This is a genomic window from Ensifer sp. Root1252, assembly GCF_001425885.1.
Classification (GTDB): domain Bacteria; phylum Pseudomonadota; class Alphaproteobacteria; order Rhizobiales; family Rhizobiaceae; genus Ensifer; species Ensifer canadensis.
The window spans coordinates 1-55,032 of sequence record NZ_LMDT01000006.1 but is presented as its reverse complement, the minus strand read 5'-3'; the positions used below and the strand labels follow the sequence as shown (position 1 = coordinate 55,032).

At 60.0% G+C, this 55,032-nt stretch carries 58 protein-coding genes and 4 tRNA genes (1 of these 62 only partly in view); 25 read left to right on the top strand and 37 right to left on the bottom strand.

The window, feature by feature from the left end; genetic code table 11:
• Positions 1 to 1,495: the 5' portion of an ATP-dependent DNA helicase RecG gene (gene recG / locus ASD02_RS08325; protein ID WP_025427008.1), read on the bottom strand. 611 nt of this gene lie to the left of the window's left edge; the window shows 1,495 of its 2,106 coding nt (coding positions 1-1,495); it begins with the start codon at positions 1,493 to 1,495; the stop codon falls past the left edge of the window.
• 117 nt (positions 1,496 to 1,612) lie between these two features.
• On the opposite strand from recG, the gene ASD02_RS08320 reads away from it, so the two are divergent.
• Entirely contained in the window at positions 1,613 to 1,918 is a 306-nt protein-coding gene (locus ASD02_RS08320) for a succinate dehydrogenase assembly factor 2 (protein ID WP_025427009.1), read from the top strand.
• Positions 1,919 to 1,922: 4 nt separating this feature from the next.
• Entirely contained in the window at positions 1,923 to 5,432 is a 3,510-nt protein-coding gene (mfd, locus tag ASD02_RS08315) for a transcription-repair coupling factor (protein WP_057220530.1), read from the top strand.
• Positions 5,433 to 5,529: 97 nt separating this feature from the next.
• Here the strand turns inward: mfd and ASD02_RS08310 are convergent, their stop codons facing one another.
• Positions 5,530 to 6,186, bottom strand: a complete 657-nt coding sequence (locus tag ASD02_RS08310; protein WP_025427011.1) for a DsbA family oxidoreductase — start codon at positions 6,184 to 6,186, stop codon at positions 5,530 to 5,532.
• Between the two features lie 194 nt (positions 6,187 to 6,380).
• Positions 6,381 to 8,195 (bottom strand): extracellular solute-binding protein, encoded by a 1,815-nt coding sequence (locus tag ASD02_RS08305; protein WP_082555496.1) that lies wholly within the window; start codon positions 8,193 to 8,195, stop codon positions 6,381 to 6,383.
• Positions 8,196 to 8,466: 271 nt separating this feature from the next.
• Here ASD02_RS08305 and ASD02_RS08300 point away from each other — a divergent pair, with 271 nt between their 5' ends.
• Positions 8,467 to 9,096 carry an invasion associated locus B family protein gene (locus tag ASD02_RS08300; RefSeq protein WP_057209395.1) on the top strand — a complete coding sequence of 210 codons (630 nt, stop codon included), beginning with the start codon at positions 8,467 to 8,469 and terminating at the stop codon, positions 9,094 to 9,096.
• Positions 9,097 to 9,180: 84 nt separating this feature from the next.
• Here the strand turns inward: ASD02_RS08300 and hspQ are convergent, their stop codons facing one another.
• The 3 genes from hspQ to ASD02_RS08285 form a co-directional block, all read right to left on the bottom strand.
• On the bottom strand, positions 9,181 to 9,510 hold the full coding sequence (gene hspQ / locus ASD02_RS08295; RefSeq protein WP_057220529.1) for a heat shock protein HspQ: 330 nt from the start codon (positions 9,508 to 9,510) through the stop codon (positions 9,181 to 9,183).
• A gap of 212 nt (positions 9,511 to 9,722) precedes the next feature.
• Complete coding sequence (gene glnA / locus ASD02_RS08290) at positions 9,723 to 11,132, bottom strand: type I glutamate--ammonia ligase (protein ID WP_025427015.1); 1,410 nt, start codon at positions 11,130 to 11,132, stop codon at positions 9,723 to 9,725.
• Positions 11,133 to 11,197: 65 nt separating this feature from the next.
• Complete coding sequence (locus ASD02_RS08285; protein WP_025427016.1) at positions 11,198 to 11,536, bottom strand: P-II family nitrogen regulator; 339 nt, start codon at positions 11,534 to 11,536, stop codon at positions 11,198 to 11,200.
• A gap of 343 nt (positions 11,537 to 11,879) precedes the next feature.
• On the opposite strand from ASD02_RS08285, the gene ASD02_RS08280 reads away from it, so the two are divergent.
• Positions 11,880 to 13,358, top strand: a complete 1,479-nt coding sequence (locus ASD02_RS08280) for a bifunctional ADP-dependent NAD(P)H-hydrate dehydratase/NAD(P)H-hydrate epimerase (RefSeq protein ID WP_057220528.1) — start codon at positions 11,880 to 11,882, stop codon at positions 13,356 to 13,358.
• A gap of 76 nt (positions 13,359 to 13,434) precedes the next feature.
• On the opposite strand, the gene gpt is transcribed toward ASD02_RS08280, so the two are convergent.
• On the bottom strand, positions 13,435 to 13,932 hold the full coding sequence (gene gpt, locus ASD02_RS08275; RefSeq protein ID WP_025427018.1) for a xanthine phosphoribosyltransferase: 498 nt from the start codon (positions 13,930 to 13,932) through the stop codon (positions 13,435 to 13,437).
• A gap of 163 nt (positions 13,933 to 14,095) precedes the next feature.
• On the bottom strand, positions 14,096 to 14,851 hold the full coding sequence (locus ASD02_RS08270; RefSeq protein ID WP_057220527.1) for a competence/damage-inducible protein A: 756 nt from the start codon (positions 14,849 to 14,851) through the stop codon (positions 14,096 to 14,098).
• A 164-nt stretch (positions 14,852 to 15,015) separates the two neighbouring features.
• On the opposite strand from ASD02_RS08270, the gene wrbA reads away from it, so the two are divergent.
• The 3 genes from wrbA (at position 15,016) to ASD02_RS08255 (ending at position 16,399) form a co-directional block, all read left to right on the top strand.
• Complete coding sequence (gene wrbA, locus ASD02_RS08265) at positions 15,016 to 15,615, top strand: NAD(P)H:quinone oxidoreductase (protein WP_025427020.1); 600 nt, start codon at positions 15,016 to 15,018, stop codon at positions 15,613 to 15,615.
• Positions 15,616 to 15,847: 232 nt separating this feature from the next.
• Entirely contained in the window at positions 15,848 to 16,090 is a 243-nt protein-coding gene (locus ASD02_RS08260; protein WP_025427021.1) for a DUF2188 domain-containing protein, read from the top strand.
• 90 nt (positions 16,091 to 16,180) lie between these two features.
• Positions 16,181 to 16,399, top strand: a complete 219-nt coding sequence (locus ASD02_RS08255) for a hypothetical protein (protein WP_025427022.1) — start codon at positions 16,181 to 16,183, stop codon at positions 16,397 to 16,399.
• Positions 16,400 to 16,494: 95 nt separating this feature from the next.
• On the opposite strand, the gene ASD02_RS08250 is transcribed toward ASD02_RS08255, so the two are convergent.
• From ASD02_RS08250 to ASD02_RS08215, 9 genes are all read right to left on the bottom strand, one after another.
• Positions 16,495 to 16,579 (bottom strand) — tRNA-Leu (locus ASD02_RS08250).
• 242 nt (positions 16,580 to 16,821) lie between these two features.
• Positions 16,822 to 17,064: a hypothetical protein gene (locus ASD02_RS08245; RefSeq protein ID WP_025427023.1), complete on the bottom strand. Its 243-nt coding sequence runs from the start codon at positions 17,062 to 17,064 to the stop codon at positions 16,822 to 16,824.
• Between the two features lie 194 nt (positions 17,065 to 17,258).
• A complete protein-coding gene (locus tag ASD02_RS40360) occupies positions 17,259 to 17,381 on the bottom strand; it encodes a hypothetical protein (RefSeq protein ID WP_255569942.1) in 123 nt (40 codons plus the stop codon).
• A 48-nt stretch (positions 17,382 to 17,429) separates the two neighbouring features.
• Positions 17,430 to 17,636 carry a hypothetical protein gene (locus tag ASD02_RS08240; RefSeq protein ID WP_025427024.1) on the bottom strand — a complete coding sequence of 69 codons (207 nt, stop codon included), beginning with the start codon at positions 17,634 to 17,636 and terminating at the stop codon, positions 17,430 to 17,432.
• A 296-nt stretch (positions 17,637 to 17,932) separates the two neighbouring features.
• Entirely contained in the window at positions 17,933 to 18,178 is a 246-nt protein-coding gene (locus ASD02_RS08235; protein WP_025427025.1) for a DUF982 domain-containing protein, read from the bottom strand.
• 209 nt (positions 18,179 to 18,387) lie between these two features.
• On the bottom strand, positions 18,388 to 18,645 hold the full coding sequence (locus ASD02_RS08230; RefSeq protein WP_025427026.1) for a hypothetical protein: 258 nt from the start codon (positions 18,643 to 18,645) through the stop codon (positions 18,388 to 18,390).
• A gap of 228 nt (positions 18,646 to 18,873) precedes the next feature.
• Positions 18,874 to 19,608, bottom strand: coding sequence for an HAD family hydrolase (locus tag ASD02_RS08225; RefSeq protein WP_057220526.1), 735 nt, complete (start codon positions 19,606 to 19,608; stop codon positions 18,874 to 18,876).
• Positions 19,609 to 19,612: 4 nt separating this feature from the next.
• Positions 19,613 to 20,203: a hypothetical protein gene (locus ASD02_RS08220; RefSeq protein WP_025427028.1), complete on the bottom strand. Its 591-nt coding sequence runs from the start codon at positions 20,201 to 20,203 to the stop codon at positions 19,613 to 19,615.
• Between the two features lie 80 nt (positions 20,204 to 20,283).
• A complete protein-coding gene (locus ASD02_RS08215) occupies positions 20,284 to 21,738 on the bottom strand; it encodes a TrkH family potassium uptake protein (RefSeq protein ID WP_025427029.1) in 1,455 nt (484 codons plus the stop codon).
• Positions 21,739 to 21,891: 153 nt separating this feature from the next.
• On the opposite strand from ASD02_RS08215, the gene ilvA reads away from it, so the two are divergent.
• Positions 21,892 to 23,142: a threonine ammonia-lyase gene (gene ilvA / locus ASD02_RS08210; protein WP_025427030.1), complete on the top strand. Its 1,251-nt coding sequence runs from the start codon at positions 21,892 to 21,894 to the stop codon at positions 23,140 to 23,142.
• 87 nt (positions 23,143 to 23,229) lie between these two features.
• The gene (locus tag ASD02_RS08205) at positions 23,230 to 23,550 is read left to right on the top strand and encodes an HlyU family transcriptional regulator (RefSeq protein WP_025427031.1); all 321 of its coding nucleotides are present in this window, start codon (positions 23,230 to 23,232) and stop codon (positions 23,548 to 23,550) included.
• A gap of 212 nt (positions 23,551 to 23,762) precedes the next feature.
• On the opposite strand, the gene ASD02_RS08200 is transcribed toward ASD02_RS08205, so the two are convergent.
• A complete protein-coding gene (locus ASD02_RS08200; RefSeq protein WP_025427032.1) occupies positions 23,763 to 25,745 on the bottom strand; it encodes a bifunctional 2',3'-cyclic-nucleotide 2'-phosphodiesterase/3'-nucleotidase in 1,983 nt (660 codons plus the stop codon).
• Between the two features lie 221 nt (positions 25,746 to 25,966).
• Here ASD02_RS08200 and ASD02_RS08195 point away from each other — a divergent pair, with 221 nt between their 5' ends.
• Positions 25,967 to 27,214, top strand: coding sequence for a GGDEF domain-containing protein (locus ASD02_RS08195; RefSeq protein WP_025427033.1), 1,248 nt, complete (start codon positions 25,967 to 25,969; stop codon positions 27,212 to 27,214).
• Positions 27,215 to 27,229: 15 nt separating this feature from the next.
• Here the strand turns inward: ASD02_RS08195 and ASD02_RS08190 are convergent, their stop codons facing one another.
• Positions 27,230 to 27,691: an Lrp/AsnC family transcriptional regulator gene (locus tag ASD02_RS08190; protein ID WP_025427034.1), complete on the bottom strand. Its 462-nt coding sequence runs from the start codon at positions 27,689 to 27,691 to the stop codon at positions 27,230 to 27,232.
• A gap of 155 nt (positions 27,692 to 27,846) precedes the next feature.
• Here ASD02_RS08190 and ald point away from each other — a divergent pair, with 155 nt between their 5' ends.
• Positions 27,847 to 28,965 (top strand): alanine dehydrogenase, encoded by a 1,119-nt coding sequence (gene ald, locus ASD02_RS08185; RefSeq protein ID WP_025427035.1) that lies wholly within the window; start codon positions 27,847 to 27,849, stop codon positions 28,963 to 28,965.
• A gap of 40 nt (positions 28,966 to 29,005) precedes the next feature.
• Here the strand turns inward: ald and ASD02_RS08180 are convergent, their stop codons facing one another.
• The 5 genes from ASD02_RS08180 to ASD02_RS08160 all read right to left on the bottom strand — a co-directional run bounded on the left by ASD02_RS08180 (position 29,006) and on the right by ASD02_RS08160 (position 32,801).
• Entirely contained in the window at positions 29,006 to 29,473 is a 468-nt protein-coding gene (locus tag ASD02_RS08180) for a DUF1203 domain-containing protein (RefSeq protein WP_025427036.1), read from the bottom strand.
• Positions 29,474 to 29,564: 91 nt separating this feature from the next.
• Complete coding sequence (locus ASD02_RS38040; protein ID WP_025427037.1) at positions 29,565 to 30,128, bottom strand: GNAT family N-acetyltransferase; 564 nt, start codon at positions 30,126 to 30,128, stop codon at positions 29,565 to 29,567.
• A 4-nt stretch (positions 30,129 to 30,132) separates the two neighbouring features.
• Complete coding sequence (gene sseA / locus ASD02_RS38035; protein WP_025427038.1) at positions 30,133 to 30,987, bottom strand: 3-mercaptopyruvate sulfurtransferase; 855 nt, start codon at positions 30,985 to 30,987, stop codon at positions 30,133 to 30,135.
• A gap of 15 nt (positions 30,988 to 31,002) precedes the next feature.
• On the bottom strand, positions 31,003 to 31,752 hold the full coding sequence (locus tag ASD02_RS08165) for an alanyl-tRNA editing protein (protein ID WP_025427039.1): 750 nt from the start codon (positions 31,750 to 31,752) through the stop codon (positions 31,003 to 31,005).
• A gap of 8 nt (positions 31,753 to 31,760) precedes the next feature.
• Entirely contained in the window at positions 31,761 to 32,801 is a 1,041-nt protein-coding gene (locus ASD02_RS08160) for a cysteine synthase A (protein ID WP_025427040.1), read from the bottom strand.
• Positions 32,802 to 33,125: 324 nt separating this feature from the next.
• On the opposite strand from ASD02_RS08160, the gene ASD02_RS08155 reads away from it, so the two are divergent.
• Entirely contained in the window at positions 33,126 to 33,968 is an 843-nt protein-coding gene (locus ASD02_RS08155; RefSeq protein ID WP_025427041.1) for an SDR family NAD(P)-dependent oxidoreductase, read from the top strand.
• Here the strand turns inward: ASD02_RS08155 and ASD02_RS08150 are convergent.
• The 5 genes from ASD02_RS08150 to ASD02_RS08130 form a co-directional block, all read right to left on the bottom strand.
• Entirely contained in the window at positions 33,956 to 34,282 is a 327-nt protein-coding gene (locus tag ASD02_RS08150; protein ID WP_025427042.1) for an SMR family transporter, read from the bottom strand. The genes ASD02_RS08155 and ASD02_RS08150 overlap by 13 nt on opposite strands.
• Positions 34,269 to 34,640, bottom strand: coding sequence for an SMR family transporter (locus tag ASD02_RS08145; protein ID WP_025427043.1), 372 nt, complete (start codon positions 34,638 to 34,640; stop codon positions 34,269 to 34,271). Before ASD02_RS08145 ends, ASD02_RS08150 begins: the two co-directional genes overlap by 14 nt.
• Positions 34,641 to 34,824: 184 nt before the next feature.
• Entirely contained in the window at positions 34,825 to 36,078 is a 1,254-nt protein-coding gene (locus ASD02_RS08140) for a cyclopropane-fatty-acyl-phospholipid synthase family protein (RefSeq protein ID WP_025427044.1), read from the bottom strand.
• A 106-nt stretch (positions 36,079 to 36,184) separates the two neighbouring features.
• The gene (locus ASD02_RS08135; protein ID WP_025427045.1) at positions 36,185 to 37,627 is read right to left on the bottom strand and encodes a deoxyribodipyrimidine photo-lyase; all 1,443 of its coding nucleotides are present in this window, start codon (positions 37,625 to 37,627) and stop codon (positions 36,185 to 36,187) included.
• A gap of 101 nt (positions 37,628 to 37,728) precedes the next feature.
• Positions 37,729 to 37,803, bottom strand: a tRNA-Asn gene (locus ASD02_RS08130).
• A 150-nt stretch (positions 37,804 to 37,953) separates the two neighbouring features.
• Between ASD02_RS08130 and ASD02_RS08125 the strand changes: the two genes are divergently transcribed.
• The 3 genes from ASD02_RS08125 (at position 37,954) to ASD02_RS08110 (ending at position 39,934) form a co-directional block, all read left to right on the top strand.
• A complete protein-coding gene (locus tag ASD02_RS08125; protein ID WP_025427046.1) occupies positions 37,954 to 38,247 on the top strand; it encodes a hypothetical protein in 294 nt (97 codons plus the stop codon).
• Positions 38,248 to 38,488: 241 nt separating this feature from the next.
• On the top strand, positions 38,489 to 39,190 hold the full coding sequence (locus ASD02_RS08120) for a thermonuclease family protein (RefSeq protein WP_025427047.1): 702 nt from the start codon (positions 38,489 to 38,491) through the stop codon (positions 39,188 to 39,190).
• A 670-nt stretch (positions 39,191 to 39,860) separates the two neighbouring features.
• Positions 39,861 to 39,934, top strand: a tRNA-Cys gene (locus ASD02_RS08110).
• A gap of 301 nt (positions 39,935 to 40,235) precedes the next feature.
• Here the strand turns inward: ASD02_RS08110 and ASD02_RS08105 are convergent.
• Positions 40,236 to 40,667, bottom strand: coding sequence for a GFA family protein (locus ASD02_RS08105; protein ID WP_025427049.1), 432 nt, complete (start codon positions 40,665 to 40,667; stop codon positions 40,236 to 40,238).
• A 435-nt stretch (positions 40,668 to 41,102) separates the two neighbouring features.
• Here ASD02_RS08105 and ASD02_RS39160 point away from each other — a divergent pair, with 435 nt between their 5' ends.
• Positions 41,103 to 41,249 carry a hypothetical protein gene (locus ASD02_RS39160; RefSeq protein ID WP_025427050.1) on the top strand — a complete coding sequence of 49 codons (147 nt, stop codon included), beginning with the start codon at positions 41,103 to 41,105 and terminating at the stop codon, positions 41,247 to 41,249.
• Positions 41,250 to 41,892: 643 nt separating this feature from the next.
• Positions 41,893 to 42,225 carry a hypothetical protein gene (locus ASD02_RS08100; protein ID WP_025427051.1) on the top strand — a complete coding sequence of 111 codons (333 nt, stop codon included), beginning with the start codon at positions 41,893 to 41,895 and terminating at the stop codon, positions 42,223 to 42,225.
• Between the two features lie 219 nt (positions 42,226 to 42,444).
• Here the strand turns inward: ASD02_RS08100 and lexA are convergent, their stop codons facing one another.
• Entirely contained in the window at positions 42,445 to 43,161 is a 717-nt protein-coding gene (gene lexA, locus ASD02_RS08095) for a transcriptional repressor LexA (protein ID WP_025427052.1), read from the bottom strand.
• A 180-nt stretch (positions 43,162 to 43,341) separates the two neighbouring features.
• Here lexA and ASD02_RS08090 point away from each other — a divergent pair, with 180 nt between their 5' ends.
• Complete coding sequence (locus ASD02_RS08090) at positions 43,342 to 43,581, top strand: hypothetical protein (RefSeq protein WP_025427053.1); 240 nt, start codon at positions 43,342 to 43,344, stop codon at positions 43,579 to 43,581.
• 58 nt (positions 43,582 to 43,639) lie between these two features.
• Here the strand turns inward: ASD02_RS08090 and ASD02_RS08085 are convergent, their stop codons facing one another.
• The 4 genes from ASD02_RS08085 to ASD02_RS08075 form a co-directional block, all read right to left on the bottom strand.
• The gene (locus ASD02_RS08085; RefSeq protein WP_025427054.1) at positions 43,640 to 43,927 is read right to left on the bottom strand and encodes a hypothetical protein; all 288 of its coding nucleotides are present in this window, start codon (positions 43,925 to 43,927) and stop codon (positions 43,640 to 43,642) included.
• Positions 43,928 to 44,424: 497 nt separating this feature from the next.
• Positions 44,425 to 44,568: a hypothetical protein gene (locus ASD02_RS39155; RefSeq protein WP_164474927.1), complete on the bottom strand. Its 144-nt coding sequence runs from the start codon at positions 44,566 to 44,568 to the stop codon at positions 44,425 to 44,427.
• 177 nt (positions 44,569 to 44,745) lie between these two features.
• Positions 44,746 to 45,036 (bottom strand): DUF4242 domain-containing protein, encoded by a 291-nt coding sequence (locus ASD02_RS08080; RefSeq protein WP_025427055.1) that lies wholly within the window; start codon positions 45,034 to 45,036, stop codon positions 44,746 to 44,748.
• A gap of 673 nt (positions 45,037 to 45,709) precedes the next feature.
• Positions 45,710 to 45,799: transfer RNA gene (locus ASD02_RS08075), tRNA-Ser, on the bottom strand.
• Between the two features lie 276 nt (positions 45,800 to 46,075).
• Between ASD02_RS08075 and ASD02_RS08070 the strand changes: the two genes are divergently transcribed.
• The 4 genes from ASD02_RS08070 (at position 46,076) to ASD02_RS08055 (ending at position 50,117) form a co-directional block, all read left to right on the top strand.
• The gene (locus tag ASD02_RS08070) at positions 46,076 to 47,107 is read left to right on the top strand and encodes a septal ring lytic transglycosylase RlpA family protein (protein ID WP_025427056.1); all 1,032 of its coding nucleotides are present in this window, start codon (positions 46,076 to 46,078) and stop codon (positions 47,105 to 47,107) included.
• A 60-nt stretch (positions 47,108 to 47,167) separates the two neighbouring features.
• Positions 47,168 to 48,328 (top strand): D-alanyl-D-alanine carboxypeptidase family protein, encoded by a 1,161-nt coding sequence (locus ASD02_RS08065; protein ID WP_057220525.1) that lies wholly within the window; start codon positions 47,168 to 47,170, stop codon positions 48,326 to 48,328.
• An 80-nt stretch (positions 48,329 to 48,408) separates the two neighbouring features.
• On the top strand, positions 48,409 to 49,089 hold the full coding sequence (gene tmk / locus ASD02_RS08060) for a dTMP kinase (RefSeq protein ID WP_038576098.1): 681 nt from the start codon (positions 48,409 to 48,411) through the stop codon (positions 49,087 to 49,089).
• Complete coding sequence (locus tag ASD02_RS08055; RefSeq protein ID WP_025427058.1) at positions 49,086 to 50,117, top strand: DNA polymerase III subunit delta'; 1,032 nt, start codon at positions 49,086 to 49,088, stop codon at positions 50,115 to 50,117. The genes tmk and ASD02_RS08055 overlap by 4 nt, the downstream gene beginning before the upstream one ends.
• Here ASD02_RS08055 and ASD02_RS08050 read toward each other — a convergent pair.
• Positions 50,112 to 50,417 (bottom strand): pyrophosphatase, encoded by a 306-nt coding sequence (locus tag ASD02_RS08050; protein WP_057214155.1) that lies wholly within the window; start codon positions 50,415 to 50,417, stop codon positions 50,112 to 50,114. The two genes, ASD02_RS08055 and ASD02_RS08050, sit on opposite strands and share 6 nt — an antisense overlap.
• A gap of 179 nt (positions 50,418 to 50,596) precedes the next feature.
• On the opposite strand from ASD02_RS08050, the gene metG reads away from it, so the two are divergent.
• Genes metG through ASD02_RS08035 form a run of 3 tightly spaced genes read left to right on the top strand, consistent with a single transcriptional unit; the run spans position 50,597 to position 53,780 of the window.
• A complete protein-coding gene (gene metG / locus ASD02_RS08045) occupies positions 50,597 to 52,147 on the top strand; it encodes a methionine--tRNA ligase (protein ID WP_025427060.1) in 1,551 nt (516 codons plus the stop codon).
• Between the two features lie 15 nt (positions 52,148 to 52,162).
• Complete coding sequence (locus ASD02_RS08040; protein ID WP_025427061.1) at positions 52,163 to 52,942, top strand: TatD family hydrolase; 780 nt, start codon at positions 52,163 to 52,165, stop codon at positions 52,940 to 52,942.
• A 1-nt stretch (position 52,943) separates the two neighbouring features.
• Positions 52,944 to 53,780 carry an MBL fold metallo-hydrolase gene (locus ASD02_RS08035; protein ID WP_057210388.1) on the top strand — a complete coding sequence of 279 codons (837 nt, stop codon included), beginning with the start codon at positions 52,944 to 52,946 and terminating at the stop codon, positions 53,778 to 53,780.
• 33 nt (positions 53,781 to 53,813) lie between these two features.
• Here the strand turns inward: ASD02_RS08035 and ASD02_RS08030 are convergent, their stop codons facing one another.
• Positions 53,814 to 54,761: a phosphoribosylaminoimidazolesuccinocarboxamide synthase gene (locus ASD02_RS08030; RefSeq protein WP_025427063.1), complete on the bottom strand. Its 948-nt coding sequence runs from the start codon at positions 54,759 to 54,761 to the stop codon at positions 53,814 to 53,816.
• Positions 54,762 to 55,032 lie beyond the last annotated feature (271 nt).

Here is a 55,032-nt window from a genome sequence, read left to right as displayed (position 1 = left end):
TCGCTTCGGATTCTTCGACGAGTGGGCAGATCCAATAGGCTTTCTTGCCCTCCTTGAGGGCTGCAGCGAGGCGGTCGACGATCTCGTCGGTCCGCTCGGTCGGGATGGTAACCGTCTGAATGGGTTTTCGACCCGCCGGCTTCTCCGTCAGCTTGGAGACATCCATGTCGCCGAAGGCCGCTAGCACCAACGTGCGGGGGATCGGCGTGGCCGTCATCACCAGCATATGGGGTGAGATGCCTTTGGCGGTCAGGCGCAGGCGCTGGTGGACGCCGAAGCGGTGCTGTTCGTCGACGACCGCAAGCGTCAGCCGGTCGTAGTTGACCGTATCCTGGAACAGGGCGTGTGTGCCGACCACGATCCGCGTCTCGCCGGAGGCAATGCGCTCCAGGATCGCGTCGCGCTCCTTGCCTTTGGTGCGTCCCGTCAGAACATCCATCGTAATGCCTGCGGGTGCAGCCATTTTCGACAGCGTCGCGAAATGCTGCCGGGCGAGGATTTCCGTCGGAGCCATCAACACGGCCTGGCCGCCCGATTCGACCGCCGCCAGCATCGCCATCAGTGCAACCATGGTCTTGCCGGAGCCGACGTCGCCCTGCAGCAGCCGCAACATCCGGTCGTTTCCGGCCATGTCCTTGAGGATATCGTCAATCGCAGTCGATTGGCTCGTGGTCAGCGAGAAGGGCAGTGCGGCGGTGACAGGGCCTGACAGCTTGCCTGTCGCATGCACCGGCGTCCCGGTAACCTTGCGCAGGCGCTGGCGAACAAGGGCCAGGGAGAGTTGGCCGGCCAGGAATTCGTCATAGGCGAGCCGTCGGCGCGCCGGCGCCTGCGGGTCGATATCGGTGGCGTCGCGAGGTTCATGCAGAGCGCGGAAGCTGTCGGCGGCACTTTGAAAGCCCTGCTTGTCCGCAAGCGCACCGTCGATCCACTCGGGCATGTCAGGCACGCGGGCGACGGCCGCCTCGATCGACTTGCGCAAGATGCGGGCGGAGAGACCGGCCGTCAGGCCATAAACCGGTTCGACCAGCGGCAGGTTGTCCGCCTCGCTGGCCTTTACCATATAGTCCGGGTGAACCATCGACGGCCGCCCATTGAACCAGTCGACCTTGCCGCTGACAATCACGGTTTCGTCGACCGGCAGCGATTTTTCCAGCCAGTTGCCTTTGACGCGGAAAAAGGTGAGCGCCAGTTCACCGGTGTCGTCATGCAGGAAGATACGGTAGGGCAGGTTTTGCTTGCCCGGCGGTGGAGGCTGATGGCGATCGACGCGGCCGGTGATCGTGACGACGACGCCTTGCGGCGCATTGGCGATTCCTGGCTGCTGCCGTCGATCGATCAGCGAGTGCGGCGCATGGAAAACCAGGTCGACGACGCGGCAGTCTTCGATGCTTTCGCGGCCGAGAAGTCGGGCATATAGCTCGCCGATCTTCGGGCCGATGCCGGGTAGGGTGTTGAGCGGTGAAAAGAGCGGGTCGAGCAGGGCAGGGCGCATGGCAATGAAATTGCGACGACAATTCGGGGTTTTGCAAGGCTGACAATCATCTATTCAGCGTTTATAGAGCCCAATGACGACAAACCGTACCTCCGCGGACGGCAGGAAGGAATCTCCATGACTGGCATTTCACGCACCAGCGCCGATCTCGATCCGCGTCGCCGCCGGATCCTGTTTCGTGCCTGGCATCGCGGCATACGCGAAATGGACCTGATCCTCGGGCAGTTTGCAGAAGCCGAGCTTTCCGCCTTGTCCGACATTGAACTGGACGAGCTTGAGATCATCATGGGCGAGGAAGACAACGATCTCGTTAGGTGGATCATCGGCGAAAAGCCGGTGCCCGAACGCTACCAGACGCCGATGTTTACGCGCATCGCGGCCTACCGCCCCAATTTCGAGCGGCTCCCCGAAGAGATGAAGTAGATCGATGCTGGCTGGCCTTGACCCGAAGAAGATTGTCGCCGCGACCCGTGAAGTCACGATTGGCCCGGTTCCATCCGGCGCCGAAGCGCTGGTGCTTGCCGATCTGGCCCGCGCCGGTGCGCCGATCGCCTACATTCTTTCCGATGGCCAGCGCATAGCCGACCTGGAGCAGGTCCTCGGGTTCGTTGCCCCCGATATACCGGTCCTGACCCTGCCTGGGTGGGACTGCCTTCCCTATGACCGGGTATCTCCTAGTGCCGATACCTCGGCGCGCAGGCTTGCGGCCCTCAGCGCTCTGATCGCCCACCGCAAGAAGCCGCATGCGGCGATCGTGCTGGTGACGGTCAATGCCGCGCTGCAGAAGATTTCGCCGCAGGATGTGATCGAAAGCCTCGCTTTCTCCGCGCGTCCCGGCAACCAGGTGCGCATGGACGATGTCGCGGCGCGTCTGGAACGCAACGGCTTCGAGCGCGTGGCGACCGTTCGCGAAGTCGGCGAATATGCCGTGCGCGGCGGCATTCTCGACGTCTTCGTTCCCGGCAGTGGCGATCCGCTGCGGCTCGATTTCTTCGGCGACACGCTCGAAACCATCCGCTCCTTCGATCCGGCCAGCCAGCGCACGACCGGCCAGGTCCGCTCCCTCGACCTCAACCCGATGAGCGAGGTGTCGCTGACGCCGGAAACCATCAGCCATTTCCGCAAGCAATATCTGTCGCTCTTCGGTGCCACGACCCGCGATGATGCGCTCTACCAGGCCGTTTCCGAGGGGCGTCGTTACGCCGGCATGGAGCATTGGCTGCCGCTCTTCTACGATCGCCTCGAGACCGTCTTCGATTATCTCGAAGGCTTTCGCATCGTCACCGACCATGTGGCGCGGGAAGCCGCAGCCGAACGGTCGAAGCTCATTCTCGACTACTACGATGCCCGCCACACGGCAGCGTCGCCGGGCAGGTCGCTGGCCACTCAGGGCACGCCCTACAAGCCGGTGCCGCCTGAGTTCCTCTATCTGAACGCGGAAGGATTTACGGCGGCGCTAGTCGAGCGCAGCGCCGTCCGGCTCACGCCCTTCAACGAGCAGGAAGGCGAGGTCCGCCAGGTCGTCACCGTCGATGCGCGGCAAGGTGCGCGCTGGCCAAAGAGCGCCGGCGAAGGCGAGGCGGAGAGCGATCGCGTCAACGTCTTCGACCAGGCGGTGAAATACATCGCTGAGAAGCGCTCCAAAGGCTTCAAGGTCGTCGTATCAGGCTGGAGCGAGGGGTCTCTCGACCGCCTGCTGCAGGTTCTCGTGGAACATGGCCTTGGCAATATTCGCCAGATCAAGGCGCTGGCCGACGTCAACACGCTGAAGTCAGGCGAAGCCGCAGCGGCGGTCCTCAGCCTTGAAGCGGGTTTTGAAACGGGTGATCTCGTTGTTATCGGCGAGCAGGACATTCTCGGCGATCGCATGGTCCGCCGCTCCAAGCGGCGCAAGCGCGGTGCCGACTTCATTGCCGAGGTCGCGGGCCTTGATGAAGGCAGCTACGTGGTGCACGCCGAACACGGTATCGGCCGTTTCGTCGGACTGCGCACGATCGAAGCGGTCGGCGCGCCGCACGATTGCCTCGAACTCCTCTATGCCGACAACGCCAAGCTCTTTCTCCCGGTCGAAAACATCGAGCTCCTGTCCCGCTACGGGTCCGAAGGGACCGATGCGATTCTCGACAAGCTCGGTGGCGTCGCTTGGCAGGCTCGCAAGGCGAAGCTCAAGAAGCGTCTGCTCGATATGGCGGGCGGTCTCATCCGCATCGCCGCCGAGCGCCACACCCGGCATGCGCACGTGCTGGTGGCCCAGGATGGAGCCTATGACGAATTCGTCGCGCGCTTCCCCTATGACGAAACCGAGGACCAGCTGAGTTCGATCGATGCCGTGCGCGAGGATCTTGGCAGCGGGCGGCCGATGGACCGCCTTGTCTGCGGCGACGTCGGCTTTGGCAAGACGGAGGTTGCGCTGCGGGCGGCCTTCATCGCGGCAATGAATGGGGTTCAAGTTGCTGTCGTCGTGCCGACGACGCTGCTTGCGCGGCAGCATTTCAAGACATTCACCGAACGTTTTCGCGGCCTGCCGATCCGCATCCAGCAGGCGTCGCGCCTTGTTGGCTCCAAGGAACTGGCGCTGACCAAGAAGGAAGTAGCTGATGGCAAGACCGATGTCGTGGTCGGCACCCATGCCCTGCTCGGAACGACGGTCAATTTCGCCAACCTTGGCTTGCTGATCATCGACGAGGAGCAGCATTTCGGCGTCAAGCACAAGGAACGGCTGAAGGAGCTGAAGTCGGACGTGCATGTGCTGACGCTGTCGGCGACACCGATCCCGCGCACGCTGCAACTGGCATTGACCGGGGTGCGCGAACTGTCGCTCATTACCACGGCGCCTGTCGACCGCATGGCGGTGCGCACCTTCATTTCGCCGTTCGACGCGCTGGTGATCCGTGAGACCTTGATGCGCGAGCATTATCGCGGCGGCCAGAGCTTCTATGTCTGCCCACGCCTCAGCGATCTCTCGGAGATCCATGACTTCCTGAAATCCGATGTACCGGAGCTGAAGGTCGCCGTCGCCCACGGCCAGATGCCGGCAACCGAACTCGAAGACATCATGAACGCCTTCTATGAAGGGCAGTATGACGTTCTGCTGTCGACGACCATCGTCGAATCCGGCCTCGATGTGCCAACGGCCAATACCTTGATCGTGCATCGTGCCGACATGTTCGGCCTGGCGCAGCTCTACCAGCTTCGCGGCCGCGTCGGTCGTTCGAAGGTGCGCGCCTTCGCGCTGTTCACGCTACCGGTCAACAAGACGCTGACGGCAACGGCCGAGCGGCGGTTGAAGGTGTTGCAGTCGCTGGACACGCTCGGCGCCGGCTTCCAGCTGGCAAGCCACGACCTCGACATTCGCGGCGCCGGCAACCTGCTCGGCGAAGAACAGTCCGGCCATATCAAGGAAGTTGGCTTCGAACTCTATCAGCAGATGCTCGAGGAAGCGGTCGCTGAGCTCAAGGGTGAGGAAGAGGTCCACGATACCGGCTGGTCGCCGCAAATCTCTGTTGGCACGCCGGTGATGATCCCGGAACATTATGTGCCGGATCTGCATCTGCGGCTTGGCCTTTACCGCCGCCTTGGCGAGCTGACGGACCTCAAGGAGATCGACGGTTTCGGCGCGGAGATGATCGACCGCTTCGGCCCGCTGCCGATCGAGGTGCAGCACCTCCTGAAGATCGTCTATATCAAGTCGCTCTGCCGCACGGCCAATGTCGAAAAGCTCGATGCCGGCCCGAAGGGCGTCGTCGTGCAGCTCCGCAACAAGGAATTCCCGAACCCGGCAGCGCTGGTCGGCTACATCGCCAAGCAGGGCACGCTGGCGAAGATCAGGCCGGATCACAGCATCTTCTTCCAGCGCGAGCTGGTTACGCCGGAAAAGCGCCTCTCGGGCGCGGCGATGGTGATGACGCAGCTCGCAGGGTTGGCGAAACAGGTTTAATCGCCTTCGCGCCGCTGTTCCTTTGGCGGCGCGAGAGGACTTGCCATTGCTTTAGCTTTTCTGCGTACTTCCTTGAATCGCTTCCGATTTAAGGGAATCAAGCGGTAGCCTTCATCTGCGCGATTTCGCGAAGCGCGTTGCTGAGCACTTCGACCGATTGCGCACCCATGACGGCATATTGCCCGTCGAGGATGAAGCAGGGGACGCCGGTGACGCCCATCTCGCGTGCCATGCCGATCTCTTCTTTGACTGCATCCTTGTCGGCATCCGAGTTGAGGAGCGCTGCGATAACGGGCCGGTCGAGGCCGGCCTCAGCGGCGATATCGAGCAGAACAGCCTGATCGCCGACATTGCGGCCGTCCTCGAAGTTCGCCTTGAAGAGCAGGCTGACGACGGCCGATTGCGCCACTTCGCCATTGGTCGCCGCCCAGCGAATGAGCCGGTGCGCGTCGAGCGTATTGGGGCTGATCTTCACCGCATCGAAATCGAAGGCGATGCCATCGGCATTGCCGAGTGCTTTCAACGTCTCATGCGCCTTGTCGACCGCTGCCTGGCCACCGAGCTTGGCGGCAAGATGCTGCTTGTGATCGACGCCTTCAGGCGGAAGGTCGGGATTGAGCTGATAGGGACGCCACTGCACTGCGACCTGCAACTCCGAGGCGACATCGGCGATCGCCTGGTCGAGCCTAGCCTTGCCGAGATAGCACCACGGGCAGACGACGTCGGAGACGATATCGATGCTGACGGTTTGCATGATGTGAGATGCCTTTCCTCTTGGACAAAGCTGCGAGATAAGCCGGTTCCATCGGGCTTTCAATGCGTTCCTGCTGCATGTTTTATCCTTAAATCGCATTCGATTTAAGGATAAAACATGCAGCAATTCAAAGTGCCGCAGCGACCCTGGCGCGTCTGAGAAGACGCGCGGCGCTGTAGAGGGAAGCGACCCTTTTATTGGGCGTTCGCGTCCCACCAGGCGGGCAACTGGTAGCCATAGAGCGGCACGGTGGCCGGCCGGGCAATATGCTTGCGCCGTGCAACCCACTGGGCATCCAAGTGGTAGAGCGGCACGAGGTAGGAATTGTTGACCAGCAACCTGTCATGGGCACGAACGGCCGCGGTGAAATCTTCTGTCGTTCTGGCCTGCAGGATGTTCTCGACCATCCGGTCGACGTCCTTGTCGGCAACGCCGGCAAAGTTGTCGCTTCCTTGGCGATCGCGCGACTGCGAGGTCCAGCGCCCCACCTGCTCGATGCCCGGCGAGAGCGTGGACGGGAAGGACTTGATAATGACGTCGTAGTCGAACGACTGGCTGCGTTGCTGATACTGCGAATCGTCGACCGTGCGCACGGAGGCCTTGATGCCGAGCGGCGCCAGGAAGCGCTGGTAGGCAAGGGCGATCTTCTCCTGGCCGGCATTCTGGCTCATGATTTCGAAGGCAAGCGGTGCGCCCTTGGCGTCGACCATCTTGCCGTCCTTGATCTGATAGCCGGCCTCGCGCAGCAGCGAGACGGCAACGCGCAGCACATTGCGGTCGCGGCCGGAGGCATCCGTCACCGGCAGGCGGTAGGTGCCGTCGAGGATCGCCGGGTTGATCTGTTCGCGCGCATCGCCGATCAGCCCGAGTTCGCGGTCATCGGCTGCCGCGCCTAGGAACGAAAGCGTCGAGTTCTGCCAGTAGCTCTGGGTGCGGGTGTATGCGCTGTCGAACAGGTTCTTGTTGACCCACTCGAAGTCGAAGACGAGCGCCAAGCCTTGGCGGAGCTTGAGGTTGTCGAACATCGGCTTGCGGGTGTTGAAGACGATGCCCAGCATGCCCGAAGGCGTCTTCGGTGTGAACTTCTCCTTGACGACATCGCCAGAGCGCACGGCCGGAAAATCGTAGCCGCGCGCCCATTTTGTGGCGCTGCCTTCCGGGTAGATGTCGATTTCGCCCTTCTTGAAGGCTTCGAAGAGGGAATTTTCCTGCAGGAAATACTCGACGGAGATCTCGTCGTAATTGTCGAATCCGACCTTGGAAGGAAGGTTCTTGGCCCAATAATCCGGGTTGCGGCGATAGACGATCCGTTCGCCCGGCTTGACTTCAGCAACGCGATAGGGGCCCGAGCCAAGCGGGGCCTTGAGCGTTGTCTGGTCGAAGGTCGCCACATCGGTTGCATGTTTCGGCAGAACCGGAGAAAGCCCGAGCAGCAGCGGCAGCTCGCGGTCAGCATCTTCGGTGAAGGTGAAGCGGACGCTGAGGTCGCCGACCTTCTCTAGTTTCGCCACCTTCGCCATTCGGTTGCTGAAGGGAACGCGGCCCTTGTCGCGCATCAGTTCGAAGGTGAAGATGACATCATCAGCCGTTACGGGCTGCCCGTCCGCCCAGCGGGCATCCGGGTTGATGTTAAATTGAATGAACGTCCGGTCGTCGTCCCATTCCACCGTCTGGGCGAGCAAGCCGTACATCGTGAACGGCTCGTCGCGGGAGCGTTGCATCAGCGATTCGTAGACGAGATTGCCGTATTCTGGATCCCACATGCCGCGCGCTGTCGTGCGCATGCTCTTCAGGATGAAGGGATTGACGCTGTCGAAGGTCCCGACCACGCCGTAGGAAATCTTGCCGCCCTTCTTTACATCGGGGTTGACGTAGGGGAAACTTTTGAAGTCCGCGGGCAGGGCAGGCTCGCCGTGCATTGAGATGGCATGCACGGGAGCGGCCGTCGCGGCGCCACCGAATGCGGTTGCGGCCAGCAGGATGGCCAGACCGGAAAGAATTGTGCGCAACGTTATCTCCAGTGAAGTGGCATTAGGCCGATTCCCGGCACGTTACCAATGCCGGTCGACAATTCCAACCGAAGCTATACGCAAATTCCGGCGGGCAAGAGGTCAAAAAAAAGCAAGAAACACTGGATAAACCGCACGAGCCAATGTAACAGGTGTTTCCGGAAACGGGGTCATGCATTTGCCTTATTTGGCCAACAGGACAACGGCGGCTGACGATACTCACCTGCGGAACGAATTGTTCCGTTACCGGATTTCAGGAGACGGAATCACAATGATCTTCAAGTCGAACTTCACCAAACGTGCGGGACTGGCAACGCTGGCGCTTTCTGTAGCAGCTGCGGGCGTTCCGGGCGTTGCATCTGCCCAGCAGGCAGGTGGCAAGCCCCCGCAGGGTTGGTTCAAGGTCTGCACCAAGCAGGAAGACAACGATGTCTGCATCGTTCAGAATCTGCTGACAGCAAACAACGGTCAGCTCGTCACCGCAGTTGGCCTCATCACCGTAACCGGCAAGGTCAACCGCAAGGTCCTGCAGATTTCGGTGCCGTCAGCGCGACTGATCCCGACCGGCGTCCAGATGCAGATCGACGGCGGCAAGCCGGTGAAGCTCGACTACGCCATCTGCATGCCCGACAAGTGCGTGGCTGAAGCCCCGCTGTCCGACCAGCTGATCGCAAGCCTGAAGAAGGGCAACGAGGTGGTCTTCACCTCCGTCAACTTCCAGCGCGCACCGAACCCGATCAAGATGGGTCTCGAAGGCTTTACCGGCATTTTCGACGGCGAGCCGATCGAACAGTCGCAGCTCGAAGAGCGCCAGCGCCTGCTGCAGGAAGAAATGCAGAAGAAGGCTGAAGACGCGCGCAAGAAGCTTGAAGACGCCCAGAAGGCGGCCAAGCAGAACTAAGCGCTTCGGCCCACGCCAGGAATAAAGAAACGCCCGGACGAAATCCGGGCGTTTTTCATTTGGGCGAGGCGGCAGTATCGGCCGCTAGTGGCGGAACGTCATCTTGGGCTTGTAATGCCCGATGTCATCCTTCTCGAACAGGGCGTCGACCTGAGCGTGGCGTATCGGCCGATCGCTCTCGTCGGAAACCAGGTTCTGTTCGGACACGTAGGCGACATACTCGCTGTCGTCGTTTTCGGCGAACAGGTGGTAGAAGGGTTGATCCTTGCTTGGGCGGATCTCCTGCGGGATGGCATTCCACCATTCCTCGGTGTTTGCGTATTCCGGGTCGACGTCGAAGACGACGCCGCGGAACGGGAAAACCCGATGGCGAACCACCTGTCCGATCTCGAATTTCGCGTTTCTCTGTTTCATGACGCAACACATCCTTTCAAGGGATTATCTGGGTTGCCAAACCCAAAACATCAATAGGGTGCCATGCACGGCTTCGTGTACGTCTTCCCTGCCTTCTTACACCTCCGCGGCAGGTTGCCCCTAAAAAACAAGCCGACGGGGTCCCTTGAACCCCGCCGGCTTGCCACGTCGTTTCGGGCCGGGTGCGGCATCCGCCGTCCGACCCGTCGGTCTTAGACCGAGTAGTACATGTCGTACTCAACCGGGTGCGGGGTCATTTCGTAACGCATGACTTCCTGCATCTTCAGTTCGATGAAGGAATCGATCTGATCGTCGTCGAAGACGCCGCCGGCGGTCAGGTACTTGCGATCCTTGTCGAGGCTTTCGAGCGCTTCGCGCAGCGAGCCGCAAACGGTCGGGATCTTCTTCAGTTCCTTCGGCGGCAGGTCATAGAGGTCCTTGTCCATGGCCTTGCCCGGATGCAGCTTGTTCTTGATGCCGTCGAGGCCGGCCATCAGCATCGCTGCGAAGGCGAGGTAGGGGTTGGCGGTCGGATCCGGGAAGCGGACTTCGACGCGCTTGGCCTTCGGGTTGGTGCCGAACGGAATGCGGCACGATGCCGAGCGGTTGCGGGCGGAATAGGCAAGCAGAACCGGGGCTTCGTAGCCGGGGACGAGACGCTTGTAGGAATTCGTCGACGGGTTGGTGAAGGCGTTCAGCGATTTTGCATGCTTGATGATGCCGCCGATGAAGTAGAGGCAGCTTTCCGACAGGCCGGCATATTCGTCGCCTGCGAAGGTCGGCTTGCCGTCCTTCCAGATCGACAGGTGCACGTGCATGCCCGAGCCGTTGTCGCCGAAGATCGGCTTCGGCATGAAGGTTGCGGTCTTGCCATAGGCGTTTGCGACCTGATGCACGACGTACTTGTAGATCTGCATCTTGTCGGCGTTGCGAACCAGAGCATCGAACTTGACGCCGAGTTCGTGCTGCGCAGCGGCCACCTCATGGTGATGCTTTTCGACGGTGACGCCCATTTCGGACAGAACCGTCAGCATTTCGGAGCGCATGTCCTGGCAGCTGTCGATCGGCGGGACCGGGAAATAGCCGCCCTTGACGCGCGGACGGTGGCCGAGGTTGCCGGTCTCGTAGTCGGTGTCGTCGTTGGACGGCAGTTCCGAGGAGTCGAGCTTGAAGCCGGTGTTATAAGGATCGGCCTTGTACTTGACGTCGTCGAAGACGAAGAATTCGGCTTCCGGGCCAACGAAGACGGTGTCGCCGATACCGGAGGCCTTCAGGTAGGCTTCGGCCTTCTTTGCCGTGCCGCGCGGGTCGCGGTTGTAGGCTTCGCCCGAAACCGGATCGAGAATGTCGCAGATGATGACCATCGTCGACTGCGCGAAGAACGGGTCCATATGCGCTGTTTCCGGATCGGGCATCAGCACCATGTCGGACTCGTTGATGGCCTTCCAGCCGCCAATCGAGGAACCGTCGAACATGACGCCGTCGGCGAACATGTCTTCGTCGACGCAGACGACATCCATCGTTACATGCTGCAGCTTGCCCTTGGGGTCGGTAAAGCGCAGGTCGACGAACTTGACGTCGTTGTCCTTGATTTGCTTCAGAATATCGCTTGCAGTCGTCATTGTCAGTAATTCCCTGTGTGAGATGACGAGGTTTGAAAAGTGCAGGGCCGAGTGGCCCCTGAGGATCAGATGGCGTCGAGGCCGGTTTCGCCGGTACGAATTCGGATGACTTCCTCAATGTTGGAAACGAAAATCTTTCCGTCGCCAATCCGGCCGGTTTGTGCAGCATTGCGGATTGCCTCGATGACAGCCTCCGCGTTTTCGTCCGCCAGCACCACTTCGACCTTTACCTTCGGCAGGAAGTCCACGACGTATTCGGCGCCGCGATACAGCTCCGTGTGACCCTTCTGTCGACCGAAGCCCTTTGCTTCCGTGACGGTAATGCCCTGCAGGCCGACTTCCTGAAGGGCTTCCTTCACTTCGTCGAGCTTGAAGGGTTTTATGATCGCTTCGATCTTTTTCATGAGAAAATGTCTCTCCGCTTCTCCCTTTAAAGCAGGATCATGCCCGCTCGCCGCTCAATATGCACGTTGCATGCCAGTTTTTCTGCAAAATGATTGCCGAGGGGCAAAATTTCTTTTGGGTGACGAGCGGTGGCTGCTTTCCATGCCTTTGCCGCCAGGAGGTCTGCCTATTTTTTATAAGTTTTCCACCGGTGTCCTCGGATTTGCGACGATGGTCTGGTCGTGGAAGGCATCAAAGCACGTTATTTAAGCAATAAATATGTGCAGATGCATCAAAGATGAGCAGATAGCATTTTGTGCGTGCCACTTGCCGTTGGCCGGCGCAGAGCGTTAAGTCTGAGGCATGCACTCTTCGCTTCATGACGTGTTGATTACGCCGGCCGAAATGGCGGCTATAGACCTGGCAGCCGCGCAATCGGGGATCGACAGCTTCCTGCTGATGCGCAGCGCCGGGTTGGCAGTGGCTGCCGCAGTGCTCAGGTTGTTTCCGCAGGCACAACGCTATGTCGTGCTGTGCGGCCCCGGCAACAATGGTGGCGACGGCTATGTCGCGGCATCAGCGCTTGCCGAGTGCGGTGCGAACGTTGCCGTTTTCGCCTTCGGCGACCCGGCCGCCGCCCTTTCTGGCGATGCGGACCGTGCACGGCAACTGTGGGATGGCGCGATAGATCCGCTTGCTTCGCTCGTGCCGCATCTTGGAGATGTTGTCGTCGATGCACTCTTCGGCGCAGGGCTCTCGCGCGATCTGCCGGAACAGGTGGTGCAAGTAATTGAAAGGATCAACGCTAAGGGCGTGCCCGTCATTGCCGTCGACCTGCCGAGCGGCGTTGACGGTCGAACCGGGCAAATCCGGGGGGCGGCATTCGCGGCAAGCCACACGATCACCTTCATGGCGAGGAAGCCGGGTCATCTGCTGCTTCCCGGCCGCTCCCTGTCCGGCGCGCTTGACGTAGTCGATATCGGCATACCGGCTCGCATCGTGCAGGCGCAAGGCGGCGGCTGGCGCCTCAACACGCCGGCGCTCTGGTCAGATCAGGCGTCAAGGTTTGACGCGTCGACCCACAAGTTCCGCCGTGGCCATCTGGTTGTCTTCTCGGGAGGAGCTCAGGCGACTGGTGCCGCGCGGCTGTCGGCAGCGGCCGGTCTTGCCGCCGGGGCCGGTCTGGTGACGGTGGCGTCACCGAAATCGGCTCTTGATATCAATGCGGCACAACTGACGGCGGTGATGCTGAGGGAGATCGATGATCGGCAGGACCTGGAGCATTGGTTGCGGGACACAAGGCTCGGCGCTTTTGTTCTCGGGCCCGGGTTCGGCGTTGGCGACCGAGCGTGCGACTTTGCGCTACAACTTTGCGACCGCGCGCTGGTTCTCGATGCGGACGGCATCACGTCGTTTCAGGAGCGCAGGTCAGAATTGTTCGAGCGGCTGGCGGTTGCGGCCGGCAGGGTGGTGATGACTCCGCATGAGGGCGAGTTTGCCAGGCTCTTCCCCGAGATCGCTCGCAACGAAAAGCTGTCGAAGATCGAGAAGGCCCAGGCGGCGGCGCGGATCAGCCACGCCACAATTGTCTACAAGGGAGCCGATACCGTCATCGCGGGGGCGGATGGGAAGGTTGCCGTGAACGCCAACGCCCCGCCGTCACTGGCAACGGCGGGATCCGGCGATGTTCTCGCAGGCATTGTCGGTGCGCATCTGGCGCAGGGCATGCCGGCCTTCGAGGCTGCCGCGGCCGGTGTCTGGCGCCATGGTGCTGCCGGTGCGCGTGCCGGACCGGGGTTGACGGCCGAAACCTTGGTGACGTCGATCCCGCCGCTTGGCTGAAGCGTTCGGCGTTGTAAAAAAAGCCCTCGGTTCGCTGGCGCGAGCCGAGGGCGTACATGTTGGCATTAGCTGATTATTAGCCGCGCGTTCCCTTGGCGATCGGCTCCTGATAGGTGAAGCCCAGATCCCACGGAAAGTAGATCCACGTGTCCTGGCTCACTTCGGTCACGAACGTGTCAACCATCGGCCGGCCCTTGGGCTTGGCGTAAACGGCGGCAAAATGTGCCTTCGGCAGCATGGCTCGAACTTCGGCTGCCGTCTTGCCGGTATCGGTCAGGTCGTCGATGATCAGCACGCCTTCGCCGCCATCCTTGGCAATCTCAGGCGCGATGCCCTTCAGCACCTTCATCTGTCCCTGCGTGTCGTAGTCGTGGTAGGAAGCGATGCACACCGTCTCGATCATGCGGATATTGAGCTCACGGCAGATAATGGCCGCCGGCACGAGTCCGCCGCGCGTGATGCAGACCATGGCACGCCATTCCTGCCCCTGGTCGGCCAGCCGCCAGGCAAGCGCGCGCGCGTCGCGGTGGAACTGATCCCAGGAAACGGGGAAGGCTTTATCGGGCAGGGACATTTCTGGGCTCCGGCTTGTCTGGACGAGGTAAAGGCGAAGCATCCGGCAGATCGGGCAGGCGCTGACGCTTCATCCTGATTTGCCGACATGCAATAGCGGCAATGACGGCCGGTGCGCAAGAGCTTCGCATCCTTCCACATCTGCCGGCTCCTCCCGCCGGCCGTCAGACTTTGGCGCGGGAGGCGGTGATCGTATCGATCATTGCCTGCGCATCGGCAGCGGCCGCCGACAAAGCCTGCGGATCGCGCGCCCGCACGACGATGTCGGTGGAGAAGACCTTGCCGTCGAATTTGGGGTAGGAGCCGATGCTCGTCTCCGGATGGTTCTTCTGCACTTCGGTCAGCGGCGTGCCGATGTCGCCTTCCCCATAGGGCGAGCGGACCGATTGCGAGAGCAACGGCGTACCGGTCTGCAGATCCGGCATGATCGCGTCGAGCATCGCCTGGAACACCTGTGGCACGCCGGCCATCACGTGCACGTTGCCAATGGCAAAGCCCGGTGCGGTGGAGACCGGGTTGGGGATCAATCGGGAACCCTCCGGCATGCGCGCCATGCGCTTGCGCGCGTCCGAGAATTCCATGCCGCGGCGTTCGTACATCGCGCCGAGCAGTGTCATGGCTCGTTCGTCATAGATGCAGTCTACAGCGAAAGCCTTCGAGACCGCGTCGGCCGTGATGTCGTCATGGGTCGGCCCGATCCCACCAGACGTAAAGACGTAGTCATAGCGCTCGCGCACGGCGTTGATGGCGTCGACGATCGAGGCTTCCTCGTCGGGAACGATGCGGACCTCGCGCAGATCGATCCCGACCATCGTCATCATGTCGGCGAGATGGCCGATGTTCTTGTCCTTGGTCCTGCCGGACAGCAGCTCGTCGCCAATGGCGACCATGGCGGCAGTAACGATCTTAGGGCTGCTCATTGGCGATCCTGCTTATGTGAGATGATTGTTCAGTAGCATCAGGTGATTGTTCGAGAATTGAGGACGCTCTGTTGACCGTACGGCTCCTGGCAACCGGACGCATTTTGATAAATCCTGCAGGCGACGGTAATCAAGCGGAATTGCCTGAATCCAAAGGAGCATTTATGGCCAAGGTTCTCGTTCTCTACTATTCGGCATATGGACACATCGAAACGATGGCCAACGCGGTTGCGGAAGGCGCCAAATCGGCAGGTGCCGACGTCGTCGTCAAGCGCGTTCCCGAACTGGTCTCGGAAGACGTTGCCAAGGCATCGTACTACAAGGTGGATCAGGCCGCACCGATCGCAACTATCGACGAACTGGCGGACTATGACGCCATCATCTTTGGCGCCGGCACACGCTACGGCACCGTTGCCTCGCAGATGCGCAACTTCATCGACCAGACCGGGTCTCTCTGGGCGCAGGGCAAGCTGGTCGGCAAGGTAGGCTCGGCCTTCACGTCATCGGCAACGCAGCATGGCGGCCAGGAAACAACCATTCTCGGCTTCATTCCGACCCTGATGCACCACGGCATGGTCGTCGTCGGCCTTCCCTATGCCTTCCAGGGACAGATGGGTCTTGAAGAGATCAAGGGCGGTTCGCCCTACGGCGCTTCGACCATCACCGGCGCTGACGGCGCGCGCCAGCCTTCGGCGGTCGAGCTCGATGCCGCTCGCTATCAGGGTGCGCATGTCGCCAAGATTGCGACGAAGCTGTCAGCCTAAGCCACGGAAAAGACTTGAAAGATCACAAGGAAAGCGGCCCCCGCAAAGGGCCGCTTTTTCGTTGTTGCACGGCCTGTCACATTCTGATTCGCGAAAGTGGCCTATCGGCCTATTCCTGTGTTAATATCCGCCCCGTTCGGCATGAGAATGCCATTGACGAGGAGGAATATTGGGCCGGGCGGTAACGGCCCGCGAAAGGCGGGATTGCCTTTCGGAGTGCAGGGAGAGAAGCATGGCGCGCATCACGTACTCCATCGTTCCCCACGACGGCGGTTGGGCCTACAAGGCAGCCGACGCTTTTTCGGAACCCTTTCCCAGCCGAGAAATGGCGCTGGCGGCCGCCAAGGCCGCAGCGGCTGAACAGCAGGTCGGCGGCGACGACGAGGATATCAGTTTCCAGGACGAAAAAGGCGACTGGCACTTCGAGCATACCGATGGCGGTGACCGACCCGAGGCAACCGTCGAAGACGGTTGACAGACTTTTCGGACAATTTGATCGGTCCGTTCCACGTAAGCTTCTGCAAGAGTATTGCGTCCACTGCATCTGCATAGCGGAGGATTTTCAATGCAACACTACAGCGTTCAGATCTTCACCTGGACCGCCCGCAATGGCGTGCAACAGGTAGGGTCGGCAATTGAAGTCGATGCACTCAACCCTAAGGCGGCAGCGGTTTCCCTGCTTGGCCTGCGGTTAGAGGACAAGGGAGCCTGCACGAAACTGGCGGTCAGGGTCTGGCACGATGATGCTCAGCGGGCCGAATGCGATTGCTTCTACTACCACTAAGCGGCACACCAACTAAAGGCGGACTTACGTAGGGCCATCCGGTGAGCGGGTAGGCGCGCTGTGTTGCGCGTGAAGCACTTTCCGCAACAGCCATCTGGTGCGGGCGGCGGGGATCGAACCCGCACAGCCGAGGCCGAGAGATTTTAAGTCTCTTGCGTCTACCAGTTTCGCCACGCCCGCACTGGGCGTTTTCAGTACCTTGGGCGTTATCGTTTTGGAAGGGCTAACAGCGGATTTTTCGTTGCCCAGTTCATGTGCCCGTGTTGCCCTCACTGGTTTGAAACAACGCCCGCGGAACGCGCGCCGGTGTTCGATGCGCTACATAGGGTTTCGGGCCAGGGCAAATACGCCAAGGGCGTGCGCCCGACCATGGGTGAAAATATCCGGAAATCAGGGCGACCGAGGCCGCCCTTTCCTAAAAATCAGTTGCCGTTGTAAAAAGACTTACCGTTACTCGATGCAGCCCCACGTTTATCCTGTGCCTTTTTTTCCGAGGCTGGAGGTCCATCACGACTTATAGCGTTCATGCGATTCCGGCCATAGGCCAGTTCAAGACCGATGTGGGTCTTGACGGCTGTCTGCTTTTCGACAGGCGCGGACGACACAGCGGCGAAGGCCGAGCCGGCAAACGCGAGCGATGCCACTGCGGCAATGATGATCTTCATTGATAGTCTCCTTGGTTCGAACCCGGCGCACTACGGTTAGCAAACGGGGAACCTTGGCGTAGATCGGCAGGGAGATCAGTGACATACGGCAGATGCCGTATTTCGACCGCGGTCGAGGTGGCGAAACCTAGGAATGGTTACGGCAAGCTTTAGGAGATGTGCGCCGGGGCGTGTTGCAGACCTGCGGCGTCAGTTTAGAAGTTCGTGGCGATGCTGTGGCTGTAAATCCGGCCCTCTTCAGCCTTCTTGGCCGCAAGAGGTACCACGACGATGAAGGCGACGAGAGCGAGAATGAAAGCCGGTCCGGGAAGCGCCACCACAGATTTCCTCGATTTATGATCGTCCCCACTATTTGGGAGTTAGGCTTAATTGAAGCTGAACGGCAGCTGTCGAATGGCTGTCGAGAAACGAAAAATGGCGTCTTCAGAAGTCTTTATTGTTGCGGATCGTCCGAAGGCGAAGCGGTTCTGCATCCAAACTTGATTGTCGCGTTCTTGCTGGCCGATAGCGTGAGCCTCACGGTGAGTTTGGAGCAGCCGGACGACCTCAGCCGCTGCCGGCGCTTTCACCAATTGTTCCTCCCTCAAATGGGTTATTGGGGAAGGGTAGGCCGGGTTCGTACTGTGGATGTTCGCGCCTCGTTCGGCATGTTTTAGGCGTCGCTTTATATTGGGCGCGACCAATTTGCCTTTGAAGCCGGTAGTGCCGATCCACCGGAGGGCGACCTACTTTCCTTAAATCGTATTCGATTTAAGGAAACCTGCAGTAATTCAAAGTGCTACAGCGACCTTGCGCGTCTAATAAGACGCGCGTCGCTTTAGGTACATTTGTAACAGGGGTAAGCCGGGCTCTATGCCGGGGCGCAAGGTTACTCCCGGACGGGAATGCCCGCTTCGCGCGCAGCATCGATGAAGGCTTTGCGGGCGGCCTCTGCCGGTTGCTTGCCCTCGATCACGGCAGCACACGTATCGAGTGCCAGTGTCAGCAGCGCGCTGTCTTCGAGCGGCCAGTCCTCGATCATCGCCCAGGACGCTTCGGTCGTGTTCGTAATGGTCGTGTATTTCTCCGGTCCCTCCAGGGCCAAAGCTACGGGCTTTTCCCAATTTTCGGCCATGTCGATCACCTCGATTTCGATTGATGGCGGCACATAACACAGATCTGGCCGATTCCGCGAGCGGTGCGATGGCTGCCAGCGTCTCTGCGATACCCGGTCGTCTGCACGCGCACATACGCTCTGCATTGCAATTTCGGGCCCGCTGCCGGGCCGTGGATCGGGCTATTTCGACGGCCGCAAAGCGGAAGGCGCTTTGGATCGGGCGGAGTTTATGCGTCCTTTTCCTTCTGGCGCAGACAATAGAAGATCGCGCCAGCAAGCAGTGCTCCAAGGCTATAGGCGAAGAATGCCTGGAAATACGGGCCGCCTGACGCGAAAATGTAGATCGGCGGTGCGATGAACAGCATTATTGCCAAGCCGACAAGGCGAGATGCAAAGACGCCCGTGGAGGAAAGCTTCCTGACAATCCACCCGATCAGCATGCTGGTGAACGCCATGGCGACAGTGGCCCCGAATAGCTCCGCCAAACTGTTTCTCCCTCAACGTGCCTTTCGGTTTCCCGCAGCTTTCTCCGATTCGTTCGGATTTCATAGCTCTTTTCGGGTCGCCCTAAAGCGCAGGACCACAAGCCTCGTCATCGCAACTTACGATGTCAAAGCCGCTCTGGTCCAGGCGAGAGCCCTACTGCATGGTTCCTTAAATCCTATTCGATTTAAGGATAAAAACAGGCAGCAATTCAAAGGGCTACAGCGACCTTAGCGCGTCTTATTTAGACGCGCGGCGCTGTCGTCGGGCAACGTTTGCAGTGCATCCGACAGACCACCGAGATCGGCGATCTCGCGGAAGCGCGGATGGCTGTCGGGTTTGTCGTGATGCTCGAATGCCCAGGTGAGGGCATGCGGCACATAGATGCCCCAACTGCCGGCCTCGAGGGCAGGGACGATGTCGGACTTCAACGAGTTGCCGACCATCAGGCTTTTCGCCGGGCCGTCGCCTTGGCGTGTGAAGATGCGATCGTATGTGGCGGCCGTTTTGTCGCTGACGATTTCGACGGCGTTGAAGTAATCGCCCAATCCAGAGGCGGCGAGCTTGCGCTCCTGGTCGAAGAGGTCGCCCTTGGTAATCATCACCAACCGGAAGGTGCCATGAAGCGTCTCGAGCGTTTCCTTGACATGTGGCAGCGGCTCGACCGGGTGGACCAGCATCTCGCGTCCGGCCGCAAGGATTTCTGCGATCACCGATGACGGGACGCGCCCGTCCGTCACGTCGACAGCGGTCTCCACCATCGACAGCACGAAGCCCTTGATGCCAAAACCGTACAGGCCGAGGTTGCGCTTTTCGGCGGCCAGCAGCCGTGCGGGCAGGCTTTCCGTGTCGGCATGGTCCTTGAGCAGTTCGGCGAAGCGCGCCTCGGTCAGGCGATAGAACTGTTCGTTTTGCCAAAGCGTATCATCGGCATCGAAGCCGATCGTCGTAATCATGTCAGGCATTGTCTCACGGTCCGGCTATCTTGAACGGCTGATCGATCGTCGCTGTCTTGCCGCTGTTGATATCGTTGAAATGGAAGCGCAGCACGTAGTCACCGACCGGAGCCCCGGAAACGTCGATCGTCAGGGTCGAATAGATCTCCTGGTTCTTGAGGTAACCGGTGAAGGTGAAGTCGCCAAATGCCTTCTGCCCGGCAAGGATATCGCCCTTGGGATTGAGGATGTCGAAATCGACGGTGAAGTGCGTTTCCAACTTGCCCTTGGTGGCCGCGTCCTTCCAGGTGAGGCCGACCGGTTCGACGTAGGATACGAGCGCTTCCCCGGTCTTGAAGACGGTCCCGTCCTTGGGCTCGTACATGGCATAGCCAGCCGGTTCCTTGGTGATGAAGACGGCCTTGCCGATGGAGAACGGCAGGGTTTGCGAAAAATCACCGACCGCTTGCCGCAGGAGTTCCCGTGCTTTGGCCGGGTCGCCGGAGGTCGCCAATTGTTCCGCCTTGGTCGCGGCGTCGACGAGCGGCCCGGCCTTTGCCTCGACGCTTATGCAGAGCATGCTTGCGGCGGTTAGCACCGCCAGCAGTGACCGATGTTTCGCCATGACGTTCCCCTTTGTCCCTTGGATGCGACTTTCGGCATTTGCCGCATCGAGTCAAGACGATAGGGCCGGCGCGGCAATGGTCAATGTTTCCAGAAGATCGGCGTCAGAATCACCAGAACGGTCAGCACTTCCAGACGACCCAGCAACATCATCAGCGACAGGAGATAAAGCTCCGGGTCCTGGAGTGTCGAGAAGTTGCCCGCCGGGCCAATGAGACTGCCGAGGCCGGGACCGACATTGGAAAGGCAGGTGATGACCGCTGAGGTCGCGGTTATGAAATCATAGCCGAGCGCGCCCATGCCGAGGCTGCCCAGCACCCACAGCAGGATATAGGTGGTGAAGAACAGGAAGATCGCGCGCTGCGTATCGGCATCAACAGTGTTGTTACCGTAACGTACGGCATAGATCGCATTGGGGTAGATGAGCTTGTTGAGGCCCGAGCGGATGGCGTTGAAGAGCACCACGAAGCGATAGGCCTTGATGCCGCCGGCAGTCGATCCGGAACAGCCGCCCATGAAGGTTGCGATGAAAGCGACCATCACCACGAAGGGACCCCACAGGCTGTAGTCCTCGCTCGCATAGCCGCTGGTCGAAAGGATCGAGGTGATGTTGAAGAAGGAATGTGCAAGCGCCAGGTGAAACTCGACGCCACTGACGAGGCGATGATAGATCGCCACGGCGATCGAGAAGGCCGAGAGATAGCCGAGGAAGACGATGATCTGCGGGTCGCGAAGCGCGTCGAGGCGGCCGCGCACGACAAGCACGATCAGGATCGAGAACGGCAGGCTGCAGAGCGCCATGAAGAAGGTCGCCGTCCAGAGCAGCGGGATACTGCCGAAATAGCCGAATGACGCATCATGCGTCGAGAAACCGCCCGTCGCCACCGTCGACATCGCATGATTGATCGCGTCGAACCGGTTCATGCCCGTCATGTTGTACCCGATCGTGCAGAGAACCGTGATCGAGATATAGATGAGAAGGAATGCGCGGCTGAAGCTTGCGACGCGAGCGAACGGCTTGTCGCTCGTATCGGAGGATTCCATCTTGAAGAACGACATGCCGCCAACCCGGAGATAGGGGATGATGAACAGGCCAAGGACGACGATGCCGATGCCGCCGAGCCAGCACAAGAGCGAGCGCCAGACGAGCAGTCCCGGCGGCGCATCGTCGAGCCCGACGATGACGGTCGATCCGGTTGTCGTGATGGCGGAGACGGATTCGAACAGCGCCTGCGCGAAGTCGAGCTTCAATGAAGACAGCCACAGCGGGATGGCGCCGACGACTGAAAATACCGCCCAGAGCAGGTTGACCAGCAGAAAGCCGAACTTCTTCGAAAACGGCGGCGGTCCCATGCGCGTCGCCATGAACGTCGCTGCCGAAAGGCCGCCGATCATGAAGGCGGATACAGCAAAGATCTGCCAATCGCGATGGCCGTAATAGAGGTCGACCATCGCCGGCACGAGCATCGCCACCGACAGGTAGAGGCCGAGGATCGCTGCGATGTGCACAGCATGCCGGATCAGGGTTGCGTTCAAACGTTCGATTTCCTGGAAATGAAACTACGTGATCTGGCGAGGCGCGAAGCGGTTACATTGTCCACCGCCGGTCGATTCGAGTCAAAGCGATGGCCTCGAGCGCTGCAATGTGCAATAGCGGCTGCCATCGGCAAACTCAATGGATGACCTCACGTGACGAAGCAGGATGTTGACAACGCAACCACGGCGATGCGTGATATTTTTCCGGCCACGCCGCTGCAATTGAACGAACATCTGAGCGCCAGGTACGGCGCCAACATCTTCCTCAAGCGCGAGGACCTTTCGCCGGTTCGCTCCTACAAGATCAGAGGCGCGTTCAATTTCTTCCGCAAGGTGCTTGGTGCCGGCGCGACGGGCAAGACCTTCGTGTGCGCCTCGGCAGGCAACCACGCGCAGGGCTTCGCCTTCGTCTGCCGGCATTTCAGTGTTCCTGGCGTCGTCTTCATGCCGGTGACCACGCCGCAGCAGAAGATTGACAAGACCCGCATGTTCGGCGGCGAGTTCATCACGATCCGCCTTGTCGGCGACATCTTCGACCAATGCTACAAGGCTGCGCGCGAGCATGTGGAAACGATCGATGGCGTCATGGTGCCGCCGTTCGATCATCTCGACATCATCGAAGGGCAGGCGACTGTTGCCGCTGAAATCGCCGAGCAATTGCCCGAGGGCGTCAGGCCCGATCTCGTCGTGCTTCCGGTCGGTGGCGGTGGCCTGTCGGCCGGCGTCACCGGCTATCTGAAGGATGATGTCGCCGCCGACCATTTCGTCTTCTGCGAACCATCAGGCGCGCCGAGCCTCCGGCAGAGCCTCGAGACCGGCAGTCTTGTCACGCTCGACCAAGTCGACAACTTCGTCGATGGCGCAGCTGTCGGGCGGATCGGCGATCTGAATTTTGCGGCTCTTCGCCGCTTCTCTGCCGACCAGGTCATGCTGCTTCCGGAAAACGCGATCTGCATGACGATCATCGACATGTTGAATGTCGAGGGCGTTGTGCTCGAGCCCGCAGGCGCATTGTCGATCACGGCGCTGGACGCGATCGGTCGCGAAAAGCTTGAAGGCAAGACCGTCATCGCCGTCGTCTCCGGCGGCAACTTCGACTTCGAGCGTCTTCCTGACGTCAAGGAGCGGGCGATGCGGCATGCGGGGCTCAAGAAGTATTTCATCCTGCGCATGGCGCAGCGCCCTGGTGCCTTGCGCGACTTCCTCAACCTGCTCGGCGACGAGGACGATATCTCGCGCTTCGAATATTTGAAGAAGTCCGCGCGCAATTTCGGTTCGATCCTCATCGGCATAGAGACCAAGCACGCGGAGAATTTCCCGATCCTGAAGTCGCGGTTCGACGCTGCCGGCCTGCGGTATCAGGACATCACCGAGAACGAGATCCTGTCCAATCTGATCATCTGACGGCTGGTGGGCGGAGACGTAATGGCAGAGGGTCGACATCGACACTTTGGCTTTGACAGCTTTCGCCGTCGCGTCTAAGTCTTGCTCATGGCATCATTTTTCTCAAAACTGTTCGGCCGCTCCGGCTCCACCGAAAACGAGGCTCAAGGCGCATCGGGAAAAACCGAAGCCTATGCAGAGTGCACGATCCGCGCGACACCGATGCGCGAAGGCTCGCAGTTCCGTCTGGCTGGCAGCATCGAGAAGACGATCGCCGAAGGCGACGTGCGGGTGCGCAGCTTCATCCGGGCCGATCTGTTCACGTCCGAACAAGACGCGATCGATGCCGCTTTCCGCAAGGGCCGCCAGATCATCGACCAGACCGGACCGTCGTTGTTTTCTGACGACGCCCCGTCGCGGCAAGTCTGATTGTTGGCGGCAAGCCGCGACGTCCGATTTATAAAAATATTGCAGTGACTTGGCGTCAAGAGCTCGTGTCCATCGTAAGCGCAAGCGGCTCACTCACGTCCAGATTGATGGCTGCTTCAGCATCCGCATTGCCGCTTTTGGCATTTGCTGGTAGCGGCACTTCCGTTCTCCACGCCAGGGGACGTACCCCCGCCTTGCGGGGGCACTCGGCATCACAGCTTGATGCGGAAACGGGCGAATCCTTCTGCGGCTTCACCCGCATCCTCGATCGTCACGCCTTTGACCTGCGACAGGAACTGCCTTGCCTTCGGGCCGCTGTCGAACGTGACGCTGGTGTTCGCGAGTGGCGCGAAGGTCCAGTTGGCATCGGCCGCCGGATTTATGGTTCCCTGGTCAATGATGTAGCGAACCACTACGTCGCGGTTGGTGTCGGGTGCCACGAAGACCACCTTGTCGGCAGCGATATCAGGGAAATGGCCGCCGCCACCGGCGCGGTAGTTGTTCGTCGCGACGACAAATTTCTGCGCCGGGTCAATCGGTTGTCCATTGAAGTTCAGGTTCTTGATACGATTGGCTGACGGGTTGATGGCATTGCCGTCCTTGTCGAACTTCGGCGGCTCGGACAGGTCGATCTGGTAAGTGACGCCGTCGATGACATCGAAGTTGTAGGACGGAAAGTCACCGTTGATCAGGGCTGCATCCGAGGCTCCAGCCTTCACCTGGTTGAAGATGCCTGCGGACATTTCCAGCCAGTTGCGCACCTGCTCGCCGGTGATGACGACGGCCTGGACCGTGTTGGGGTAGAGATAGAGATCGGCGACGTTCTTGATGGCGATGTCGCCGGCCGGAACGTCGGTGTAGTAGTCGGCGCCGCCGCGACCGCCGGCCTTGAATGGAGCCGCAGCGGAGAGCACAGGCAGATCCTTGTGCTCCGTATCCTTCAGCATGTCCTTGATGTACCAGGTCTGCGCCTGGCTGACGATCTGGACAGACGGATCGTCGGCGACCAGGGCGAAGTAGGAATAGAGCGGCACCGCGCTTTTGCCGACCGGCGTGCGAACATAGGCAAGTGTTGCCTCGTGTTCCTTTTGTGCCGCCGCCAGCACTTCCGGCTTTTCGGCGACCTCGGCGATCACCTTCTTGTCCTCGCGCCGGTAGATCGGCCGCGCTTCGCTGGTGGAGCTGATGACGCGCCAGGCGCCGCCTTCGCGTTCGATCAGCAGATCGATCAGGCCGAGATGCGAACCCCAGAACCCGCCCATGACGCCGGGCTTGCCCGAAATCAGCCCCTTGGCATTGTCGACGCCGGCGATTTTGGCGAACTTCGGACCGGGGAAATCGAGATGGCTATGCCCGGTCACGATGGCGTCGATGCCTTCGACCGCGGCCAGCGGAACCGATGCGTTTTCGAGGTTTTCGGCGTAGTCCTGCTGACCGATGCCGGAGTGGGAAAGCGCGATGACGATATCGGCACCTTCCTCGCGCATCTGCGGAACCCAGGCTTGGGCCGCCGTGACGATATCGCGGGCATTGGCCTTGCCCTCAAGGTGCTTTGCGTCCCAGGACATGATCTGCGGAGGCACGAAACCGATGAGCCCGACCCGGATCGCATGCTCGGCGCCGGCACCGTCCTTCACCTTGCGGTCGAGAATGACGTAGGGCTTGAGGAACAGCTGGTCCTGTCGGGCATCGGCGGCGAGCGCGCCCTTGGTCAGATTGGCGCAGACCAGCGGGAAGTTGGCGCCGTTCAGCACCTTGAACATGAAATCAAGGCCATAGTTGAATTCGTGGTTGCCGAGCGTGCCGCAATCGTAGCCAAGCACGTTCATTGCAGCGATAACAGGATGGATGTCACCATCCTTCATGCCACGCTGATAGGCGATGTAGTCGCCCATCGGGTTTCCCTGCAGGAAGTCGCCGTTATCGACGAGGATCGAGTTGGTTGCCTCCGCCCGGATGGCGTCGACGATCGAGGCCGTGCGTGCTAGCCCCAGCGTGTCGTTCGGCTTGTCGCCGTAGTAGTCGTAGGGAAAGACGTGAACGTGCAGGTCGGTCGTTTCCATGATGCGCAGATGCGCCTGGTTGGCGGCAGCACGTGCGGAGAAGGGGTGAAGCATTACCAGCGCCGAGGCGGCGGCGACGCCGGACAGAAGCGAGCGGCGCGAGAGGTGGAACGGGGATGTCGTCGATTGCATGCTTGCCCTCCATTGATGAATGCCATTGCGTGTGCAATCCGCGGTTTCTGATTTGACATGCGAACCACGGTGGGTTGGTCGCGACTATGCCGGAAAGGCAACACTTCGCAAAGCAGTTGATTCTCGCATTGCAATTCCGGTCCGTCTGCAACCGAGCTAAAGTTTTCTTTAAGCTTTCCACCTAACGGTTTGTCTGGCGAAACCGGAACCTTTTCAACAGCATGCCCAACGCCAATCTCATTATTTTCGTCGGCGAAGCACTGGTCTACGTCACGGCGATGATCTGGTTGTTGCAGCTTCGTGCCCGGCTGGGTCTCGGCGTTTTTGTCGCGGCCCTGGGCGTGATGCATTTCATCGAAACCTATCTGGCGGCGGTCTTTTACGTGCAATTGCCGTTCGGGATCGTCTCTCCGGGATCGGTCGTGCTTTTCTCCGGCAAGCTGATGATCATCCTCTTGCTTTACGTGAAGGAGGATGCCGCGACCGTCCGTCAGCCGATCTATGGTCTGCTCGCGGGAAACTTGCTCACGGTCATCCTCAGCCTGCTGCTGCGCCAGCACGAGACTGTTTCGATTGTTCCGGGCCGTTCGGCCGACATCGCCTTCATCGATGAAATGGGCGGGCTGATGGTGTGGGGGACGTTGGTTCTCTACCTCGATACGCTCCTGATCATCCTGCTCTACGAGCGTCTCGGCAAATGGTTGCGCCGCTTCGTAACCGTCCGCTTCCTGATCTGCGGTGTCGTGATCCTGAGCTTCGATCAATTGGCATTTTACGCGGCTCTGCACTGGCTGAACGATGCGCCTATGGAGGTGCTGTGGGGCGGATGGATCGCGAAAATGCTGGCCGCGACTTTCTACGCCATCGCTATCGGCCTCTATCTCAATGTTTCGCGCCATCCGTTCCTGGCGATGTCGGACCGGCCTCTCGGCGACATCTTCAACGACCTGACTTTCCGCGAACGCTATGAAGACCTGCTTTCACGGTCCGGCCAGGACACGCTGACGGGATGTCTCGACCGCAGCCGCTTCGATATCGAAGGGCCGCAGATGCTGCGCGCTGCCGTAGCCTCAAAAGCTGCGGTCAGTCTGTTGATCATCGACGTCGATCACTTCAAGGGCGTCAACGATCGCTTCGGCCACCAGGAGGGTGACCGCATCCTGCAGAAGCTTGTGGAAGTGATGAAAGCACGCTTGCGCCAGGGAGATCGGCTCTTTCGTTATGGCGGTGAAGAGTTCGTCGTGCTGTGCCCGGGATTGTCGCATGCCGATGCGCTGAGGCATGCCGAGACCATCCGGCTAGCGGTGTCCGCTGGTGTTTTCACCCCCGATGGCAAAGCCGTGACCGTCAGCATCGGATTGTCGTCCACGCCTGACGATGGTGTCGCGATTGCGCATCTGCTGTCTGAGGCTGATCTCAGGCTCTATTCAGCGAAAGCGCGTGGTCGCGATTGCGTCGTCGGCCGCTAACGCTATCGCAGCTCGTTATATGCCGACGTTCGGCCGGTCGATCACTTCCCGCAAGGAAAAGCTCGAGTTGATCTTGACCACATGGGGCAGGGCGGAAAGCCAGTCTCGGTGGATGCGTTCGTAGTCCTGCAGGTCCTTGGCCGCGACCCGCAGAATGTAGTCGTATTCGCCCGACATCAGGTAACAGACGAGAACATTGGGGCAGAGCTTTACCGCTGCCTCGAACTCGGCCAGCGTCTTGGCGAACTGCCCGGACAGGGAAATATGCACGATCACCATGATCTGGTAGTCGAGCGCCTTGTGGGCGAGGCGGGCGTGGTAGCCGCTGATGGTGCCTGATTTCTCCAGGATATCGACCCGGCGCGAACAGGCCGATGGCGACAGCCCTACCTTGGCCGCCAGATCGGCGTTCGAAATCCTGCCGTTCTGCTGAAGAATGCGCAGAATCGCATGATCGATGGCATCAAGTTCACTCATTCGCGATTTCCACCAATAGCTCGGACAATGACGCAATATTCTTCGAAATTGATGCCTCCGCGGAGACATCTTTGCAAGGACATTCGTTTCGCCGCGTGTTTTGCTGAGGGCGTGTCAATGAGGCAAAATTGCCCACAACAGGAGAGGAACGCGCGATGCGTGTCGGTTGCCCGAAGGAAATCAAAAACCATGAATACCGAGTCGGCCTGACCCCCGGGTCGGTACGTGAATATGTCGCTCACGGCCACGAGGTTATCATTGAAACCAAGGCAGGAGCGGGGATCGGCGCGGATGACGATACCTACCGTGCCGCTGGCGCGAAGATAGTCGCGACGGCAAAGGATGTGTTCGAAAAATCGGACATGATCGTCAAGGTCAAGGAGCCGCAGCCTTCCGAATGGGCACAGCTGCGCGAGGGCCAAATTCTCTATACCTACCTGCATCTCGCGCCGGATCCGGAACAGACCAAGGGTCTGCTCAATTCGGGCGTCACGGCCATCGCCTATGAAACCGTCACGGACGAGCGCGGCGGCTTGCCGCTTCTGGCGCCGATGTCGGAAGTCGCGGGTCGCCTGGCCATTCAGGCCGGTGCGACATCGCTGCAGAAGGCCAACGGTGGCCGCGGCATTCTGCTCGGCGGTGTGCCCGGTGTGCTTCCCGCCAAGGTCGCGATTATCGGCGGCGGCGTCGTCGGCCTCCATGCCGCCAGAATGGCAGCTGGACTTGGCGCTGATGTCAGCATCCTCGATCGCTCTATTCCTCGTCTGCGCCAGCTCGACGACATCTTCGGCGGTCGTATACACACGCGCTACTCCACCATCGATGCCCTCGAGGATGAGGTTTTCTCTGCCGATCTGGTCATCGGAGCCGTTCTCATTCCAGGCGCTGCCGCACCTAAGCTTGTGACGCGGGAAATGCTGACCGGGATGAAGAAGGGTGCCGTCATCGTCGATGTCGCCATCGACCAGGGCGGCTGCTTCGAGACATCGCACGCGACCACCCATTCGGACCCGACTTACGAGGTCGACGGGATCGTCCACTATTGCGTCGCGAATATGCCTGGCGCCGTCCCGGTGACTTCAGCCCATGCGCTCAACAACGCCACGCTGCACTACGGTCTGCAACTGGCTGATCGTGGTCTGAAGGCAGTCGCGGAAGATCGGCACCTGCGTGCCGGTCTCAACGTTCACCGCGGACGGGTGACCAACGCCCCCGTTGCCGAGGCACTCGGTTACGACGCCTACGCGCCGGAAGCGGTGCTCAACGTCGCCTGAACCCTAACGAAGTCGGTCCGGCCATGGCCGGACCGACGCTTCAGGGGCGCTCTATCCTGCATTGATAACAATTGTTCTTGGCCGATCGGACATGCACACTTGCGACCTCAGGCATGGAGAGCAGAGCTTCAGCGCGAGATTCGAGCTGCTCGGCGGGAACCACGCCGCCGGTCCCATAGATGATGCGCTCATTGCTGCCGTAGCCGCGCAGCAGATAGTCTTTGCTCGACGTCAGGATGGGCGGCCGAACTTCGTCGCTATATGCCGGGCATTCGTCGGCATGCATGAAAACCGGACCGGTCTCGGCATAGGGCTGCAGCGACGTAAAAGGCCGCAGCGCGAAGATCAGATAGGTGTCGCCGGCATCGACGTTGCCAAGGCAATGCCGACAGGGAACGCCGTCGCCATCGGATATCTGGCGTTCCGGCGGGTTGCCATAAGCATCGTTGCCACCCTGTCTTAGGCGCTCGGCCTGATCGGTGGACATCGGTATGTAGCGCAGGGCCATCGTGCATCTCCAGATCAATAGGGATCATTTGATGCGCACTGTGCCCCGCCTGGTGCGGCGGCGACACCCGAAACTTGCGGCCGTGCGGACGTCAGAGATTCTTAGCGAAGGCCAGCAGTTCTTCGTCCGTCAGCGGCTCGATGGTCGCTTCGCGGGTGGCGACGGGCGAGAAGCCGAATTGCTGATAGAGCTGGAGCGCCCGTGGGTGGTCGAGATTGTTGGTCGTGACCGTAACCTTGCTCGGGTTCAAGGTCCACGCAGCAAACAGCGTTTGCAGCAGGAACCATTTGCCGAGGCCAAGCCCGAGCGCGTGCTCCATCAAGCCGAAATGCGTCAGCTCGACGACGTTGTCATCGGCCTGGTGAAGCTCGAAGAAGCCGGCAGGTGCGCCGTTGACATAGAGCACGGTAACGCTCGTGCGTTTGTCGGCGAGTAGCGCAGCCAGCTTTTCGTCGCTCATGCGGATACGATCGGCCCAGTGCCAGCGTTTGCCAACCCGCAGATAGAGGAACCGATAGTAATTCAGCGGGATGTCGGACACGCGCAGGATTGCCGTCTGGATGTTGACCGGCATCGGCAAGCTCTGCTTGGGCGGTGCCGTCATTTCCAGTTCGGTGACGTGGGCAGTCAGTGAGGCGAGCTTGGGAGGGCGCATGATGTCACTCGCTGCCGGTCACAACGGAGGTATCCGCGCGGCCACCCCATTCGGACCAGGAGCCGTCGTAAAGCGTATTGTCGGTGTGGCCGAGGGATTGCAGCGCCAGCGTGATGATGGCTGCCGTGACGCCTGAGCCGCAGGTTGTCACCACGGGCTTGGAAAGGTCGACGCCCGCCTCGGCAAATGTCTTGCGCAGCGTGTCGAGATCTTTGAACTTGCCGTTCTCGGAAAAGGTGGTGGAAGGCAGGCTGTGCGCGCCCGGCATGTGGCCGGAGCGCATTCCGGCACGCGGCTCTGGCTCTTCGCCGAGGAAGCGCCCGGCGCCCCGCGCATCGGCAATTTGGACCTTGCCTGATTGCACGATGTCCTTCATGCGCTCAAGCGAGGTTACCGCCGAAGGCGTGAAAGTAACGTTGAACGTGACGGGCGTGGGCGAGGGAACGTCCGTCGTCACCGGGCGTCCGTCCTTCTTCCAGCCGTCCATGCCGCCATCGAGCACATAGACGTCCTTTGCGCCCATGATGCGCAGCATCCACCACACGCGCGGCGCGGTCATGATGCCCGGGCCGTCATAGACGACGATCGTATCGGTCTCGCTGACACCGAGCGCACCAACGGCCGTGGCGAAGGCTTCCGGCGTCGGCAGCGTATGCGGCAGTCCGCTCGTGTGATCGGCGATCGCATCCTGGTCGAAGAACACGGCACCGGGAATGTGGCCCACGTCGTACTCCGCTTTCGGGTCTCTGTTCTGGGCTGGCAGATACCAGGCGGCATCGAGAATGCGAATGGTGGGATTGTTGAGCCGCTGCTGCAACCAGTCCGGAGAAACGACGTAAGCGCTTTTGTTGTTGGTCATGGTCGTATCTCCTGTTCAGATTGTCTGGCGGTCGTCTGCCGTGCCGAAGCGGATGCGGAAACGGCGGTTTTCCTTGCCCTTCTTCTCGATCTTGGCGATGTGGATCGCGCCGACTTCCTGGGTTTCCGACACATGTGTACCGCCGCAGGGCTGGCTGTCGATCGCCGAGTTTTCACCGATGCAGACAAGGCTGACGCGACCAAGCCCGACGGGCGGGCGTACATTCTTGGATTTGACGATACCGGGGTTGGCTGCGAGTTCCTCGTCGGTGATCCACTGCAGATAGACCGGGTGGTTCTCGTCGACGAGCTTCCTCAGCGCTGCCGTCACCTCGTCCTTATCGATCGTTTCGCTCATGTCGAAATCGACCCGGCTTTCATCTTCGCCTACGGCTGCGCCCGTGATCGGGAAGGGACAAACGACGGAGAGCAGATGGCAAGCCGTGTGCATGCGCATCAGCCGGTAGCGGCGCGGCCAGTCGATATGCACGACCAGCTTCTCGCCGATATCAGGCGCTGGCTGTCCTTCCGCCGGGACATGGATGATGATGTCCTTCGTCGCGCCATGACGGGCAACGGCAACGTCGATGCGGCTGCCGTCGCTGCGCTCCAGGAAGCCGCTATCGCCCGGCTGTCCGCCTGACGTGGCGTAGAAGCAGGTCTGATCAAGCTCGATCCCGCCATCCTCCAGAATTCCGGTGACACTTGCTTCGCAAGTCGAGAGATAGAAATCTTCGCGGAAGAGGGCAGTCACGGTCTTTGTCATCGCAAATCTTATCCGACTGATTCGTATGGAACGGTGATGCTTGAGGGGCCCTTCAACCAGGCCGGAACAGGCAGGCCCTTCGAGGCCAGGAAGTCCGGGTTGAAGAGTTTCGATTGATAGCGGTTACCATAGTCGCAAAGGATCGTCACGATCGTATGTCCCGGACCGAGCTCCTTGGCGAGCCGGACGGCGCCGGCAATATTGATGCCCGTTGATCCGCCGACGCAAATGCCTTCGCGTTCGATCAGGTCGAAGACCAGCGGCACGGCCTCGGCATCGGAGATCTGGTAGGAAAAGTCTGGACTGAAGCCTTCGAGGTTGGCGGTGATGCGGCCCTGGCCGATGCCCTCGGTGATGGAGCTTCCGCTCGCCTTCAACTCCCCGTGCGCGTAGTAATTGTAGAGCGCCGCACCATCAGGGTCGGCAAGGCCGATCTTGATCGCAGGGTTCTTGGCGCGCAGGCCCTCTGCAACGCCCGCAAGCGTACCGCCGGAGCCGACAGAGCAGATGAAGCCGTCGACCTTGCCGTCCGTATCGCGCCAGATTTCAGGCGCCGTGGTGGCGACATGGGCGTCACGATTGGCGACATTGTCGAACTGGTTTGCCCAGATGGCGCCGTTCGGTTCGGTCTTTGCGAGTTCAGCGGCCAGGCGACCGGAGATCTTCACGTAGTTGTTCGGGTTCTTGTACGGCACAGCCGGCACTTCGACGAGCTCTGCTCCAAGAAGACGCAGCGCATCCTTCTTTTCCTGGCTCTGGGTTTCCGGAATGACGATGACGGTCCGATAGCCGAGTGCCTGCCCGACGAGGGCAAGGCCAATGCCGGTATTGCCGGCAGTCCCTTCGACGATCACGCCCCCCGGCTTCAACTGCCCGGCCTTCTCCGCCTCCCGGATGATCCAGAGCGCGGCGCGATCCTTCACCGACTGTCCCGGATTGAGAAACTCCGCCTTGCCGAGGATCGTGCAGCCGGTTGCCTCGGATACGGATTTCAGCCGGATCAGGGGCGTGTTGCCGATTGCTTCAAGAACGGACGGAAGAATGGCCATTTGCAGAACCTCGTGCTTGAGAACGGCCGCTGAAGCGAGCCGCGTTACCGAAGAAAAACGCCGAGTGGCCGGCGAACGTTGAGAACGACACCGGATCGCCGAAATATTGGCGTGTTTTCGGCTCAGCCTGTTTCCCAGGCAAGAAATAGCGTTTCACCGCTGCCCTGTCCCGAACAAAAAACGTCTTCGAGGGGAAAGCTTAGGGTCGAGGCCGCTCTGGGTGCGCGCCGGATATTGGAGGGGGATTGGTCTGGGCCGGGCGTGTCATTCGCCGGCCCCTTGAGTTGAGCGTGCACCGGGCGGGTGCGTGCCGAGGTATGGGCAATGAGTATGCACAAGACGAATTCCGAGCATGGGTTGGCATGGGTAACGGGAGCGAGTTCGGGAATAGGCCGAGCGCTGGCATTGCGGCTGGTGCGAGACGGCTATTCGGTGGTCGTCACCTCCAGAAATCACGAAAAACTGGTGGCCCTGCAACAGGAAGCTGCCGCCGACGGCCGCATCATCGTTCTCGATGGCGATGTCACCGACCCTCAGGATATGGAACGTGTGTTGGCATCGATCGAATATGATCACGGCGACCTGTCTCTGGCCGTGTTCAATGCGGGGGTGACAATCCCGGTGAGGGGCGACGATCTGCATCGCGACGCTTTTGAGCGGAGCTTTGCGGTCAATGTGAACGGTGTCGTCAATTGTCTGCTGCCGGCAGTGGCCCACATGAAGGCAAGGGGGCAGGGCCACATCGCCATCGTGTCGGGGGCTGCAGGTTATGGCGGTTTGCCGGGCAACGCCGCCCATGGCGCCACGAAGGCGGCCCTGATCAATCTGGCCGAGAGCTTGAAGCTCGATCTGGACCGGATCGGCATTCGCCTGCAGTTGATCAATCCGGGGCCTGTCGACACGACCGGTTCGCCGCGGCTTGGATTTGCAAGGTCCGGCATGGTCAGTGCAGACGAGGCCGCTCAGCACGTCGTCGAGGGCCTGAAGTCGAAGCATTTCGAAGTCAGCTTCCCGAAGCGCTCTATCACTATCGCAAAGTTGTCACGCCTGCTGCCATATGGTGCCTACTTCGCGCTCGTTGACCGGCTGACCCGGCAAGGCGCGACGCCGCCAAAAGCGACGAACACCCGCACGAGCGCCAAGGGGCGGCCACATCAGGCCGTGTGAAGCACCAGTACTGCGCCGAAGATCAGGGCGAGGCCGACCCAGCCGATCGGCTTGAGCTTCTGGCCGAAGAGCAGGCGGCCGCAAATGGCCGTGCCGAAAATCCCGGTCGCGCCGAGAACCGCGTAGGCGATCGCAAGTTCCATGCCCTTGACCGCTTCGGCAAGGAAGGCAAAGGCGGCGAGCACGAGAACGATGGAAAGCGCGCCCCAGCCGCGGCGCGCGAAGCCATTCGATTTGGTCGAAGCGAGATTGGCAGCGATGTCGAGGATGCCGGCGATGACGGCAAAGACGAAATAGAGACTAGGTGCGCTCATCGATGGCTCCCTCCGTGGCCGGAGCGTCCTCTTCGCGGTGTTCGCCTGCATTGACGAGCAGGATACCGGCCACCGCCATCGACAGGCCCAGCATTTCCCGGCCGGTCAGCACATGGCCGAACACGAACACCGAAACGAGCGTAATGATCGCGACCCCGGACCCCTCCCAGATGGCATAGGCAACGCCGACGGAAATGGTCTTCACGGCCTTTGCCAGGAAGACGTAGGAAAGCGCAATGGAGACATACATCACTACGTGGCCGAGATAGGAGCCATTGGCGGATGCGGCCTTCATCGCCGTCAGGCCCGCCACCTCAGTCGCGATGGCGAGCGCCAGGAAAAACCATGCAAGCCGCATGAGGAACCTTCAAGAAAAGATCTGGATCGGTTGCCTCATAGGCGTTGTCGGACGATCGGTAAAGCCTACTGCATGTTTCCTTAAATCCTATTCGATTTAAGGATAAAAACTTGCAGCCATTCAAAGTGCTACAGCGACCTTTGCGCGTCTAATAAGACGCGCGGCGCTGTAGCGGCGGCGAGCCTCATTCGAAGACGATCTGACGGACATCGATGTTGCGGGCGCGGAAACCGGCTTCGCAGTAGTAGAAATAGAACTCCCACAGGCGCTTGAAGCGCAGATCGAAACCGAGCGGCTCGATCCGGCTCCACACCGACCAGAAGCGCTGCCGCCACTCGCCGAGCGTTCGGGCGTAGTCGCCACCGAAGCCGAAATCGTTGATCATTCGCAGACCGACGTTGCGCCCGAGATCGACCAGATGCTCGCGCGTCGGCAGCATGCCGCCGGGGAAAACGTACTTTTGGATGAAGTCCGGATTGGAGCGGTACTCCTCGTAGGCTTCCGGCTTGATCGTGATGATCTGCAGGCCGGCCTTGCCGCCGGGTTTCAGGCAGCGCTTCAGCTGCGAGAAATAGGTCGACCAGAATTTTTCCCCGACCGCCTCGAACATTTCGATCGAGACGATTCGGTCATAGAGGCCCTTCTCCTCGCGATAGTCCTGGAATTTCAGCTCGACGCGGTCGGCGACGCCGGCCCTGTGCATGCGTTCCCGGGCAAACGCGAGTTGTTCGCGACTGATGGTCAGGCCGGTGACCTTGCAGCCGATCTCGGTCGCCGCAAATTCTGCAAAACCGCCCCAGCCGCAGCCGATCTCAAGCACATGGTCACCGGGCCGTAGATTCGTCGCCTCGGCCAGTGCCCGGTATTTGGCAGTCTGGGCCGACTGCAGATCGTTGGCGCCGCTAGCGTAAAGTGCCGACGAATAGGTCATGCTCGGATCGAGCCATTCACGGTAGAAGGCGTTGCCGAGGTCGTAGTGGGCAGAGATATTGCGCTGTGCGCCCGTCCTGGTGTTGGCATTGCGCCAGTGGAGGAATTTTTCCACCAGCCGCATCAACCCGCGCGCCCGGTTAGGGAATCTGTTGCCGATGTCTGCGTTGACAAGGAAAAGCTCGAGAAAGGCGCCGACATCGGGGCTGTCCCAATCGCCGTCTATATAACTTTCCGCGGCGCCGATGGTGCCACCGGTGATTGCGCGGTGCGGAAGATTCCAGTTGTGAAGTGTCACGGCGGCGCATGGCCCCGGCACCTTTCCCTTGACCAGCAGCCGCCGACCGTTGGGCAAAGCGAGCGCCAGCGCGCCGGCCTCAAGGTGAACGAGGCCGCGCAGGACCATCTGGGCCTTGAGCGGAAAGTCCTTCAGCACCTGCGAGAGATTTTCAGTCGAAAGGTGCTCGGCGTTGTCGAATTCGGCAAAGCAGGCTTCTGTATCATGCATAAACCACCCTCCGGCAATCGTTGCATCCGTAACGTGAGCCTAGCGATAATCCTGCGAGAGGCCAACCATGGATTTGTACCGGTGGCGGCGCGGTTGTAGCGATTTTTTAGGTTCTGATTTCCTGAAACGCGGCCAACGCGCGGTCGCGCGCGAAGGCGTGGTCGACGATGGGGGTGGGGTAGGAGACTCCAAGCTCGATGCCGGCGGCAGCCAGTACTGCCGAGGGGGCCGAGAATGGTCGATGGATATAACGCGCCTCGAGATCAGCGAGCTCCGGAACGAAACGCTTCACATAAAGCCCCTCCGGATCGAATTTCTCGCCCTGGAGCACCGGGTTGAAAATGCGGAAGAAAGGCGAGGCATCGGCGCCGGACCCCGCCACCCATTGCCAGCTTGCTGCGTTCGAGGCCGGATCTGCATCGACCAGCGTGTCGCGGAACCACGCCTCTCCGCGTCGCCAGTCGATCAGCAGGTCCTTGATCAGGAAGGAGGCGACGATCATCCTGACGCGATTGTGCATGTAGCCGTGGCGCCAGAGCTGCCGCATGCCGGCGTCGACAATCGGATAGCCGGTCAGGCCCCTTGTCCAGCGGTGGAACTGTTCGTCATTGTCCAGCCAGCGAAAGCCATCAAAACGACGATCGAGGTTTTGACGGCCGAGATCCGGATTGTGAAACAGCAGATTGTAGGAGAACTCGCGCCAGGCGAGTTCCTTGCGGAAAGTGACGACATCGTCCACCGGCGTTTCCGTCAGGCCACGCGTGACCTGCCAGATCTGCGCCGGAGAGATTTCGCCGAAGGCAAGATGCGCAGAGAGCATGGACGTACCTTGCGCTGCAGGGACGTCCCGCTCAGCCTTGTAGCCGGCAAGGGCATGTTCAACGAATTTGTGCAGGCGTTCGGCAGCGGCCTGCTCGCCCGGCGTCCAGATTTCGGCGAACGTCGATGCCCAGTCCGGCCGCGTCGGCAAGAGCTTCCACCGTTCAAGCTCCTCGGATGCCGGCCACCTCACAGGCGCTCTGATCATTTCCGGCGTCTCAATCGGCGCCGCCGGCTCGCCGCTGGCCTCAAGCGCACGCCAGAACGGCGTGAACACGCGATAAGGGCCGCCACCCTTCGTGAGGAGCCGTGTCGGCTCATGCAACAGTTGCCCTGCAAAGCTGCTGACGGTGAAGCCGCGTTCAACGAGCGCTTTCTTCAACGGCGCATCGGTTCCTATTCCGCTCGGGTCGTAGCGGCGATTCCAGAACACGGTCGTCGCGCCCGATTCCCGCGCTATCTCGGCGATCACATCCAACGGCGCACCGGTCCGCAGGATAAAGTCGGAGCCGTGTGCCCGCAGCGATGCCCGCAATGCCTGGAGCGAATGGTGCAGCCACCAACGCTGCGCGCCACCAAGCGGCCCATTGCCGCTTTCCTCCGGTTCATTGATGTAGATCGGAATCACCGGTCCACCCGTCTGCGCCGCGGTGGCAAGTGCCTGATTGTCTTGAAGGCGCAAATCTCGACGAAACCAGACCAGAATCGGCGTTGTGGGATTTGCGCTCATGACATTCCCGGGGGCGAGGAAGGAGGAAGGCGTCGCCGGCACCATAGCCGCAAAATGAAAAAGAGCCATTCGGGCGTTACCGCGAATGGCTCTTTAAAAACTGGCTCCCCGGGCCGGATTCGAACCGGCGACCTGTCGATTAACAGTCGAATGCTCTACCGCTGAGCTACCAGGGATCATCTGCGCGGCGTGTCCTGCAGAAGTGAGGCTGCTAATACAAATGCTTTTCCGATTTGCCAAGCTGTTTTTTTAAAAAAAGTGAGAAGTTTTGTTGCGAGCCTGTGGAGAAGCCCCCAATTGTGGGAAAGGCAGCCGGATAGGGAATGATGCATAAAAACAGAAAACAGACGCATTTCGGCATAGACCCGCACACACGGCAGATCGTGCTTGGCAAATGGCGCCTGAGGCTGCCGGAATCACCACTGCTGCGCATGCTGGTTGGCGGGCTGCTGATATTCGGCGGCTTTCTCGGCTTTCTGCCCGTGCTCGGATTCTGGATGGTGCCCTTGGGCTTACTCATCCTCTCGCACGATATTCCTTCAGTACGCCGCCGCCGCCGAAGGTTCGCAGTCTGGTGGGCGCGCCGACGCAACGGGACGGGGTCTTCGAAGGAACGATGATTCTTTCGCGAGGGCGATCCTCGCTTCGACAGGGCGCCACAAGCTCACGCTACACGGAAGCCGAGCCTATTCGGCTCCTTCGTCGGCGACGATGTGGCGGCGGCTCCAATCGAATAAAAGTCATGGACCGCCGCGTCCTCCCGACCGACTTGTGCGCAAACTCCCGCATTCGGGCTGTCGTTGAAAACCATTCGGCAACGGATCGGCAGCATAATGCCGCCCGGATTAAGGATGGGGCGGAATGGCTAAGACCACGACAAGCCGCGGGCGTCGCCGCGGCAGCCGGACAAAGAAAAAGGGCGGAATGCTGCCCTGGTATCTCGCCGCGGTGCTGACAGTCGGCGGCGTTGTTGCGTACGACCACCGTGGACAGTTGCGGGATCTGCCGGGCGTTTCGGATGTGTTCGCATCGGCGCCCAAGTCGACATCCACATCCAGGTCGGACGATCGGCCGAAGGCGCAGGCCCGTGTCGCCATGCCCTCGGCTACGCACAAGACGAAGCCTGTCGACGGACCGATACCCGCAGTCAATGTCGGGTTGGCCGCACCGACACCCGTCGAGCGCCCGATCGCGCAGCCCACGGCCGTCGAGCCCCAGGCGAATCAGTTCTATTTCTGCGGTACCCGCAACGACAATTGCGTCGTCGACGGCGGAACATTCCGCTACCAGGGCGAGGAGATCCGTGTCGCCGACGTCGATGCACCGCGAATCAAGCAGGCGAGTTGCGATAGCGAACGTGCCCGCGGCTTCTACGCCAAGCAGCGATTGCGCGAGTTGCTGAACGCCGGCGAGTTCAGGCTGATCGAGGCCATCGGCAGGAGCGACGACAAGAACAGCGAAAAGCTGCGCGTGGTGATGCGCGACGGCCGCTCTCTCGGCGCCGTGCTCGTATCGGAGGGCTTGGTTCGGCCCTGGAAGGGACAGCCCAAGCCCTGGTGTTAGACGGTGCTCGGCGTCATCAGAGAGAATGATGAGGGCCGGAAGCGTGTAGCCGTCTAAGTTATCCACCGAGCGCGATATCAATACCGATTATCAACCCCAGAGCCGATAGTGCCAGAAAGAACACAACAAGAGAGCTTGCTAGAAGCAGCTTGATGGGATTGGCTCGGAAATCTGCCTTAAGGTTCGGGAAAATTGGCGACATGTCCAATCGGCCGGTCACCGCGAGCTGGAATAGACGCCAGATTGCGACCGCAATGCACATTCCACAGAAAACTACCGTCAGTATGAGCTTGGGTAGATGATCAACTCTGGATTCAACGTCCAATTCCCTGAAGAATCTTGGTGCAAGGTAGCTTTACCGTGAAACGGTGTACAAGGTAGCAGCGCCCCGCGACGTCGGAAGAAGGGTTGGACGGAAGATTCGGGCCGTCTGTCGAAATGGTAAATCCATCCAATTGCCTCGTGTCGGACGCTGCCGTATAGCGCCCGCCGCCTGTCGTCGAAGGGGTTCGCGGCGATCCGTTATGGGGCCGGATCGGTAAGCCTGTGGAAGAGTTGGAGAAAGATGGAATTTCAGAAATGCCTGAGGACGTTTTTCAGAAATCCCCTCTTGCGCTCTTTCTATATTCATTCTAAACGCTCGCCACGACTTGATAATCTCAGTCGATGAGGCCTCGTGGCGGAGTGGTGACGCAGAGGACTGCAAATCCTTGTACCCCGGTTCAATTCCGGGCGAGGCCTCCAAAGCCACTCCTAAGTAGTTGAATTAGTTTCGCTATTTGGACTGCAGGATTTCATCTGCTGCCACACATTCCTCTTGGTGTGGCAATTGGTTCCCGTTATCTCCCTCTTCGACGTTCGATCCAAGCAGCAGATTGCCGATTCCATCCCCATTGCTTCTGGCAACACTCTGCCTCGTCAAGCGCGCCCGTTCGCGTTCCGCGAGTAGATCTTCGACGTCTTGGCGGCGCAACGAACGCCCCCCTCATTCAGGGTGCAGCAGTTTGAACGGCTGCGGCCGGCGTCCTGCCAGCCGCGCCTGTCGTCACTCCGCCGGGATAAACTTGAGCGTTCCTGCGAGCCTTGGGCCGGTCGATCCCTTCGTGTCCATCGGGTGGTTGATGCCGTCGTTCACCGGTAGCTCCTCGAAATCGAATGGGCTTATGCCTTCAAGGCACGCGGCGTTGACGCCGTAGAAATCCGGGTTCGCGCGCGGCTTGTGGAATGTGTAGATGCCGCACTTCGAGCAGAAGTAATGCTCTGCAGCCTTCGTGTTGAACTGATATTTGGTGAGTGCCTCGCCGCCGGAGAGAACCGTGACCCCGTCCTTGGCGGCAGAGACGGCAACCGCGCCCTTCAACTGGCAATAGGAGCAAGTGCAACGGCGGGCGGTGCGGAGGCCGCTCTTCAGTTTCACATTGAAGCGAACCGTTCCGCAGTGGCAGGCTCCGTCAAGGTTCTGAACATCGAGATTCATCCAATCATCCATCTGATTTTGAAGCGCATTTGATGAGCTTTCTTATGAGGTGGGTTGCTTGTGCTCAAGCGCATTCGGGGGCAGTCTCAATCCAGAGGACCGCACTCCCGTTGAGGCCGTTCGTTGTAGGGCCATCAGCCGATTGGGCTCAGGCGCGGGGTACGAGGCGTCTCGTCGCGCATCGGGCACATATTCAGACCAAGTGCCCGATACGTGCGCCAGCACGCTTTCGTGCTCCACGTCGGGGACGTTCCGCGGCCCGAGCCGATGCGTCGCAAGAGCGCTCGGCCAACGGATCGTGCGGAGAAAAAGCCTACGGCCGTTCGCATCCGTCCTGCATCATCCGCGCGAGGAGCGAACAGTCCGCGTCGCACCGTTGCCTTTCTTGGGTACGAACCTAGTTACCCATACCGTACCCAAGCGAGGAATTGCTGAATGAACCGTAATGGGCTCTATCTGATCATTGCCATGCTCGCCGTCGCCGTCATTGGTCTCGGCGCCTATGTCTACCGCGAGGAAACAAAACCGACCGGCGTAGAGATCAAGATTGGCCAGGACGGGGTTTCCGTTCAGGAGAATTGAGCGCCATCGGCCACACGCTCAACAGGTTTGGCAGCGGCGAATGCCGCTGGCGGTCGACGCCCCACGCGAGGTTCAAGGCGAACGCAGATCCGAAGGCGGTCGAAATACCGGCCATCGGTGGCGTAAGCGGCCGCGTGCTCGTTGCGAGCGTCAACGAAAGTGTGACGTAGATAGGGCGGGCGAGCGCGTGATTCAGCCCCTCGCACGATGAAAGCAACAAGTCACCCAGCGCCTGCGCGATTGGCTAAAGCGGTTCTCCGTCAATAGCAGCCCGATTGTCGAAAGTGAAACGCTGTGCGTGCCTGCGCAAAGGACATGCTGCCGGCACGCAGGTACGGTTTTCGGGGGGCAAGGAACATGGGCCAATGCGGCGCGTCCAACACGCGCAGCGAGGCTGCCCGCCTCGCAGCCAACCACTGTTTTCAAAGCGCAATTCGACCGGGCTGCGCTTGCCCGCCAGTTTGCGAACGTCCGCAGTCGCCAACGACATGGCCTTGCGAGGACGCGCCCCGAAATGGTGATTCGGTCACTATTGTCAGTGCTGAAAATATTGTCTCTAGACAGAACTGGGAATGAATATCCCAACAGCGCGACCCGTATAGGTAGTGTCAAACAAAGCCAACAATGGAGGAAAAGACATAAAATGAAATATAAGATCGCCCTGACTGCTCTTGCCATTCTTGCCGTAACGACGGCCACCGCAAGCGCTGAGGATCTCGTCTTTCAGCTTAAGAACAAGACGAATGCCGTTTTGACGAACTTCTACACATCGCCGGTCGGTGTTGATCAGTGGGAAGACGACGTCTTCGGGCGGCAGGTGCTTAATCCGGGCGAAAGCATGGAAATTACCATCGCCGACGGACGTGATGTCTGCAAATACGACATGCGCTTTGAATTCGAAGAAGGTTCCGGTCTCGACACGACTGAAGACAAGCAGGATCTCTGCGAGTTGGGCGAGTACTCGATTCACGAGTAAAATCCGTCGAGCGTGAAAAACACTCGATCCGAAAATCTCCGTCTCGCTACCCTATGTGGCGAGACGTTGAAGTAAGAGAGCGGCTGGCCGGCATGAAGGCGGCTAGAGCGTTTCCGGTTTAAACGGAGTCACTAGGCGCTCTATCTATTTGTTTTTACGCATTTCCTGGCGGAAAGCCGCTCCGCACTTTTCCTCGAATTGCGCTGGCGTGAGACGGGCTTAGTGGTAGCGGCGGATCAAGCCGACGAGCTTGCCCTGAATCTTGACCCGGTCAGGCCCGAAGATGCGCGTCTCATAGGCCGGGTTGGCGGCCTCTAGAGCAATTGAAGCGCCCTTGCGCCGGAAGCGTTTCAACGTTGCTTCCTCGTCATCGACTAGTGCCACGATGATATCGCCGGGATTGGCCGTGGTGGCATTGCGGATGATCACCGTATCGCCATCGAAAATGCCGGCCTCGATCATCGAATCACCCTTCACTTCAAGGGCGTAGTGCTCGCCGCTGCCGATCATATCGAGCGGCACGGTAATGTCGTGGGTGTTGTTCTGTATCGCCGAGATCGGCACGCCGGCGGCAATGCGGCCCATCACTGGAACCGACACGGAGCTGTTGTCGGCAACCGGCAGCGTTTTCGCCGCGGGGGCAGGGGCGGGCGGTTTGCCAAGGCTACCCTCGATGACGCTCGGCGAAAACCCGCGACGGGGCTGCGCGCTCGCAGCATAGGCTTCCGGCAGTTTGATGACTTCGAGCGCTCGGGCGCGGTTGGGAAGCCGGCGTATGAAGCCGCGTTCCTCGAGCGCTGTGATCAGCCGGTGAATGCCCGACTTGGATGCCAGGTCGAGTGCATCCTTCATCTCGTCGAAGGACGGCGGTACACCGGACTCCTTCATTCGTTCATGGATGAAAAGAAGCAATTCCTGTTGCTTGCGGGTCAGCATGGCAAGTCGCTCCAGAGGCGTGAAACAAATCAAGAACAGACACTATCTGTTCCATATGTGTTCCGCAAGTGCCTAAAATTCTGTGAATGTTGGTTCAATCAAGCGCAGATTGACCAACTCGTCGCTGCACGCGCCGCGCGAGGCTGATATGCCTCCTTCCGTTTATGGAATGAGGGTTTAATGACGAAGCTGATTCAAATCTTGCTGACCATCGTTGTCGCCGCGACCGCGATCCTTGGGTTTCGCTGGTATCAATACGTGGATAACAAGCAGAGCCCGTTTGACGAAGTTGGTATCGCGTTGAATGCGGCGATGCCCGGGCCGCTCAATCAATGGGGTTGTGACCGGCTGAAGCTGACATTTGGCAACGGACACCCGCCGCACGGTTGCGCCGCGGCCGATGGGACGCAGTGGAAATAGCCTGCCATCAAGGGATCAGCAGAAATATCGATGGGCGATCTGCTAGAGGAGGCCTGAATCAGGCCGGCTGCGTCGCGGAGCAGGCGTCCTCGAATTCCTTGACGGTTTCCGCGGAGTTGTCCTCCGGCAGCACAGCGTCGGCCGCTTCGGTCGCGACCGGCGTGTCGCCTTGATAGACGAAGGACTGGATGTAGTAGGCGATCGTTCCCTTCCAAACGTTCCGGCCGTCTATCTGCTGGCAGGGCACGGCCGTTTCGAAGTCGGCTTGCAGGTCGTCGACCGTGGCAGCGCTGAGGGCGATGTTAGGCGATGCGATAATCGAGGCGATAAGCAAGGCTGCAAGCACGGTGAACGTCCACTAGATCAGAGGTGGCGGCGATGGTTTGGTTAACGATGTGAACCGTGCTTTCGTTCCGAAGTCCAGCAAGCATGCCGGGCACTGTGCCGTGTTCAACAGTTCTTTGCGAAAGGCGAGCACTGGTGCTCAAGCTGTGGCAATGAAGGCACAAAGATTGGCGTGAGGTGCGTTGGCGTTTTCGATTTTCCGGCGCCCGCCTCAAAGCGTGGCGCTGGCAGCTGATCAACAATACCCGCCGCAAATGCTTCCGATGATGTTGGACGCCGTAATGGAGTGCGAGTGGCCAGCGGCATCCGCCTGTAGCGATCTTCGCATCTCCAGCCAAATACATACGACGTTCAAACGCGCTACGAAACCGGCATCTGACCGCGGGTGCTCGACCAGTCGCGCCGGGATGTCGCGGAGACGTTGCGCACCCCAGTTCGACTGGCCACTGACGGATATCTCTCTCGTGTCGTTAGTTCGAGAGGTTAAAGCCGACCGTCTTACTTCTTGTCTTTCTTGCCCAGGGAGAAACTGCTGCCGGCCAGCTTCACCTGTGAGCCTTCCGTCACAACGGCGGCTTTGACAGTCTTGTCCTTCTTTGGCTTTCTAACCTCGCGGTTACTTCGCACTTGACCTTTTGCCATGATCGTCTCCTTGGAAGGTGTGCCGGGGAACCCTGCATGGGCGCCGAATGCCGGCAAACCAGCCTGCATTGATACCGCCGTAAGTCAATGACGGTGCCGGTGGATCACTGTTTTGCCGGCGTTGCGTCGCGCATTCGTGCCCGGTGTCCGGGCACTGCGATGATAACGTCGCTTCGGTCACTTACCGTTGCGCCCCTGGGATGCTGTCGCAGGCCCTATGACGGCAGCAACTTCGGTTATCTTGTTCGCCGGAAATCCGGCGCGTTCCGAATGTTCGCGAATGACGTCGGCGCTTGATGCCTCGTGGACGCAGTAAATCTTGTCGCCGGCGACATAACTGGTGATCCATGTATATGGTACGCCAAGATCGGCGACGACAGCATTGGATTTTGCCGATAATGCGCAAAGGTCGTCCTGGTTGAGCTTGTCGGCCCCTGGGACGTCGCGTTCAATGATGTAGGTGGGCATCGTTCAGTTCCTCGGTTGTTGGAGGACTGAATATCAAGAATATCTAATATAATTGAAGTCAATACTTTCCACCGGTGATGCGGCGATTCACGACGATTTCCCTGGAAGTATAGGATCAAGCAGCGGAAGGGGCTCCACCGGGACTGGCGTCCGATCAAACGATGGGCGCCTGTATCGCCCCGCGATCACAATATCTCGCGGCCAATAGCTCTATGCGACTGAAATCGCGCGGCCGGGGATGGGAGCGCGCGATGCGCTCCGTCCGACACGCGTATACTAGCGCAAGTTAGTAGCTGAGCCGGAAACCGCCGGGACTCGCCGCAGACGGATCGGGTACAGGTGTTGGACCTTGCCACTGCGCATAGGTCGTGTTGCTGCCGCCGGTGCTTGCGCATCCGGCAAGCGCAAGAAGCGCGAGAAAAGCGGCTGTCGTCAAATATTTAAGAGGCATGGTTTTCTCTAGTTCTGGGAGATCGCCCAGGGCTCGATGGGCCGGAATCAGACTTTCCCTCAAATTATCTGGGATGGCAAGCGGGTCGAGCCACCGCCTTGCAAGCGCCGTCAATGCTGCGGCTATGATCGGGGAATACTCGCAAAACTTGTATGTGTTCGCCGCCAAAGCATTCACTTGGCGACCGAGCGCAATAATGGGTGGCGAAAAATGAGACAGCCATGGCGGAGGAGGTGGGATTCGAACCCACGGTGCGCTTTCACGCACGCCGGTTTTCAAGACCGGTGCCTTAAACCGCTCGGCCACTCCTCCGGGCAGGGCGTTATTGCGCGAAGCCTTGCTGCTTTGCAAGATTTAACATGCGTGGGCGGAAAGATTTTCTTGGCGCATCCGCTGCCCATTTTGTCCGGGTAACCATTCGTAAACCATAACTGGAGATTTCGAGCCGTCAGCCATTCGTCGGTTCGCAATTTTGCCTTGTTGCTGTCATGATTAATCGACTGTTCCGTTTCGGGACGCCGAGATTTCCGCTGGGGGCACGAGTGGAAGGTTTCGAGTACGGCTTATTCGAATGATGTTGTGGGACAGATGACATCCAGTAAAAATGCGGCATATCTGATCAAGGGACTGCGCCTTGCGGCGGTCCCTGTGCTTTGCGCAACGCTTGCGGCTTGCGGATCGACGTCCAGTATCAAGAAGAGCAAGTCGAGAAGCAAAGAATACTTTGCTGAGTCCGTTTATGGCGTGAAGGCGAGCCCCCGTGTCGCTACCGGCAAGAATATTCCGAAGGGCGGCGGCCGCTTTCAGGTCGGCAAAGCCTATCAGGTCAAGGGCAAGTGGTACCAGCCGAAGGAAGATTTCGGTTACAACAAGACCGGTGTCGCGTCCTGGTACGGCTCGGCCTTTCATGGTCGCCTGACGGCCAATGGCGAAGTCTACGACAAGCTTCATCTGTCCGCCGCGCATCCGACCTTTCCGCTGCCGAGCTATGCGCGTGTCACCAACACCGAAAACGGCACTTCCGTCATCGTTCGTGTGAACGATCGCGGTCCCTATGAATATGGCCGCATCATCGACGTTTCGTCGAAGACAGCCGATTTGCTCGATATCAAGCAGAAGGGCAGTGCCAAGGTTCGGGTGCAATATGTCGGCCGCGCACCGCTTGAAGGCAACGACATGCCCTATCTCATGGCGTCCTATGTCACGAAGGGCGACCGCAGTCCGGGCGTCATGCCGGAGGGCCAGATCGCAACCGGCGTGATGGTCGCCTCGAATGAGCCGATGCGCAACCAGTTGGGAACGCTGGTCATTCCGCCGAAATCGTCCCTTGATACCGCCGGTACGGTAACGGCGTTGGCTGCACCTGTCCCGCAATTTGCAGCACCGCCGTCGCTGAGCGAGTTCGTCATGCTTCCGGAAATCGGGCCGATCCCGCGCGAGCGACCGGAATACATTCCGATGCCTGACGGCAACATGGCCTATGCGGCCGCCTATGTGGAAGTGCGGGTAAGCGATGCGGAATCGCCGTTTGAAGCGATCATGGTCGAGACCAATCCGCTTACGCCTGAATCCATCGTTGCCCATGCGAAGCGCCAAGGCAGAACCGGTTCGCTCAGGTAACCTGGGGCGTTGTACCATTCTGATGACGCTGCTATGCCCAATGGGAAACCGGAGTTTCCCATGCGCTTGATGATGCTTACGGTCACGTTCGGCCTTGCGGCGTTGCTCGCGAGTGCGGCAGCGGCTCAGACGCCGCCGGTGGCGTTTGACACCAAGGCAAAGCAGATCCTGCTGGTGGATGCCGAAACCGGCACCGTTCTGTTTTCCCGCGCCGAGAACGAACCGGTTCCGCCCGCCTCTCTTGCCAAGTTGATGACGATGGAAGTGGTGGCCGAGGCCATCGCCAAGGGTGAGCTTTCGGCCGAAACGGCCTTCGACGTTTCCGAACACGCGTGGCGCACGGGCGGCGCCCCATCCGGCACTTCGACGATGTTTGCTGCGCTGAAGTCGCGCATTCGCGTGGCCGATCTGTTGCAAGGGGTGGCCGTTCAGCTTGCCAATGATGCCTGCATCATCCTCGGAGAGGGGATGGCCGGTAGCGAAACCGCCTTTGCCGAAAAGATGACGGCCCGCGCTCGCGAACTCGGCATGCCTATCGCCACGTTCGGTAACGCCACAGGTCTGCCGGATCCCCAGAACCGGATCACTATGACCGAACTGGTGACGCTGACCCGTCATCTGCACGAGGCGCACCCCGATCTCTATCGGCTCTACGCCCAGCCTGAGTTCGAGTGGAACAAGATCCTTCAGCGCAACAAGAACCCGTTGATCGCGGCCAAACTCGGGGTCGATGGTGTCGCCACGGGTTTTGCCGAAGGCTACGGTTTTTCGCTGGCCGCATCGATGCCGCGTGGCGACCGGCGTGTCTATCTCGCGATGGGCGGGCTCGATACCGATAAGGAGCGTACGGAGGAAAGCCGCAAGGTGCTTGACTGGGCGATGACGGCGTTCGAAAAGCGGCGAATTTTTGCTGATGGCGAGGCGATCGGCGAGGCCAGTATCTACGGCGGTGCGGCCTCCCATGTCGCGCTTGTCGCTGGTGGGCCGGTTGATGTGCTGCTGCCGGTCAACAACCCGGAACGCCTGACGGCCCGTGTCGTCTACAAATGGCCGTTGCGCGCTCCCGTGGAAGCCGGCGCCGAGGTCGGTGTCGTCCGACTGTGGAACGGCGAAAAGCTGCTACGCGAGGTTCCGGTCAAGACGGCGGGAGCAGTGGGCCAAGGGACACTGGCGAGCCGCGCGCTCGACGCTCTGCAGGAACTCTTCTTCTTCTGGCTGTAACAAAACCGGTTCTGGCGGTTTCATCGGGTGGGCCAATCGGCTAAACAGAGCCAAATCGCATGCCGATATAGGAAAGCATTGTGCCGCTGGCAAAAGGTCTGTTTGTAACATTCGAGGGCGGGGAAGGGGCCGGCAAATCGACCCAGTTGCGCCTGCTCGCCGATTCTCTGCGCGCGCTCGGCCACAAGGTGCTGACGACGCGCGAGCCGGGCGGATCGGTCGGGGCCGAAGCGGTGCGCCATGTGCTGCTTTCGGGGGCGGCCGAAGCCTTCGGCGTCCGAATGGAAGCCATTCTGTTTGCTGCGGCGCGCAGCGATCATGTCGAAGAGGTCATCCGGCCGGCGCTGACTGGGGGAACGATCGTGCTTTGCGACCGTTTCATGGACTCGTCGCGCGTCTACCAGGGCATCACCGGCAATCTGGAGCCGGCCTTTGTCGAGACGCTGGAGCGGGTTGCCATCAATGGCGTAGTCCCGGACCGGACCGTGATTTTCGATCTGCCGGCGACTATCGGTCTCGAGCGCGCCCAACGCCGCGCCGGCGATGACAGCCCGGATCGTTTCGAGAAGGAAGAGCTTGAGACGCATGAAAAGCGCCGCGAGGCCTTCCTCGATATCGCACGGGCGGATCCGGACAGGTGCCGGGTTATCGATGCGACGCAATCCGCCGAGGCGATTGCCGCAGAGGTGCTCGGCCTGCTAGAGAGCTTGCTTGCGAACGCTGAAGTCTCCGGGCCTTCGAATGCGGGGTCCGCACCATGACGTCGGAAGCGCCAGGTGTACTTGAAGGGGCAATCGCGCCGGTCCAGAACGACCGGCTGTTTGGTCATGAGCAGGCGGAAGCGTTTCTGGCCCAGAGCTACCGTTCGGGCAAGGGACACCACGCCATTCTGATCGAAGGGCCGGAGGGTATCGGTAAGGCGACGCTTGCGTTTCGCTTCGCCAGCCACATCCTCAATCACCCGGATCCCGCGACTGCGCCCGAAAGGCTTGAGGATCCCGACCCGGCCTCGATCGTCGGCCGGCAATTGGCCTCCGGCGCATCGCACAATCTTCTGCATCTGACGCGGCCGGTCGACGAGAAGACGGGCAGGGTCAAGGGTGCCATCACCGTCGACGAGGTGCGAAGGGCCGGCAAGTTCTTTTCGCAGACATCCGGCACCGGCAACTGGCGCATCGTCATCATCGACCCGGCCGACGATCTCAACCGGAACGCCGCCAACGCCATCCTGAAAATTCTCGAGGAACCGCCGCGTCGGTCGCTGTTCCTGGTGCTGACCCACGCGCCGGGTAAGCTATTACCAACCATCCGTTCGCGCTGCCTGCCGCTGCGGCTGAAGCCGTTGGAGCCTTTGGCGCTGCGCCAGGCGCTCGGTCATCTCGGCTTCGATCTTGAGAGCGAAAATGCCGCGCGCGTTCTGGCCGCTGCCAATGGCAGCGTGGCGGAGGCGCTGAAGCTCATCAACTACGGCGGTCTGGAAATCACCGCGACCTTCGAGGCGATCCTCGCGGGGCAAGGGCCGGGGATCCGCAAGGACATGCACAAACTTGCCGACGTGCTTTCGGCCAAGGACAGCGAAACGATCTTCGATTTCTTCACGTCGCTGCTGACAGGCCGGCTGATGCGCGAAGCCCGCGATGCGGCCGTTGCCGGCGACATCATGCGCGCCGAGCGTTTCGCCCGGCTTTCGGCCACGACCGGGGAACGCCTCACCATCAGCGACGCCTATAATCTCGATCGCAAGCAAACCATTCTTTCGCTGCTGGACGACGTCAAGGCGGCGCTATAGCTGGACCTGAAACTTCCATTTGCGCTTGATCGCAGCGACCAGATCCAGGTCGTGATGGTGGGCGAAAAGCAGCACGTGACCCAGCAGATCTGCGGCCTCGTCCGCCATATCGGTCTGGATCTCGTCCTCTGATTTTCCATGCCGCCTGCCGCGGCCGGTGTGCTTGTTCCAGGCCTGGGTCAGTTCGCCGATTTCCTCCTGCATCTTGAGCATGAACCAATCTGCATCCCGCTCGATGCCGTTGTCTTCGGCGTAGTGGGCCGATGCCGCTTCGAATTGACGTTCAAGCTGGCGCAACATGACGATCCCTTCGCGTTTGTTTCCTATTTGTTCTATTGTTTCGTTTGCGTCCACACAAGCGGGAATGGATGTCGATCAGCGGCTTCGGTGCGGGCTTTTCTGCCATCTCCCGGTTCCTTCCGCGCGGCGTATGCGCTAAGAGCGTCGGTAGCTTTATCCGAGATAGATTGAATCCGCTTATGAGAGACACGTCCCCCTTTTACATCACCACCGCGATTTCCTACCCGAACGGCAAGCCGCATATCGGCCACGCCTATGAGTTGATCGCAACGGATGCAATGGCGCGCTACCAGCGCCTGGACGGACGCGACGTATTCTTCCTGACGGGCACGGACGAACACGGCCAGAAGATGCAGCAGACGGCGCGCCGCGAAGGCGTGACGCCTCAGGAACTCGCCGACCGGAACTCCTCGGAATTCCAGAAGATGGCGGTTCTCCTGAACGCGTCGAATGACGACTTCATCCGCACCACCGAGAAGCGCCACCACGAGGCGTCGCAGGACATCTGGAACCGCATGGGCGAGGCGGGCGACCTCTACAAGGATTCCTACGCCGGCTGGTACTCCGTGCGCGACGAAGCCTATTACCAGGAGAACGAGACCGAGCTGCGCGCCGACGGCGTGCGTTACGGTCCGCAGGGCACGCCGGTCGAATGGGTCGAGGAGCAGAGCTACTTCTTCAAGCTGTCGGAGTATCAGGACAAGCTGCTGAAGCACTACGAAGAGAACCCTGACTTCATCGGCCCGGCTGAGCGCCGCAACGAAGTGATCTCCTTCGTGAAGTCAGGCCTCAAGGACCTGTCTGTTTCGCGCACCACCTTCGATTGGGGCATCAAGGTGCCGAACGATCCTGGTCATGTCATGTATGTCTGGGTCGACGCGCTCACCAACTACATCACCGCGACCGGCTATCTCGACAATCCGCAGGGACCGCGGGCGAAATTCTGGCCGGCGAACATCCATATCATCGGCAAGGACATCATCCGCTTTCACGCGGTCTACTGGCCCGCTTTCCTGATGTCGGCCGGCCTGCCGCTGCCCAAGCGCGTCTTCGCCCACGGCTTCCTGCTCAACAAGGGCGAGAAGATGTCGAAGTCGCTCGGCAACGTCGTCGATCCGTTCAATCTCGTCGAGCATTTCGGTCTCGACCAGATCCGCTACTTCTTCCTGCGCGAGGTTTCCTTCGGCCAGGACGGAAGCTACAGCGAGGAGGGGATTGCAACCCGCATCAACTCCGACCTTGCCAATGGCATCGGCAACTTGGCGAGCCGTTCGTTGTCGATGATCGTCAAGAATTGCGATGGCCATATTCCTGTCTGCGGTGCGTTGACCGACGAAGACAAGGCGATGTTGGCGGCCGCCGATGCGCTGCTCGAGATCACCCGCGACGAGATGGGCAAGCAGATGATCCACCGCGCGCTTGCGGCGATCATTGCGGTCGTTTCGGAGACCGATCGCTATTTCGCCGGCCAGGAGCCTTGGGCCCTGAAAAAGACCGATCCGGCGCGTATGGCAACCGTGCTCTACGTCACCGCCGAGGTCGTTCGCCAGATTGCCGTCCTGTTGCAGCCCTTCATGCCGGAATCGTCAGGAAAACTGCTCGACCTGGTGGCAGCCCCAGCCGACAAGCGCGACTTTGCGGCACTCGGCGAGACCGGCCGTCTTGTCTCCGGAACGCCGCTTGAAGCGCCGAAGCCGGTCTTCCCACGCTATGTCGCCCCGGAAGCGTAATAAGGCACGATCAGCATGCTTATCGATACGCATTGCCATCTGGATTTTCCCGACTTCGAGGCTGAGCGCGACGCTATCATCGAGCGCGCGCGCGCAGCAGGCGTCGGCCAGATGATCACGATCTCGACACGCGTGAAGCGGTTCGACACGATCCTTGCGATTGCGGAAGCTTATCCGAACGTCTTCTGTTCCGTCGGCACCCATCCGCACAACGCGGATGAAGAGCTTGATATCACTGCAGACGATCTCATCCGGCTTTCGGCCCACCCGAAGGTGGTGGCGATCGGCGAGGCGGGTCTCGATTATTTCTACGACAACGCGCCGCGCGACGCTCAGGCCGAGGGTCTGCGCCGGCATATCGCTGCGGCGCGCGAAACCGGTTTGCCGCTCGTCATTCATAGCCGTTCGGCAGACGACGACATGGCGGCGATCCTGACCGAAGAGACAGGGAAGGGCGCCTTCCCCTTCCTTCTGCATTGCTTCTCGTCGGGTCCGGATCTGGCGCGAATTGGCGTCGAGCTCGGCGGCTACGTGTCGTTCTCCGGCATCCTGACCTTCCCGAAATCGGAAGAACTGCGCGAGATCGCGAAGACGGTTCCGCATGATCGCATGATTGTTGAGACCGACGCACCTTATCTTGCGCCCAAGCCGTTTCGCGGCAAGCGCAACGAGCCTGCCTATGTGGCGCACACGGCCGATGTTCTGGCCGATACGATCGGTGTGACGAAGGACGAGATTGCAACGCATACGACGGAAAACGCTTTCCGCATCTTCTCCAAGATGCCGAGGCTCTAACGTGGCATTCAGGCGCGCTTTCACCATTCTCGGCTGTGGTTCGTCGCCTGGCGTGCCGCGTATCACCGGGGACTGGGGCGCCTGCGATCCCAAAAATCCGAAGAACCGCCGCATGCGCGCCGCTCTGCTGGTGGAGCAGATCGCGCCGGATGGCGGCAAGACGACTGTGGTCATCGATACCGGTCCGGATTTTCGCGCCCAGATGGTGGCGGCAAATGTCCGCCACATCGACGCGGTGCTCTATACCCATGCCCATGCGGACCATCTGCATGGCATCGATGACTTGCGCGGCTATGTCATTGAAAATAAGAAGAGAGTACCGATCTGGGCGGACGCTTTCACTATGGGCCGGATTCGCGAAGGGTTTCATTACTGCCTGGAATCGCCGCCCGGAAGCGGCTATCCGCCCATCGTCGACGCACATATCATCGCCGACGATCTTTCATCCGTGATCATAACAGGGGCAGGTGGCCCGATCACCTTCCAGCCCTTGATGCAGTTTCACGGCAATATCCACTCGCTCGGATTTCGCGTCGGCGATTTCGCCTATTGCAGCGATGTCAGCGACTTTCCGCCGGAAACGATCGCAAACCTTTATGGTCTCGAGCTTCTGGTGCTCGATACCCTCCAGTACAAATTTCATCCGAGCCATCTGTCGCTGGTGCAGTCACTTGGCTGGATCGATCGGCTTCGTCCGAAGAAAGCCGTTCTGACGCATATGCATGTGCCGCTCGACTACGACACCGTCCAAGGTGAAACGCCTGATCATGTCGAGCCGGCTTATGACCTGATGCGTCTCGAATTCGAAGTCGACGTCCCCGTGCTCGGAGACGCCTGAACTTCACGTGTTCGAAATATCTAATATTCAGGCCTATTTCGAAAAATACGGCGCCAGGTTCTTGCGGATGCGCTCCAGCACGGTGCCACCCGAAAGATTCGGAACGAAGGTGCGCCCGGTGATCTTCTCATAGGCTTCGATATAGACAGCTGACGTTTGCTCGACCAGTTCTCTCGGGATTTCCGGGACCGGATCCCTGTAGGGATCGCAGCGCTCGGTGACCCAGGCGCGCACGAAATCCTTGTCGAAGCTTTTCGGCCGCTCGCCGTTTTCAAAGCTCTGCTGATAGCTGTCGGCGATCCAGTATCGACTGCTGTCGGGCGTGTGGATCTCGTCGGCAAGGATGATGGTTCCATCCTTGTCGGTGCCGAACTCGTACTTCGTATCGACAAGGATCAGGCCACGTTCGGCGGCTCGCGCCTGGCCCCGCGCAAACAGCGCCAGCGCATAGCTCCACACGGTATCGAGCTGTTGCTTCGTCAGGAGGCCTTGCTCTAGAATTTCGTCTTCCGACAGCGGTTCATCATGGCCTCCGTCGAAGGCCTTGCTGGTGGGCGTGATGATTGCTTGCGGAAGCTTTTGATTGTCGCGCAGACCGTCGGGCAAACGAATGCCATACATGTCGCGCTCGCCGTTGCGATATTTCGTCAGGATCGACGTGCTGGTGGTGCCGGCGAGATAGCCGCGGACGACGATTTCGACCGGCAGGATGTCGAGCCGCTTGCCGATGACGACATTCGGGTCGGGATAACTGATCACATGGTTCGGGCAGATGTCGGCGGTTTCCTCGAACCAGTAGCGCGCCGTCTGCGTCAGCACGTGACCCTTGTGCGGAATGGACGTCAGGATGATGTCGAAGGCGCTCAGCCGGTCGGTCGCGATGATGATGCGTTCGCCGCCGGGCAGATCATAGTTTTCGCGCACTTTGCCATTGTAGCGGTTTGGCAGTTCTGGAATGAAAGCATCTGAAAGAACGCGCAATTCGCTCATCGCATCGGGCCTTGCAAAACGAGGTTTCGTGGCGAACGAATAAGCAGCCGCGAACGGCTGGGTCAAGCCAAGAGTAGGTGCAATACGCCCGGAAACGGGCATTTCGGCACATCTATATGTTCCATAATCTATCTTATCTGATTTTCTCGTGTAGCCGCAAAGTTAAAGTGTCCTGATCCTGCAAAGTAAGAATGTCACTCTCCCCGGGTTTTGATGACCTGGGAGATTGCGGATGGGATTGATTGCGATGAGCGAGCGTGAC

Coding starts and splice junctions, on each gene's coding strand:
- ASD02_RS08140 (WP_025427044.1), bottom strand. CDS start 36,078: ATGCATGATACAGAAGCCTGCTTTGCCGAATTCGACAACGCCGAGCAC.
- ASD02_RS08155 (WP_025427041.1), top strand. CDS start 33,126: ATGAGTATGCACAAGACGAATTCCGAGCATGGGTTGGCATGGGTAACG.
- ASD02_RS08300 (WP_057209395.1), top strand. CDS start 8,467: ATGATCTTCAAGTCGAACTTCACCAAACGTGCGGGACTGGCAACGCTG.
- ASD02_RS08180 (WP_025427036.1), bottom strand. CDS start 29,473: ATGGCCCTGCGCTACATACCGATGTCCACCGATCAGGCCGAGCGCCTA.
- ASD02_RS08255 (WP_025427022.1), top strand. CDS start 16,181: ATGCAACACTACAGCGTTCAGATCTTCACCTGGACCGCCCGCAATGGC.
- ASD02_RS08100 (WP_025427051.1), top strand. CDS start 41,893: ATGAAATATAAGATCGCCCTGACTGCTCTTGCCATTCTTGCCGTAACG.
- ASD02_RS08165 (WP_025427039.1), bottom strand. CDS start 31,752: ATGACAAAGACCGTGACTGCCCTCTTCCGCGAAGATTTCTATCTCTCG.
- ASD02_RS08220 (WP_025427028.1), bottom strand. CDS start 20,203: ATGGCGAAACATCGGTCACTGCTGGCGGTGCTAACCGCCGCAAGCATG.
- ASD02_RS08260 (WP_025427021.1), top strand. CDS start 15,848: ATGGCGCGCATCACGTACTCCATCGTTCCCCACGACGGCGGTTGGGCC.
- ASD02_RS08195 (WP_025427033.1), top strand. CDS start 25,967: ATGCCCAACGCCAATCTCATTATTTTCGTCGGCGAAGCACTGGTCTAC.
- ASD02_RS08080 (WP_025427055.1), bottom strand. CDS start 45,036: ATGCCCACCTACATCATTGAACGCGACGTCCCAGGGGCCGACAAGCTC.
- ald (WP_025427035.1), top strand. CDS start 27,847: ATGCGTGTCGGTTGCCCGAAGGAAATCAAAAACCATGAATACCGAGTC.
- ASD02_RS39155 (WP_164474927.1), bottom strand. CDS start 44,568: ATGGCAAAAGGTCAAGTGCGAAGTAACCGCGAGGTTAGAAAGCCAAAG.
- ASD02_RS08235 (WP_025427025.1), bottom strand. CDS start 18,178: ATGGCCGAAAATTGGGAAAAGCCCGTAGCTTTGGCCCTGGAGGGACCG.
- gpt (WP_025427018.1), bottom strand. CDS start 13,932: ATGTCCCTGCCCGATAAAGCCTTCCCCGTTTCCTGGGATCAGTTCCAC.
- sseA (WP_025427038.1), bottom strand. CDS start 30,987: ATGACCAACAACAAAAGCGCTTACGTCGTTTCTCCGGACTGGTTGCAG.
- ASD02_RS08280 (WP_057220528.1), top strand. CDS start 11,880: ATGCACTCTTCGCTTCATGACGTGTTGATTACGCCGGCCGAAATGGCG.
- ASD02_RS08270 (WP_057220527.1), bottom strand. CDS start 14,851: ATGAGCAGCCCTAAGATCGTTACTGCCGCCATGGTCGCCATTGGCGAC.
- ASD02_RS38040 (WP_025427037.1), bottom strand. CDS start 30,128: ATGCGCCCTCCCAAGCTCGCCTCACTGACTGCCCACGTCACCGAACTG.
- ASD02_RS08105 (WP_025427049.1), bottom strand. CDS start 40,667: ATGAATCTCGATGTTCAGAACCTTGACGGAGCCTGCCACTGCGGAACG.
- ASD02_RS08055 (WP_025427058.1), top strand. CDS start 49,086: ATGACGTCGGAAGCGCCAGGTGTACTTGAAGGGGCAATCGCGCCGGTC.
- ASD02_RS39160 (WP_025427050.1), top strand. CDS start 41,103: ATGAACCGTAATGGGCTCTATCTGATCATTGCCATGCTCGCCGTCGCC.
- glnA (WP_025427015.1), bottom strand. CDS start 11,132: ATGACGACTGCAAGCGATATTCTGAAGCAAATCAAGGACAACGACGTC.
- ASD02_RS08070 (WP_025427056.1), top strand. CDS start 46,076: ATGACATCCAGTAAAAATGCGGCATATCTGATCAAGGGACTGCGCCTT.
- ASD02_RS08040 (WP_025427061.1), top strand. CDS start 52,163: ATGCTTATCGATACGCATTGCCATCTGGATTTTCCCGACTTCGAGGCT.
- ASD02_RS08285 (WP_025427016.1), bottom strand. CDS start 11,536: ATGAAAAAGATCGAAGCGATCATAAAACCCTTCAAGCTCGACGAAGTG.
- wrbA (WP_025427020.1), top strand. CDS start 15,016: ATGGCCAAGGTTCTCGTTCTCTACTATTCGGCATATGGACACATCGAA.
- ASD02_RS08225 (WP_057220526.1), bottom strand. CDS start 19,608: ATGCCTGACATGATTACGACGATCGGCTTCGATGCCGATGATACGCTT.
- lexA (WP_025427052.1), bottom strand. CDS start 43,161: ATGCTGACCCGCAAGCAACAGGAATTGCTTCTTTTCATCCATGAACGA.
- ASD02_RS08135 (WP_025427045.1), bottom strand. CDS start 37,627: ATGAGCGCAAATCCCACAACGCCGATTCTGGTCTGGTTTCGTCGAGAT.
- ASD02_RS08320 (WP_025427009.1), top strand. CDS start 1,613: ATGACTGGCATTTCACGCACCAGCGCCGATCTCGATCCGCGTCGCCGC.
- ASD02_RS08160 (WP_025427040.1), bottom strand. CDS start 32,801: ATGGCCATTCTTCCGTCCGTTCTTGAAGCAATCGGCAACACGCCCCTG.
- ASD02_RS08145 (WP_025427043.1), bottom strand. CDS start 34,640: ATGCGGCTTGCATGGTTTTTCCTGGCGCTCGCCATCGCGACTGAGGTG.
- hspQ (WP_057220529.1), bottom strand. CDS start 9,510: ATGAAACAGAGAAACGCGAAATTCGAGATCGGACAGGTGGTTCGCCAT.
- ASD02_RS08120 (WP_025427047.1), top strand. CDS start 38,489: ATGGCTAAGACCACGACAAGCCGCGGGCGTCGCCGCGGCAGCCGGACA.
- ASD02_RS08310 (WP_025427011.1), bottom strand. CDS start 6,186: ATGCAAACCGTCAGCATCGATATCGTCTCCGACGTCGTCTGCCCGTGG.
- ASD02_RS08205 (WP_025427031.1), top strand. CDS start 23,230: ATGGCATCATTTTTCTCAAAACTGTTCGGCCGCTCCGGCTCCACCGAA.
- ASD02_RS08190 (WP_025427034.1), bottom strand. CDS start 27,691: ATGAGTGAACTTGATGCCATCGATCATGCGATTCTGCGCATTCTTCAG.
- metG (WP_025427060.1), top strand. CDS start 50,597: ATGAGAGACACGTCCCCCTTTTACATCACCACCGCGATTTCCTACCCG.
- ASD02_RS08200 (WP_025427032.1), bottom strand. CDS start 25,745: ATGCAATCGACGACATCCCCGTTCCACCTCTCGCGCCGCTCGCTTCTG.
- ASD02_RS08245 (WP_025427023.1), bottom strand. CDS start 17,064: ATGAAGATCATCATTGCCGCAGTGGCATCGCTCGCGTTTGCCGGCTCG.
- ASD02_RS08090 (WP_025427053.1), top strand. CDS start 43,342: ATGACGAAGCTGATTCAAATCTTGCTGACCATCGTTGTCGCCGCGACC.
- ASD02_RS08150 (WP_025427042.1), bottom strand. CDS start 34,282: ATGAGCGCACCTAGTCTCTATTTCGTCTTTGCCGTCATCGCCGGCATC.
- mfd (WP_057220530.1), top strand. CDS start 1,923: ATGCTGGCTGGCCTTGACCCGAAGAAGATTGTCGCCGCGACCCGTGAA.
- ASD02_RS08125 (WP_025427046.1), top strand. CDS start 37,954: ATGCATAAAAACAGAAAACAGACGCATTTCGGCATAGACCCGCACACA.
- ASD02_RS08050 (WP_057214155.1), bottom strand. CDS start 50,417: ATGTTGCGCCAGCTTGAACGTCAATTCGAAGCGGCATCGGCCCACTAC.
- ASD02_RS08065 (WP_057220525.1), top strand. CDS start 47,168: ATGCGCTTGATGATGCTTACGGTCACGTTCGGCCTTGCGGCGTTGCTC.